Source organism: Rhodococcus sp. YH1, assembly GCF_009939605.1.
Classification (GTDB): Bacteria; Actinomycetota; Actinomycetes; order Mycobacteriales; family Mycobacteriaceae; genus Rhodococcus; species Rhodococcus aetherivorans.
Map to the genome: position 1 here is coordinate 1 of NZ_WVTE01000226.1, position 46,005 is coordinate 46,005.

The window sequence follows — 46,005 nt, forward strand, 5'->3', positions numbered from 1 at the left end:
CAGCGGGTGCCGCGCACCGCCGCGAACCGCCGCGCCAGGTCGATCAGCGTGTCGACGACCCGGTCGGCCGGGACCACCGGACCGCAGAGCCGGCCGATCGCGATCTCGAACAGCCCCGAGTCGGCGGCCACCGCGGCGAGGTCGCAGCGCAGGGCCGCGACGTCGCCGCGACCGTCGTCGAGGCCGAACAGGAACCGGCCCGGCAGCTGCGCGAGCACGGGTTCGGCGCACAGGGCGGCGTCGAGCGCGCCGATGAGCGGACGGAGGTCGGCGCGTCCTCCGACGATCCCGGACAGCGGCGAGGCGACGACGTTGCGGACCCGTTCGTGCGACGGTGCCGGCAGGAACCCGGCCGCCGACACCGCGTCGACGAGGCCGGCAGGCACACCGCCGCACTCGTCCACCGTGACGCCCCTGAGCTGCAGGTTTCCGCGCGAGGTGAGGTGGACGTCGCCGTCCGCGAAGGCGGTCGACGCCGCCGACAGCGCCCGCAGTCCGCCGTCCGGGAGCCTGCCGCCGGGCGCGCGCAGCCGCACCAGCGCGCCGTCGGCGGCGAGGTGGGGGCGCAGCAGACCGGGGCACCGGTCCGGGGGAAGGTCGGCCATGGGGGCACATGGTTGCACACGACGAGGAAGCGGTGCGTTACGCTCCACCTGCCGTGGTGCTCGGGAAGCCGGTGTGAGACCGGCGCGGCCCTCGCCACTGTGAGCGGGTAGGTGCTCGCCCTCGTCCGGACCGGTCCGCCGGTCCGGAGACCACTGGACGGAAGTCCGGGAAGGTCGGCGCGGCAGCGATGATCCGTCAGCCAGGAGACCGGCCACGGCGCGGGAAGTCCACGAGGGTTTGGAGACTGAACATGGCTGATTTCGTGCTGCGCAGGGGCGATCGGGAACTGCGCGGGGCCCGGTCGTGACGCGGCTCGCGCTGCTGTCCACGTCGGACACCGACCTGCTGTCGGCGCTGAGCTCGGACGCCGAGTACGCGCTGGGCAACCCGTCGCGCCTCGACGTCGAGACCGAGCTTCCCCGCCTCCTCGACGGCGCCGACCTGGTGATCGTCCGCATCCTGGGCTCCGTCCGGTCCTGGCAGAACGGTATCGACGCGGTCCTGGCGCACGGCGCACCCGTCGTCGTGCTCGGCGGCGAGCAGCTGCCCGACGCCGAGCTGATGAGCCACTCGACCGTCCCCGTCGGTATCGCCACCGAGGCGCACGCCTACCTCGCGCAGGGCGGGCCCGCGAACCTCGCCCAGCTGCATGCCTTCCTGTCCGACACCGTCCTGCTCACCGGCGAGGGCTTCGAGCCGCCGGCCGCGCTGCCCGCGTGGGGCAGCCACGCGCCCGCCGCGACCGATCCCGGCCTGCCGCGGGTGGGCATCCTCTACTACCGCGCCCACGAGACCAGCGGAAACACCCGTTTCGTCCGCGATCTCGCGCAGGCGGTCGACGCCACCGGCCGCGCGGTGGCCGTGCCGATCTTCTGCTCCACGCTGCGCGGTGCCCCCGCGGGCCTGCTGGCCGAGCTCGGCACCCTCGACGCCCTGATCGTCACGGTCCTCGCCGCCGGCGGCACCCGCCCCGCCACCGTCTCCGCCGGCGGCGACGACGATGCCTGGGACGTCGAAGCGCTCGCCGCCCTGGATGTCCCGATCCTGCAGGCGCTGTGCCTGACCTGGGGACGCGACGCGTGGGCCGACTCCGACGAGGGTGTCTCCCCGCTCGATTCCGCGACGCAGATCGCCGTCCCCGAGTTCGACGGCCGCATCATCACCGTGCCGTTCTCGTTCAAGGAATTCGGCGCCGACGGCCTGCCCCGCTACGTCACCGACCCCGAACGCTGCCGCCGCGTCGCCGGCATCGCCGTCGCGCACGCCCGCCTGCGGCGCATCCCGCCCGCACGGCGGCGCCTGGCGATCATGCTCTCGGCGTATCCGACGAAGCACTCCCGGGTCGGCAACGCCGTCGGCCTGGACACCCCGGTGTCCGCGATCCGGCTGCTGCGCGCGCTGCGGGAGCGCGGCTACGACCTCGGTGACGGCTTCCCGGGCCTCGACACCGCGGACGACGCCGAGGCGGGCAACGCGCTGATCCATGCCCTGATCGCCGCGGGCGGGCAGGACGAGGAATGGCTCAGCGCCGAGCAGATGGCGGGCAACCCGGTCCGGGTGAGCGCGGCGCAGTACCGCGAGTGGACGGCGGACCTGCCCGCGGAACTGACCGACGCGATGACCGAGGCGTGGGGCGCGGCCCCCGGCGAGCTGTTCGTGGACCGGCAGTCCGCTCCCGAGGGCGAGATCGTCCTGGCCACCCTGCAGGCCGGCAACGTGGTGCTGATGATCCAGCCGCCCCGGGGGTTCGGGGAGAACCCCGTGGCGATCTACCACGATCCGGACATGGCGCCGTCGCACCACTACCTCGCCGCGTACCGGTGGGTGGAGAACGGCTTCGGCGCCGACGCCGTCGTCCACCTCGGCAAGCACGGCTCGATGGAGTGGCTGCCCGGCAAGAACGCCGGCCTGTCCGCGGCCTGCGCGACCGACGCCGCCATCGGCAACCTCCCGCTGATCTACCCGTTCCTGGTCAACGACCCGGGCGAGGGGGCCCAGGCGAAGCGCCGCGCCCACGCCACCATCGTCGACCACCTCATCCCGCCGATGGCGCGCGCCGAGTCGTACGGCGACATCGCCCGTCTCGAGCAGTTGCTCGACGAGTACTCGAACATCGCGGCGATGGACCCGGCCAAGCTGCCGGCGATCCGCGCCCAGATCTGGACGCTGATCCAGGCCGCCAAGCTCGACCACGACCTCGGGCTCGAGGACCGCCCGCACGACGCCGAGTTCGACGACTTCCTGCTGCACGTCGACGGCTGGCTGTGCGAGGTGAAGGACGCGCAGATCCGCGACGGCCTGCACGTGCTCGGCACGGCACCCGTCGGCGAGGCCCGCGTGAACCTGGTGCTGTCGGTGCTGCGGGCCGCCCAGGTGTGGGGCGGGCGGGCCCACGCCGTGCCCGGTCTGCGCACCGCCCTCGGCCTGAAGCCGGACGCGCCGCTCACCGAGACCGACGCGGTCGAGGCGCTGGCCCGGGCACTGGTGCAGGGCATGGAGGACGCCGGCTGGCAGGCCGGCAGCGCCGCCACGGTCGTGCAGTCCGTGCTGGGCGGGGCGGACCCGGAGGTCGAGCGGGTGCTTGCCTTCGCCGCCGAGCAGGTCGTGCCGCGCCTGGCACGCACCACCGACGAGCTCGACGCGGTGCTGCACGCCCTCGACGGCGGCTACGTGCCCGCCGGCCCGTCCGGATCGCCGCTGCGCGGCCTGGTCAACGTGCTGCCCACCGGCCGCAACTTCTACACCGTCGATCCGAAGGCGGTGCCGAGCCGGCTCGCCTACGACACGGGCGTGGCGCTCGCGAACAACCTGCTCGACCGGTACCGCGCCGACACCGGCGGCTATCCGCCCTCGGTCGGCCTGTCGGTGTGGGGGACCTCCGCGATGCGCACCTCCGGTGACGACATCGCCGAGGTCCTCGCCCTGATCGGCATGCGCCCGGAATGGGACGCCGAGTCCCGGCGGGTGCGCGAGCTGACCGTGATCCCGCTCGACGAGCTCGGCCGGCCGCGGATCGACGTCACCGTCCGCATCTCCGGGTTCTTCCGCGACGCCTTCCCGCACGTCGTCGCGATGCTCGACGATGCGATCCGCACCGTCGCGGCCCTCGACGAACCTGACGAGCTGAACTACGTGCGCGCGCACGCCCGCCGCGACGAGGCCGAGCACGGCGACCCCGAGCGCGCGGTGCGCCGCATCTTCGGGTCCAGGCCCGGCTCCTACGGCGCCGGCATCCTGCCGCTCATCGACTCCGGAAACTGGCGCAGCGACGCCGATCTCGCCGAGGTGTACACCGCGTGGGGCGGGTTCGCGTACGGGCGGCACCTGCACGGCGTCCCGGCCGCGGACGACATGCGCGCCAACTACCGGCGGATCGCGGTGGCGGCGAAGAACACCGACACCCGCGAGCACGACATCGCCGACTCGGACGACTACTTCCAGTACCACGGCGGCATGGTCGCCACCGTCCGGGCGCTCACCGGTGCGGATCCGAAGGCCTACATCGGCGACTCGACCACCCCCGACCAGGTCCGCACCCGCTCGCTGGCGGAGGAGACCGCCCGTGTGTTCCGGGCCCGGGTCGTCAACCCGCGCTGGCTCGCGGCGATGCGCCGGCACGGCTACAAGGGCGCGTTCGAGCTCGCCGCCACCGTCGACTACCTGTTCGGCTACGACGCCACCGCCGGGGTCGTCGCCGACTGGATGTACGAAACCCTCGCCCGCACCTACGCCCTCGACTCCGAGAACCAGCGGTTTCTGCGCGAGGCCAACCCGTGGGCGCTGCGCGGCATCGTCGAACGGCTCACCGAGGCCGCCGACCGCGGCCTGTGGGCCGAACCGGATCCGGCGACGCTCGCGGAACTGCAGCAGGCCTACCTCGATGTGGAGGGCGACCTCGAGGACCGCGCGTGAGGAGGCGGCTGCGGCTGATCGGGATCGGGCCGGGCGGGCCCGACGACCTCACCGTGGCCGCGGTCCGGGCGCTGAACGACGTCGACGTCTTCCTCGTCGCCGACAAGCAGCGCGGCGTCGACGACCTCGTCGCCGTGCGGGAGGAGATCTGCCGTCGCCACATCGCCGGCGACTACCGGACGATCCCGGTGCCGGACCCGCCGCGGGACCGCGCGCCGTCCGCCTACGGCACCGAGGTGCGGGACTGGCACGCCGCCCGGGCCGCCGCGTACGAGACGGTGCTGCGCGAGCAGGTCGCCGAGCACGAGACCGCCGGATTCCTCGTGTGGGGCGATCCGAGCCTGTACGACAGCACGATTCGCGTCGTCGAGCGCATCCGTGACCGGGGCGTGCTCGACGTCGACTACGACGTGATCCCCGGGGTGAGCAGCGTGTCGCTGCTCGCGGCGCGGCACCGGCTGGTGCTCAACCGGATCGGCGGCCCGATCGTCGTCACCACGGGCCGCCGGCTCGCGCAGGAGGTGGCGGCCGGCGGTGACAACCTCGTCGTCATGCTCGACGGTGCGCTGGAATGCGCCCGGCTCGAAGGTGATTGGCGCATCTGGTGGGGCGCCGACCTCGGCACGTCCGACGAGGAACTCGTCGCCGGCCCGCTGCGGGAGGTGCTGCCGGACATCGAGCGGGCCCGCGCCCGCGCGAAGGCCGCGCGCGGCTGGGTGATGGACACCTACCTGCTACGTCGCGCGGACGGCGACGGCGTCGTCTCCTGACCGCACGCCGAGGAATGCGCCGACCCGGTGCGGCCGATTCGGCGGGGAAATGTACGCCGCGTCCCCCCCGGCGCGCAGGGGATCCGTGCACACGGGACATCCGCGCGCCGAGGAACGGCGCGCGGATGCCCCGTCAGAGCACGGGCGTGGTCACCGGATGCGGGTGCCGGTCCGTGGGGGAGCGGCTGAGCACGACGGGCAGCCACTGCGAGGTCAGCGCCACCATGCCGAGCCAGGACAGCACCATCCCGGCGCCGGGGGCGTGCGGGGTCTCGACCGGCATGCCGTTCTGCGACCAGTAGCCGAGCAGCCCGAACAGGGACGCCAGTCCGGAGCCGAGCATCGACGCCGACGCGAGCCGCCAGCGGTGCGTGCACAGCGCCGCGGTGGACGACACCACGCCGAACACCAGGGCGAGGCTCACGAAGATCCGCATCGGCACCGTCGTCGTGGCGTCGTGCCCGAACCACGTGCCGAGCACCGTCCACGACCATTCCGTATCTGACTGCGGCAGAAGCAGACCCAGCACCACCGCGACGATGCAGGCGACGAGGACACGGTGCCGCCGACCGGCGTCGAACTCGCCGGCGACCTTTCGTTCGATGCGGGCGAACTCCTTACGGTACGCGGACAGATCGTCGCTCACCGGCACTCCTCGTCGATCGGCACACGAGGGACCATTATGCGCGCCCCCGCATGCGCCACCCGACGGCGGTGTCGACGACGAGGAACGCCAGCAGGCTCAGCCCGAGCACCGGGGCGAACCAGCCCACGACCGCGGCCGCGACGCCGATCGCGACCGCCGGACCTGCGCCGATGCGGCGCAGCGCGCCGCGTGCCGGGGCCCGGCCGACGGCCCACGCCGACCCTCGCGTGGGCCGTCGCCGCCACCACATCACGTAGCCGCGCAGCACGACCGTGATCAACGCCACCGCCAGCAGCGCCAGGGCGACCTGCGTGACGAGCCCGAACATGATGCCCATGTGGAGAGTGATCGACCACCACGTCAGCTGCGCGGCGAGCGGCCAGTCCGCGAACCGCGACACGTCGACGACCTCGCCGGTCGCGCCGTCGACGGCGACCGAGTCGATGCCGTACACCCAGGGCTGGCGGGTTTCGGCGACGGTGAACGCGGTGCCGGGGCGCGCCGGGATCGAGGCCTCGACGACCCCGGTCAGTCCCGCGGCGGCGGCCGTGTCCAGCACCGAGTCGATCCGGGCGATGTTCGCGTCGAGCAGTCCCGGGTCGGCGGCGTGCCCGGCGTGGCCGCCGTGCCCCTCGTGGCCCGTCGCGGCCGCGGCGCCGCCCCCGGTCAGGGTCGCGTCGACGGTCGGCGTCTTCCAGTGCAGCGCGGCCCGCAGCTCGGCGATGTTGTCGCCGGCGAACCGGGACCAGGTCAGGCCGGTCGCGGACAGGAACACCAGGCCCACCGCGATCCACACGCCCACCACGCCGTGCCAGCCGAGGGTGCGGGACCGGCCGGTGGCGGTGCGGTCGACGGTGAGCAGGCGTGCCTGGGCGTGGCGGGCACGCACCGTGCGGTAGCGGCGCACCCACAGGTACACGCCGCCGAGCGCGATCACCCACATCCAGGACGCGGCCAGCTCGCTGTAGAGGCGGCCGGGCTCGCCGAGATGCAGGTGCCGGTGCAGCTGCGAGATCCAGGTCCGGACCGGCAGCGCGCTGCTGCTGCCGTAGACGGCCAGCTCACCGAGCGGCCGCGCGGTGACCGGGTCGACGAAGACGGCGAGCCGCTGCGACTCGCCGAGGCTCGGGTCGGCGAACAGGACCCGGGTGGTCTCGCCGGGGGCCGCGGCCGGCCGCACCGCGGTGACGGTGAGATCGGGGCGCTGTCCGGCGGCCACCCGGATCTGCTCCGCCACCGGCACGGCCGGACCGGTGGCGTCGGTGTGCAGCTGGTCGCGGTAGACGAGCTGCTCGATCGTCGGGGCCAGGGCGTAGAGGCCGCCGCTGACCGCGGCGATCAGGATGAACGGGGCGACGAGGATGCCGGCGTAGAAGTGCAGCCGCAGCATCAGCGGGTGCAGCGCGGGCGCCGCGGATCGGTCCGGGCGGGAACGGGGTGGGACGGGACGATCCGTCCCGAGGTCGGTCGTGGACATGCGAATGCTCGTTTCGATCGTCGGTGGCGACGGCAGCGCGCAGCGCCGTATCGAGGGGCGGCGCACCGCGCCGGGCGTCGGCACACGGGGAAGGCCGCCGCGGCGTACGGGCCACGGCGGAACGGGATCGGGTCAGGCGGTGCGGGGCGGACCCCGGGTGCCGGCCTGCGCGGAAACGAGCACCCGCAGCACGAGACGTGCCCGGTGCGACGGCGTGGCCACCCACAGCGGCGCATGCGCCGGGGGCGGGGTGAGCACCGCGGCGACGATGCGCCGCAACACGCCGAGCGCCGCGGCACAGCCCTGCTCGGCCGCCCGGATCAGGGCGGCGGAGACGACGAGGGCCGCGGCGTGGGCGCCGAGCATCGCGGGCGAGAGCCCGGGGCCGTGGGCGTGCTCGGCGGTGAGGGTGAGGACGGTGTGACCGACGATCTGTCCCGCCCCCAGGGTGAGCACCAGGGCGGGCAGCAGCCGGGACGGCCGGATGGCGGACACCGCGGCGCCGAACGCGGCGCAGGCGGCGATCAGCAGCACCACCGACGACTGGGACGGAATTTCGCCGCCCGCCAGGCCGTGGGCCGCGACGGACACCGCGGCGGAGGTCGAACCCACGAACGCGCCACGCATCGGCGCGGACGTCTGCGGGCGTGGATTCACGGTTGGGCACACTACCCGTCGTGACGACGGACCGGGCCGGCCCGGGGTGCGCAGCCGCAGCACCCCGGGCCGGGCGGGCCGGTGGGCGTCAGTGACCGCGCGGCTCGCGCAGGCTCGTTCCCTCGACGTCGCGGACCCGCTTGCGCTCCAGCATGACCAGCACGGCGCCCACCGCGAAGGACACGATGCACGCCGGGCCGGCGATCCACGCCCAGCCCTCGAATCCGTACCCGGCGGCCACCAGCGTCAGCCCGAGCAGGAGCAGCCCGAGGCCCAGGAAGAAGTAGCCGGGCCAGCCCTTGGAGTCGGTCAGGGCCTCGCCGGCGTGGCTGCGCATCGTGCGGGCGTCGTCGGCCGGGAAGTCGCTGTCGGTCGTCAGATCCCTGTTGTACGTCTGCCTGCCGTGCACCGGATCGGCACCCGCCCGGGTCTCGTCGCTTCTCCGAAACTCGTTCTCGTGTTCCGTCACAGCCGCATCCTTTCCAGAAGTCGGGCCGGGAGAGCGCTGCGGCGCTCGGATTCGCCGACCGTGTCCCCCGTGTACCCGCTCCCGGGTCCGGGTATGCACCGGCCGGACCCGGCGGTCCCCGTCCGGGGGCGCCGGCACTCGCCCGCAGACCTCGAGGGAGGAACCATGACCGACCAGCACCGGCCCCGCAATCCGGTCGAGCAGTACCCGGCACCGGATCGCGAGCGGCAACCCGAGCTCGAATATCCGGGCCTCACGTCCGACATGGTGTCGGCACCCGACCACGGCGAGCGGACCTATCGCGGCAGCGGCAGGCTCGAGGGCCGGCGGGCGCTCATCACCGGTGCCGACTCCGGGATCGGCCGGGCCGTCGCGATCGCCTTCGCCCGCGAGGGCGCCGACGTCGTCCTCAGCTATCTCGAGTCCGAGGAGGACGACGCCCGCGACACCGTGCGGTGGGTCGAGGACGCGGGCCGGCGCGCCGTCGCGGTGCCGGGTGACATCCGCGTCGAGGAACACTGCCGGCACCTGGTCGACACGGCGGTGCGCGAACTCGGCGGCCTGGACATCCTGGTGAACAACGCGGCGTTCCAGATGGTGCAGATGAACGGGATCGCCGACATCACGACCGAGCAGTTCGATCGCGTGCTGAAGACGAACCTGTACGCGTTGTTCTGGTTGTGCAAGTTCGGGGTCGGGGTGATGGAGCCGGGCTCGACGATCATCAACACGTCGTCGATCCAGGGGACGAGCCCCTCGCCGGAACTGCTCGACTACGCCACGACCAAGGCCGGCATCGTCGACTTCACCAAGGGGCTGGCGGCGGACGTCGCGAAGCGGGGAATCCGGGTCAATGCCGTTGCCCCGGGCCCGATCTGGACGCCGCTGATCCCGGCCACCATGCCGCGGGAGAAGTTCGAGTCCTTCGGTGACGACGTCCCGCTCGGTCGCCCCGGGCAACCGGCCGAACTGGCGCCGGCGTACGTCTTCCTCGCCTCGCAGGAGTCGAGCTACATCACCGGCGAGGTCATCGCCGTCACCGGCGGCAAGCCCTTCTCCTGACACACCCGTGGTGGCCGAATGTCACACGCGTTCAATCTAATCGAAGCGGTGTGACATTCGGCCACCATCCCAGGCGGGGGGGCGCGCGGGGGTCAGGCCTGGGCCCGCTCCCACACGCGGTGGGCGCCGAGCAGGTCGACGATCCCGGTGACCACCGCTTCCGGATCGTCGGCGGTGACCACACCCGGGGCCTCGGGGTGGACGGCCGCGTGCTCGAGCGCCTCGGTGCCGGCGCCCCACGTGCCGATCGCCTTGCAGTGCCGGAACGTCTCGTCGACCAGGACGCGCACGCGCGGATCGGCCGGGGCGCTCGCGAGCAGCAGCGCGTCGTACTCGACGGACCGGGCCGTGGCGAAGGTCCGCGAGATCGGCACCTCCTTGCGGCCGCCGTCGAGCTTGCCGCCGTGCGGGCCGATCACCAGCGGCACGGCCTTCGCGGCGGCCACCGCGGCGACGGCCTTGGCGACCTCGGCGACGTCGGCGCTGTCGTCCGCGACGATGCCGACCATCCGGCCCTCGATCGGCCAGGTCGCACCGACCTGGGACAGCGCCTCGCTGCGCAGCGACTCACCGGCGAGGGCCACCGTCGGCTCCGGTGCCGGCAGCCCCAGGCCGGCCGCGACGGTGGCGCACAGTCCGGCATCGATGTTCGCGAGCACGCGCAGGGCCCGCTCCTTGATCGCCTGCTCGAAGCACTTGCCGAGTTCGAAGCTGTAGGCGTCGGCCACGTGCTGCTTCTCGACCTCGGACAGGCTGGTGTAGAACAGTCGCGCCTGCGAGAAGTGGTCGTCGTACGAACTCGGCTGTGCGCGTTCCTTGACCCCGGCGGCGATGGGTGCCGGCACGTCGATGAACGCAGCCCCTTCGGCGCCGGCCAGGAACGGGCAGCCGGCCCCGAGCGAGTTGGGCCGGTACGGGGCCGCCCCGGGATGAATACCGGTCTGGTGCATGCCGTCGCGCAGCATGTCGTTGACGGGCGCATGCGGCCGGTTGATGGGCAGCTGACCGAAGTTGGGCCCGCCGAGCCGGCTGATCTGGGTGTCGAGGTAGGAGAACAGCCGGCCCTGCAGCAGCGGGTCGTCGGTGACGTCGATACCCGGCACGAGGTGCCCGGGGTGGAAGGCCACCTGTTCGGTCTCGGCGAAGAAGTTGGTCGGGTTGGCGTTGAGCTGCATCGTCCCGATCAGCTGGACCGGCGCGAGCTCCTCGGGGACGATCTTGGTGGGATCGAGCAGGTCGATGCCCTCGAACATCTGCTCCGGGGTGTCGGGGAAGACCTGCACGCCCAGATCCCACTCCGGGTAGGCCCCGGCCTCGATCGCGTCGGCGAGGTCGCGGCGGTGGAAGTCCGGGTCGATGCCGCCGAGCAGCTGCGCCTCCTCCCACACCAGCGAGTGCACCCCCAGGCGCGGCTTCCAGTGGAACTTCACCAGCGACGTCTCACCGTCGGCGTTGACCATGCGGAAGGTGTGGACGCCGAAGCCCTCCATCATCCGGTAGGAGCGGGGGATGCCGCGGTCGGACATGTTCCACAGGGTGTGGGCGGTGGCCTCGGTGTGGAGCGAGACGAAGTCCCAGAACGTGTCGTGTGCGCTCTGCGCCTGCGGGATCTCCCGGTCCGGGTGCGGCTTGGCCGCGTGGACGACGTCGGGGAACTTGATCGCGTCCTGGATGAAGAACACCGGGATGTTGTTCCCCACCAGGTCGAACGTGCCCTCCTCGCTGTAGAACTTCGTCGCGAAGCCGCGCGTGTCGCGGACGGTGTCGGCGGAGCCGCGCGAGCCGAGCACGGTCGAGAAGCGGACGAACACGGGCGTCTCGGCGCCCTTCTGCAGGAACCCGGCACGGGTGATCTTCGAGGCGGCGCCGTTGGCCCGGAAGACGCCGTGGGCCGCGGCGCCGCGGGCGTGCACCGCCCGCTCGGGGATGCGCTCGTGGTCGAAGTGGGTGATCTTCTCGCGGAAGTGGTGGTCCTGCAGCAGGGTGGGGCCGCGCCGACCGGCCTTGAGGGAGTGGTCGGTGTCCGTCAGCCGCGCGCCCTGCGCGGTGGTGAGGTACCGGCCCTGGGGCCCGCGCGCGCCGTCGGGCAGGTCTTCGGGGGTGCCGGTGGCAGTGACCGGGATGGGTTCACGCTGGTCGGGCTTGGCCGGTGGCGGGTCCGTCGGGGTGGTGGGTTCCTCGACCGGGACCTCGAAACCGGCGGGTGAGCCGGGAACCGGCGGATTCTTCTCGAACACTGCGATGCTCCGTTCGGTCGAGACGGGTGACGTTCACGTCTCGACCGAGTTGCCGCGCACGTCCGTTCCCAAACATCGGCCGGGACGCGTCAGGTCTCGGCGTGCGCGGGTGGCCACCCACCGGTCCGTGGCGGCGTCGTATCGGGCCAGGCCCGCCTCGGCGAACCGCGCAAGCCACCCGGTCATCGGCCAGCGCCCCCAGTTTCGGTGGAAAACGGCTGCGTTGTAAAGGATTTCGTGCAGATGCTCGACGGGCGGGTCGGAGACCGGATGGTGCTGATGGAAGGCGTGCGCGCCGCCGATCCAGCGCAGACCCACCCCGGCCCGCGCGGCGCGCTGGGCGAAGTCGGTGTCCTCACCGCCGTATCCGATGTAGTCCGTGCAGAAGCCACCGACGGCCGTCCATGTCTCGCGGGTCGTCGCGAACGACAGGGACCAGAACAGGTCGTATTCGTCACCGACGTGGATCGTGCCGGCGGGCGGGTCCGGCCGCGCGGGGTGCGGGTGCACGTTCCGGCCGAGGCGGGTGAGGTCGTATCCGCCGAGCCCCGGCGGCGGCAGGTAGGTCACCGGGCCGCACAGCAGCGCGTCGCGGTGCCGGGGATTGCTCGCGGCCCGCTCGTACAGTCCCAGCAGGCCGGCGGAGGGGATGCAATCGACATCGAGGAACACCAGCAGGTCGGCGCCGCGGGCCAGGGCGCGTTCGGCGCCGAGATTGCGGGCGGCGGACAGTGGCAACGGCCCGCGGGCGGGAGGGGGCAACGGCCCGCGGGCGGGAGGGGGCAACGGCCCGCTGGCGGGTGGGGGCAACGGCCCACCGGCGGTGGGCAGCCATTCCGTGTGAGCGGAATAGCCCTCCGATTCGATCAGGGGCGCGACGCCCGGGTCACCCATCGAGACCACCACGTGGTCGTCCGGGGCCCGCTCGCTGCGGGCCAGGCCGCGCAGCTGCAGCCGAAGGTGCGCGTGCCGGCCGGCGACGAGGGTGATCACGGTCGTCTTCATCGCGGCGCGACCTTCGCGGCGACCTCCTCGAGCGCCGCGGCGGCGCGCGCCGCGGACCCCTCGGTGCGCCACCGGGACCACTGCGCAGGGTCGAGCCGCCGCGCCCGGCGCAGCAACTTCGGCCAGTCGTCGGGGTGCGGCCAGGCCGGCAGGGTTACCGCCAGCCCGGCCCGGCCGAGCGCGTCGGCGGTGGCGCACTGCTCGTCGTACGGCCGGGGCTCGGCGACGATGATCGCCGGGCGGCGCGCGGCGGCGATGTCGGCGACGGTGTTCTGCCCGGCGTGGCCGACGACGACGTCGGCGCGGCTCAGGGCAGGCCACGGATCGTCCGTCCACGGTCCGTCCGGCATGCCGAGGCCGTCCCACTCGTAGCCGGGATGACGGTCGGCGAGGTCGCGCAGGTGCCGGGCCGGAAGGGAGGAGCCGCCGCTTCCGCTCAGGACCAGGACCCGGGGCCGGTCGCCGGGCCCGGAGTCCGCGACGGGACGGCCGTCGAAGCGGCTGATGCCGCCGACGTACGTGGCCTTGTCCGCGTACGGACGCAGGTACGCCGGGTCGTACACCTCCCGCGGCCACGCGGCGACGATGTGCTCGGCCGCGCGGTATCCCAGCCGGTGCGGCGTGTCGGTGCGCTCGCCCGGCATCGCCACGACCACGACGGGAACGCCCAACAGCCGGGCGAACACCGCGACTTCGACCGACACGTCGACCACCAGCAGCCGGGGCCGGGCCGTGGCAACCCAGTGCGCCAGTGCCGCCATCCGCTCGCGCAGGCCGCGGTCGTGCCGGGGGACCCAGTGCAGCAGCCCGCCGGCGGTGGGATCCTCGGCGGTGTCGCTGGCCTCGTCGTCGCGGGGCAGTTCCACGATGTCGGCGAAGACGTCCGCGAAGCGGCCCAGTGGGGCCGAGCACAGGGCGGTCACGGGTTCGCGCGTGCGGGCACAGATCGAGGCCGCGCGGGTGCGGTGCCCGTGCCCGTGGTGGTGGATGTAGTAGCCGATCACGCCGGGCACCGCCGGACGATCGGGCCGGTGCGGGCGGGCGCCGTGCACAGGCGGCGGTACAGACCGAGATAGGAGTCCACCATGGTGCGTTCCGAACAGAACGTCTCGGCGCGCCGACGGGCGTCGCGCCGGGACAGCCGGACCGCCTGAGGTACGACCGCCGCCAGCGCGGCCACGTCGTCGGGAGCGACGAGGCGGCCGCTGCGCCGGTCGAGCACCTCGGGGATGCCGCCGCGCGCGAAGGCGACGACGGGTGTGCCGCACGCGAGGGACTCGGCCACGACGAGTCCGTACGGCTCGTCCCACTGCGGAGTGACCAGGGTGGCGGCCGACCGGCCCACCGCGGCCGCGAGTTCCTGCTGCGGCAGGTGGCCGAGATAGGTGACGCCGTCGTCGAGGTGCGGGGCGATGTGCCGGGTGAAGTAGTCCTCGTCGCTGACCGGACCGGCGAGCCGCAGGTGCATTCCCGCGCGCCGGGCCGCCTTGATCGCCAGGTGGGCGCCCTTCTCGGGGACCAAGCGGCCGAACCAGATCAGCGACGGCCCACCCGGGCCCGGTGGCCACGTCCCGAGGTCGACACCGTTCGGCACGACGGTGATCGGCGCGGTGACCGCGTGCGCCCAGGCCGCCGCGGTGTGCCTGCTGACGGCCGCGAAGTGGGCCGGGCCGCCGCCGGGGACGGCGAGCGCCGACTCGAGCCACGGCGTCGGCGGGGTGTGCAGAGTGGTCAGCATCGGGGTGCGCAGCGTCGCGGCCATCGCCGGCGGCAGGTAGTGAAGGCTGTGGTTGTGGATCACGTCGAACGAACCGGCGAGCGGGCCGGCCAGTTCCAGCAGCAGGGACAGGTAGGCGTGATGGGCGTCGAGGAACGTTTCCGGCGGCATCGACACGTCGCTGCGGGCCGCGGGGCTGGGGGTGAAGGTGCGCACCTCGAGGAACGAGGCGGGCAGCGTGACGTCGGAGCCGGCGGCAGCGAACAGCGTCACCCGGTGCCCCTCGGCGCCGAGCGCCCGGGTCAGGTGCGACACGTGGGCCTCGAGTCCCCCGGCGAAGGGCTGTGCGACGGGGAAACGGTGGGACGCGATGAGGGCGATGCGCAGCGGACGGTCGATCACGACAGTGCCCGTTCGTAGATCGTGCGGTGCGCCTGGGCCAGGAAACGGCGCTCGAACATTCGCTGCGTCCAGTCGCTGTGGGGCCGCCGGCCGCTGTGATACAGGGTGCGTACCGAATCGGCCAGGGAATCCGGGTCGAAGGACTGCTCGTCGTAGGTGAACACCTGACATGGCCGTTGCTGGTGGTAGAAGCCGCAACTCGGGGCGATCACCGCCGTGCCGAGATCGTGACAGGCCTCGAGCCAGCCGGAATGGGTGCCGAACCGGTACGGCAGGACGGACACCGACAGCGAGGACAGGTACTCCCACAGCTCGTCGTCGGAGAAGTACCTGTGCACGCGCACGTCGACCCCCGGCCGGTCGCCGAAGGCGAGGATCTTCGCCCCGGCGTCGGGGGCGTACCAGTGGTTGTCCGGATCGAAGACCTCGTCGTGGACGTTGATCCGCAGTTGCGCGCCGGGTAGTTCTCGGACGATGCGGGCCAGGGTGTCGAGGACGGGGAAGACGTCCATGTTGGCGCGCAGGCTCTTCGCGTGCACCCCGACGACGAACGGCTCGTCCGGCGACCGGGACGCGTGCGCGAACCAGGGTCGTTCGACCACGTGCGGATGGGGCAGGACGGTGGGGGCGCGGCCCCACGTCGCCTCGACGCGTTCGGCGGCGCCCTCGGTGAGCGTGATCAGTTCGGTGGCAGCGGGGATCAGGACGTCGAGCTGCTTGTGGTGGGTGCCCGGCGTGGGATGATGCGGGTTGCGCAGGTCGTGCACGGTGTAGACGAGCGGGATGTCGTGGTCGGCAAGTTCCGCGACCACATCCTGCAGGGCCTCCGGTTCGATCGCGTCGAAACCGAAGTGGACGTGGAACACGTCGAACTCGGTGTGGTTGGCGGCGATCCATCCCGGCTCGAGCATGAGCGGAGGCCACCATCCGCCCGGCACCTTACGTCCGTCTGCGGGCACCGGATCGGGAAGCCGGACCACCTCGTCGTCCCCGTTCGGTCCGGCGAGGTGCCGGACGTAGACGTGCGACGCGGGCACCGAGGCCACTCGAATCATGCTCCCAACCTCCCCGTGACGACCTTCACGGCCGGCCACGCGCGGGTGGCAGGCCACGACCGGCGGCTACCCGTTCGGCGGGCATCCCACACCTCGCCCGAGGAGGCGACGAGGGCGGAGGCCCGGCGTGCGGCGGACGGACGTATTCGGGGCCGGAGGTTTCGACCGCACGTCAGCGGGCACAACGGTTCAGGGCCGTCTCGTAGTCCGGATGCGGGCCGGCCAAGGTGCCCCGGGTTGAACTCGACAGCCCGGGGCGCCGAACTCCCTCGGCATGCCGGGCCGACCGGCGGGTCGAAACGGCAGCTCCGGCCGGTCAGCGGGTGAAGCGTTCGACCGCGGCACCGGGCCGCCACAGGTCCACGTACAGGTGCTCCCCGTCCACCGACGTGAGCACCGCCTCGGCCAGGCCGAGTTCGAACACGTGCATCGGTCCCGGCGGCACCTCCTCCGGGTAGGCGGCGAGCACGGCTGCCTTCTCCTCGTCGTGCAACTCCCGGGCCCGGCCGGCGACCTTCGCGTCGCCCCCTGTCATCGAGTGGTGCCCGGGATTCGAATGCAGGGCGTAGCGCGGATCGCGCTGCAGATCGCGCGCTTTCCGCGCGCCGGGCATCGAGCCGAGCACCAGCCGGCCGCCGACGATCTCGACCTCCGTCCCGCTGACACGGGGCGACCCGTCCCGTCGCACCGTCGCCAGGACGTGATGCTTGTGCGCCTGCAGTCGTGCGGCGATCGCCTTCGCCAGATCCGGTGCCTGCTCGGAGAACTCGTCCCATGTGGTCATGGACCCAGCATGCCCCCCTATCACTGACATCCGATGTCAGTGTTTTCCGCGTAGGCTGCGGACATGCGATCGGCACGTCTGCTCGCGATGATGCTCCGGCTCCAGGGCAGCGCGGGCCTGACCGCGCGGCAACTCGCGGACGACCTCGGCGTGTCGGTGCGCACCGTGTACCGCGACGTCGGTGCCCTGTCCGCCGCGGGGGTCCCGGTGTGGACCGAGAGCGGACCGGGTGGCGGCATCCGCCTGCTCGACGGGTGGCAGTCCCGGCTGAGCGGGCTCACCAGCGACGAGAGCGCCGCGCTGATGCTGCTGGGGGTGCCCACCCTCGCCGCCGACCTCGGGGTGGAGCTCGAGGCGGCACGCGGCAAGCTGCTCGGGTCCATGCCGGTCACCCTGCGCAGCGCCGCCCAGGCGTGGCGCGACCGGGTACACGTCGACGTCCCAGGCTGGTTCGCCGCACCGGGCGACAACACGCACCTGCCGGCGGTCGCGTCCGCCGTGTTCGACGAGCGTCGCCTGCACATCCGCTACCGGCGCGGCGCCCGGACCGTGGCCCGCACCCTCGACCCGCTCGGGCTCGTCGCCAAGGCCGGGATCTGGTACCTCGTCGCCGCCCACACCGGTCACGTCCGCACCTACCGCGTCGGGCGCATCGCGTCCGCCGACGTGCTCGACGCTCCCGCGCACCGCCCCGGCGGATTCGACCTGCCCGCCTACTGGGCGGCGTCCGCGGCGGAGTTCGACCGGGCCCTGCGTACGTTCGCCTGCACGGTCCGCCTCACCCCGGCCGCGTGGCGGCGCCTGCCCCGCGTGGTGGGAGCCGACGCCGCCGCCGTCGAGCCGGGCCCGCCGGACGCGGACGGGCGGGTTCGGGTGGACCTGCTGCTCGAGGCCGAGGAGGTGGCGCTCGACCAGCTCCTCGCCCTCGGCGGCGGGGTCGAGGTCGTGGCCCCGCGGTCGTTGCGGGCCGCCCTCCGCGGCGCCGGCGAGACGCTGGCCCGGTGCAACTCGTGACGTCGGATCGAAGGCGACAGGCGTTCTGCGCGAACGGCTCTCGTGGTGCAGCGGTGTGAGCGGACGGCTCAGCGCACCAGCTTCCACTTGTGCTCGTGCCGGTAGAACGTGGATCGCTTCACCGCCCGGGGATTGGCCACCCCGTCGCGGGTGAGCAGGGCGCCGGGCGAGCCGAGCTGGACGGCGCGTCCGGTCACCCAGCGGTAGCCGCCGAACCAGCGCGGCCGGTCGATCGCGGCCCGCAGTCCCGGCATGTCGGGGATCGGCTCGATCCGCACGCCCGGGGCGACCCCGCTGAACAGGCGGGTGTCGTCCACGTACGCCTCGCCGACGAGCTCGCCGACCTCACCCTCGACGAGGGCACGCCCGACGAGGGCGATGCCGGCGTCGTCGCGGATGAGCGGCACCGGCCGGGCGACGCCCTGCAGGGCGACGGTCGCGGCCTTGGACCCGAACCGCAGCCCGTAGGCCTCGGCGGCCGGGGTGCGCCGCTCGGGCACGTAGGCCAGTTCGATGCCGAGCCGCTCCGTGCGCATCATCCGGGTCAGCGCCGCGGCGAAGGCGGCATCCCCGCCCACCACCACGAGCCGGGGATCCTCGACCGACTCGAGATGCGCGAACACGTCCTCGAAGTCGTCCTTGCCGGGAAGCACGGGGGCGGTCAACGTGGTCAGGGACGTCAATGTCAACGGCAGCGGGGCGTCACCGCACTTGAGCACAACGGGGGTCAAGAGCACTCCTCTCGCGGCCGACGATGCTCCGTTCACTCTAGTCACGACGGGCCCCGCCGCCGGGCGCCCGAACGTGGCACGGTGAGTCGGGCGGATTCTCGGTCCCCGTCACAGGCGGGGCGGCGACCGGCGGACGCCGGAGGCAGCGCCGCGCGCGTGGTCCGCTAGACTGTCCCCCCGGCTTCTGTTCTGTGACGGCAGAACCCTGCAGGCGGAGGGCGCCCGCACGTCGACACCCTAGGAGACAGCGAAATGCCGGCAATCGTCCTGATCGGCGCCCAGTGGGGCGACGAGGGCAAGGGCAAGGCCACCGATCTGCTCGGTGGCCGGGTGCAGTGGGTGGTGCGCTACCAGGGGGGCAACAACGCCGGCCATACCGTCGTCCTCCCCAACGGGGAGAATTTCGCGCTGCACCTGATCCCTTCCGGCATCCTCACTCCCGGCGTCACCAACGTGATCGGCAACGGCGTGGTCGTGGACCCGGGCGTGCTGCTCGACGAGCTGGCCGGTCTCGAGAACCGCGGGGTCGACACCACGAACCTGCTGCTCAGCGCCGACGCGCACCTGATCATGCCGTACCACGTGGCCATCGACAAGGTCACCGAACGCTTCCTCGGCGCCAAGAAGATCGGCACCACCGGCCGCGGCATCGGCCCGTGCTACCAGGACAAGATCGCCCGCGTGGGCGTCCGCGTCGCCGACGTCCTCGACGAGAAGATCCTCACCCACAAGGTCGAGGCCGCCCTGGAGTTCAAGAACCAGGTGCTGTCGAAGATCTACAACCGCAAGGCCCTCGACCCGCAGCAGGTCGTCGACGAGGTGCTCGGCCAGGCGGAGGGCTTCAAGCATCGCATCGCCGACACCCGGCTGCGCCTGAACCTGGCCCTCGAGGCCGGCGAGACGGTCCTGCTCGAGGGCTCGCAGGGTACTCTGCTCGACGTCGACCACGGCACCTACCCGTACGTGACGTCGTCGAACCCCACGGCCGGCGGCGCGGCGGTCGGGTCGGGCATCGGTCCCAACCGGATCGGTACGGTGCTCGGCATTCTCAAGGCCTACACCACCCGCGTCGGTTCGGGCCCGTTCCCGACCGAACTGTTCGACGAGCACGGCGCCTACCTGGCCAAGACCGGCGGCGAGGTCGGCGTCACCACCGGCCGGGCCCGGCGCTGCGGCTGGTTCGACGCCGTGATCGCCCGCTACGCGACCCGCGTCAACGGCATCACCGACTTCTTCCTCACCAAGCTCGACGTGCTGTCGAGCCTCGAGACCGTGCCGATCTGCGTCGGCTACGAGGTGGACGGGGTCCGCGTCGACGAAATGCCGATGACGCAGACCGACATCCACCACGCCACGCCGATCTACGAGGAGATGCCCGGCTGGTGGGAGGACATCTCCGACGCCCGCACCTTCGAGGACCTGCCGAAGAACGCACAGAACTACGTGCTGCGGCTCGAGGAGCTTTCGGGCGCGCGCATGTCGTGCATCGGCGTCGGCCCGGGCCGCGACCAGACGATCGTGCGGCGCGACATCCTGGGCTGAAACCCGCTGCGGCTGCCCGTCAGAACAGGGTCGGATCGTCGAAGCCGGGGGCGTGCTCGAGCGCGAGCAGCTCCCGCTTCGTGACGGTGCTTCCGGGTGCGGAGAAGCCGCCGATGCCGCCGCCCGCGGCGAGGATCCGGTGGCACGGCACGACGAGCGGAACGGGGTTGCGTCCCAAGGCCTGTCCGACGGCCTGCGCTCCGCCCGGCCGGCCGATCCGGGTGGCGACCTCGCCGTAGGTCGCCACCGTCCCGGGGCCGATCGTGCGCGCGAACTCGTAGACCGCGGTGTCGAATTCGGACACGTTCTGGTAGTCGACCGGAACCCAGCGCAGGTCGTCCGGGGCGCCGGCGAGATGCGCGGTGACGGCTTCGATCACGGGCTGCACCGCGGCCGGGGCCGGGCGCTCGACCGCGTCCGGGAACCGCTCGAGCAGTTCGTCGCGCGTCGGCTCGGGTGCGGTCTCGGGCAGTTGCAGGCCGACGATGCCGGCTGCGGACCACACGAGCCCGCACGTGCCGACGGCGGTGTCGAAGAGGGTGTAGCCGAGGGTGGTCACGTCGTCAGTATGGACTGGCCCCGGGACAGGCGACCACTTCACCGACTGGACTGCGATACTGGACCGGTGATCACGCGTGCGATCGGCGCCGGCTCCCTGGCCCGCGACCTCGGCAACTGGCAGGACACCGCCGATCGGCGGCCCGCGTACCGGGCCCTCGCGGACGGAATCCGCCTGCTGGTGCACGACGGCCGCGTCCCCCTGGGCGTGGCGCTGCCCAGCGAACGCGAGCTCGCCGCCGCGCTGGCCCTGAGCCGCACCACCATCACCTCCGCGTACACGGCGCTGCGCGAGGCCGGCTACCTGCGCAGCCGGCAGGGCGCGCGCAGCACCGTCGCGCTGCCGTCGGGCCGGACCGCCGCCCCGGCGCGGGCGGGCGGTCCCGGTCCCGCCCGGGCGCCCGAGACCGTGGATCTGAGCTACGCGTCCATGCCCGCGCCCGCCGCCGAGATCGAGTCCGCCTACGCGGCCGCGTTGCGCTCGGTACCGGCCTACCTCGACTCGCACGGCATGGAGCCGATCGGCGTTGCCCCGCTGCGCGAGGTCATCGCCCGGCGCTACCGGGAGCGGGGGCTGCCCACGGACGCCGACCAGATCATGGTCACCTCCGGCGCGCAGCACGCGCTGCGCCTGCTGCTCGGCGTGCTCACCGACGCCGGCGACCGCGTGATCGTCGACCATCCGACGTATCCCAATGCGCTCGAGGCGATCCGGCGGCACGGGGCGCGGCCGGTCGTGGTGCCGGTGCGGCCCGAGGGCGGCGCCGACGCCGGCTGGGACCTCGAGGGCCTGCGCAGCGCCGCGCGGCAGACGGCGGCGCGAATGGCGTTCCTGATCCCGGACTTCCACAGCCCCACCGGGCTGTGCATGGGCGCACAGGGCCGGGCCGAACTCGTCCGGATCGCCCAGGAGACCCGCATGACGCTCGTCGTGGACGAGACGATGGTGGACCTGTGGCTGGACACCCCACCGCCCCCCGCGGTCGCCTCGTACGGCGCGGACCGGTCCGTCGTGACGGTGGGATCCACCGGGAAGTCCCTGTGGGGCGGGCTCCGGGTGGGCTGGATCCGTGCCGACCGGTCCCTGATCACGCGGCTCGTGGGGGCACGCTCCGCCGTCGACCTCGGCACGCCGGTGATGGAGCAGCTCGCCGCGGCGCACCTGCTCGGCGACGTCGAAGACCTGCTCGAGCGGCGGCGTGGACAGCTGCGCCGCCGCCGGGCGGCGATGCTCGGCGCGCTCGGCGAGCACCTGCCCGACTGGAAGTACACGGTGGGGCCGGGCGGGATGTCGCTGTGGGTGCGGATGCCCACGCCGGTGTCGACGGCCCTCGCGGCGACCGCCCCGAATCACGGTGTGGTCCTCGCCGCCGGACCGCGGTTCGGCGTGGAAGGCGCGTTCGAGCGCTTCCTCCGGCTGCCGTACGCGCGGGAGGTCGACGAGGTGCGCCGGGCGGTGGCGTCCGTGGCGTCGGCGTACGACGCGCTCGCCCGCGGCCGGGACCTCGCGGAACCACACCTCGTGGTCTGATTCGGAGGTGGCCGGACGGGGCCCGGGAACCGGTCCGCGGCGTTATGCTCGAGGGGTACGCACGGGCGGTCACGCCGTTGTGGCCGTCCGCGAGCCGCCACTTCGGACGGATGCGAGAACGACTGTGGCCGAAAAGGATCCGTACGCGACGCAGCGCGACATCGGGTTCGACCTCGCTGCCGAACTCGCCGCCGCCGGGTTCGACGACGCGCGGGAGATCGGGCGCGGCGGATTCGGTGTCGTCTACCGCTGCTACGAGACCGCACTCGATCGCCCGGTCGCGGTGAAGGTCCTCACCTCCCACATGGACACAGACAACCTCGAGCGTTTCCTGCGTGAGCAGCGCGCCATGGGACGGCTGTCCGGGCATCCCAACATCGTCAACGTCCTGCAGGTCGGCACCACCGAATCCGGGCGCCCGTACCTCGTGATGCAGTACCACCCGCGCGACTCGCTCGACGCGCAACTGCGCCGCTCCGGGCCCATCCCGTGGGCCGAGGTGGTGCGGATCGGCATCAAGCTGGCCGGCGCCCTCGAGACCGGCCACCGCGTCGGCATCCTGCACCGCGACGTCAAGCCGGCCAACATCCTGCTCACCGAGTTCGGCGAGCCGCAGCTCACGGACTTCGGGATCGCCCGCATCAGCGGGGGCTTCGAGACGGTGACGGGTGAGGTGACCGGGTCGCCGGCGTTCACGGCCCCGGAGGTGCTCAGCGGCCGCGTGCCCACCCCCGCATCGGACGTCTACAGCCTCGGCGCCACGCTGTTCTGCGCGCTGACCGGGCACGCGGCATTCGAACGGCGCAGCGGCGAGCGGGTCGTGGCGCAGTTCGTGCGGGTGACCACCCAGCCCGTTCCGGACCTGCGCGAGCAGGGCGTCCCGGACGGATTGTCCTCGGCGATCGAGCGTTCCATGTCGGTGGACCCGCAGGCCCGGCCCGCGACCGCCGCCGAGTTCGGGGAGCTGCTGCGCGAGGTGCAGGCCGACGAGGGTCTGCCGGTGGACGAGCTGCCGGTAGCCGGGGAACTCGAGCCGGGCTCGGAGCCCGGTCACCCTCCGTCGCCGTCCGTGTCGGAGCGGCGGAGCACCTACCGGTCCGGCGTGCGCGCCACCACCCCGCCGGTGCCGGCGACCCGGTTCCGTCCGCCGTCGACCACACGCCGGCTCGTGCCGCGACGGCGCCTGCTCGCCGTCCTCGACACGGAGCAGCGCCGGAAACTGACCGTCATCCACTCCCCGCCGGGATTCGGCAAGACCATGCTGGCCCTGCAGTGGCGCTACGCGCTCACCGAGAGGAACGTGCCCGTCGCCTGGCTCAACGTCGACCACGACGACAACAACGTGGTGTGGTTCCTGGCCCACCTCGTCGAGTCGATCCGGCAGGTGCGGCCCTCGCTGGCCCGCGAGCTCGGCCAGGTGCTCGACGAACACGGCGACGAGGCCGAACGTTACGTGCTCACCTCACTCATCGACGAGATCCACAGGGCCGGTGAACGACTCGTCGTCATCATCGACGACTGGCATCGGGTCGACGACCCCGCGACGATCGCCGCGATGGCCTTCCTGCTCGACAACGGCTGCCACCACATGCAGCTCGTGGTGGTCGGCCGGACCCGCGCGGGACTGCCGACGAGCCGGATGCGGGTGCGCGACGAGCTCGTCGAAATAGACTACGAGGCATTGCGATTCGACGAGTCCGAGGCGCGGACCTTCCTCGTCGACCTCGCCGGGCTGGACCTCGACGACGACGAGGTCGCCGACCTGACCGCCGCCACCGACGGGTGGGCGGCCGCGTTGCAGCTCGCGGCGGTGTCGCTGCGCGGACGCGAGGACCCCGGGGAACTGATCTCCCACCTGTCCGGCCGGCACCGGGCGATCGGCGACTTCCTCGCCGAGAACGTGCTCGAGTCGCTGCCCCCGGACGACGTCGAGTTCCTGCTCACCACCGCGGTGACCGAACGCATCTGCGGCAGCCTCGCCACCGCGCTCACCGGGCACGAACGTGGTCAGGCCCTGCTCGAGGACCTCGAGGACCGGGACCTGTTCCTGCACCGGATCGACGAGGACGGCCGCTGGTTCGGATATCAGCCGTTGTTCGCCGAGTTCCTCCGGCAGCGGCTCGAACGCGAGCACCCGGAGCGCGTCCCGGCCCTGCACCGGACCGCGTCCGAGTGGTACGAGGGCCATGCGATGGTCGGCGAGGCGGTCGACCACGCCCTCGCCGCGGGCGACGAGGACCGCGCCGTCGACCTCGTCGAGAAGAACGGGCGCCGGATGATCGAGCACGGGCACGCCACCACGCTGCTCGGGCTCGTCGCCAAGCTGCCGCGCCGCGCCGTGGCGGGCCGGATCCGCCTGCAGCTGTCGATCGCCTGGGGGAACATCCTGCTGCACCGCTCGGCGCCGGCGCTGCACGCGCTGGACGTGGTCGAGGCGGCGGTCGCGGCCGACGGTGTGAACGCCGAGGAGGCAGCCGACATCGCCGTCGAGGTGGAGGTCGTGCGCAGCATCGTCGCCCTGCGCTGCGACCGCCTGGAACGCGCCGACGATCTCGTCGAGCACTGCCTGGCCCGCGCCGCCACACTGCCGCCGCTGGTGATCTCGTCCGGGCTCAACGTCGCCACGTTCGCCGCGGTCTACCGGGCCGACTACGACGAGGTGGTTCGGCTGCAGCAGGTGGCGCAGCCGTACCACGAACTCAACGAGGGCCCCTACAACACCATGCACGCCCGCGCCCTGCTGGGGCTGGCCGCGGTCGAACAGCTCGACGTCGCCGGGGCCGAGGAGCATTTCCGCGCGGGACTGCGCGCGGCGCGGCGCGGCAGCGGCCGGCACTCGTCGGCCGCGGTGCTGGCCGGGTCGATCCTCGGTGAGCTGCTCTACGAGCGGGGCGAGCTCGACGAGGCCGAGCGGCTGCTCGACGACGGCTTCGCCCTCGGCTCGGAGGGCGGGGTCGTGGATTTCAAGATCTCGCGGTACGTCGTCGGTGCCCGGCTCAAGGCCGTGCGCGGCGACCGCGAGGCGGTGGTGTCGCGACTGGCGGACGGCGCCCGTGCGGCCGCCGCCATGAACCTGGAGCGGCTCGCGGCGGCCGTCGAGAACGAACGCGTCCGGCTCGGTCTCGGGCCGCTGCCGTCGGCGCCGCGGCAGCAGCCGGTCGCCTACGGGACGCGGCCGCGCCCCGACCACGGCACGGCGGCGTGGACCGCGCAGCTCGAGGAGGCCACGGCCATCCGGGGGCTGCTCGCCGATCCCACGCCGGAGAACACCGAGCTGGCGTGCCGGTGGGCCGGCGAGTGGGTGCAACTGCTGCGCGGCAGCCGCCGGGCGCGCAGGCTGCTGCGCGCGGAGCGGCTCGAGGTGGCCTGCCTGGCCGCGGCCGGGCACGACGAGGAAGCGGCGACCCTGCTGGCCTCCGTCGCCGCGCGGTGCGAACAGGCGGGTCTGCTCCGGTTCCTGCCCGACGGCGGCCCGCTCGTGCTCGACGTCGCGCGCCGGCTCGCGGACGAGCTCACCGCGGGCAGGGGCCGCGCCGGTCGCCCGGACGTGTCCCCGGCGTTCTTGCTGGACGCGGTCGATACGGGCGCCGTGCACCTCCTGTAGGCGCCTGCGGCGCCGGTGTGTCCTTCGGGTCGCCAGGGCAGCCCAAAGGACACACCGGCAGCTCCGCTGCCTAGCGCCAGACGGAGTCGACGTCGGTGGCCTCGCCGGCCGGCGGGGCCGGCGGGCCCGCCGGGGTACGGGAGAACCGGGGCGCGGGGGCGTGCTGGGTGACGCCGTCGAGCTCGATCAGCGAGCCGCGCGCCGCGATGTGCGGGTTGGCCGGGGCCTCGCCGAACGTGAGCACGGGGGAGACGCACGCGTCGGTGCCGTCGAAGATCGCGGCCCATTCGTCGCGGGTCTTGGACAGGAACTTCTCGGTGAACAGCTTCTTCATCTGCGGCCACGCCGAGGTGTCGAGCTGCTGCGGCAGCTCGGCCGGATCGAGCTCGAGGCCCTGCAGCAGCAGCGCGTAGAACTGCGGCTCGATGGAACCGACGGCCATGTACCTGCCGTCGGCGGTCTCGTACACGTCGTAGAACGGCGCGCCGGTGTCGAGGAGGTTCACACCGCGCTCGTCCGACCACACGCCGCGGCCGCGGAACGCCCACATCATGTGCGAGAGCGCCAGTGCGCCGTCGACCATCGCGGCGTCGACGACCTGCCCCTTGCCGGAACTCTGGCGCTCGACGAGGGCGGAGAGGATGCCGAAGATCAGGAACATCGAGCCGCCGCCGAAGTCGCCGACCATGTTCAGCGGCGGCACCGGCCGCTCACCCTTGCGCCCGATGGCGTGCAGCACGCCCGTCAGGGAGATGTAGTTGATGTCGTGGCCGGCGGCGTGGGCGAGCGGGCCCTCCTGGCCCCAGCCGGTCATCCGCCCGTAGACCAGGCGCGGGTTGCGGGCCAGCGCGACGTCCGGGCCGAGCCCCATGCGCTCGGTCACGCCCGGGCGGAAGCCCTCGATGAGGACGTCGGCGCGCTCGATCAGCCCGAGGACCTTCTCGACCTGCTCGGGATCCTTCAGGTTGGCCTCGACGACGCGGCGGCCGCGCTGGATCTGGTCGCGGTGACCGGCGGGCGGGATCAGGCCCGGCCGCTGCACGCACACGACGTCGGCGCCGAGATCGGCGAGCAGGGTGGCGGCGTGCGGGCCGGGGCCGAGTCCCGCGAACTCGACGACGCGGATACCCGCGAGCGGACCCTTCTTCTCAACAGCTTCAGCGGACACTCGTCGAACCTCACTCGGGGTGCGTTGGGACCATTCCACGAGGAGGCTACCTTAGCGATCGCTAGAATGTGCCGGGGGTCACGGCACGTCGCCTATCCCTCGTAGAGATCCCCCTCGTTCAGCCGGGTGGCCTCGAACGCCTCCTCGAGGGTGTCGTGCCGATACACCGAGACGACATGGTCGCCCACCACCCGGAATGCGATCGCCTCACTGCGCGGGTGCTCCGGATCGGCCGCCCAGGTGGCGGTCTCCTCGACCACGACGATCCCCTCGTGCACGAACATCCGGCCGGGCCGGAACGTCACGCCCGCCGTCGTCGCCCACTCCCGCAGTTCGTCGAGGCCCTGATCCTCGTCGTCGTCCCCGGTGGGGAGCACGATGTCGTCGCTCGACAACGCCAGCAGGGTCTCGATGTCGTTGGAATTGACAGCGTCGTGCCAGGCCAGGACGGTCGCGATCTCGGAGGTGCTCATACGAGCAGATGCTAGTACCCCGGACCCGCCACGCACGGGTTGCCGCAACCTTGCCTGGCCGCGGGGTGAGGCGCACAGTGGTTCCCATGACGATCCGCGGTCAGCTCGTGAGCTTCCTGCCCAGTACCGATCTCGACATCTCGGAGATGTTCTACGTCGACACCCTCGGCTTCGAGAAGCTGTCCCGGGACCACTTCACGCTGATTCTGGACGCGGGCGGCGGCTCGCCCGTGCGGGTGACGCTGGTGCAGTCCCGCGCCGATACCGGTTACACCGCCCTGGGGTGGCGGGTACCGAACCTGAACGAGACCGTCGAAGCGCTGCGCGCCAAGGGCGTCGAATTCATCCGGTACAACGGCATGGCCCAGGACGAACACGACGCGTGGACGTCGCCCGAGGGCATGCGGGTCGCGTGGTTCCGCGACCCCCACGGAAACGTGCTGTCGCTGATGGAGGCCACCGGCTAGGGTCGACGTGGCCGCGAGGGGGCGGTTCTCGTCGACGCCACTCGCGTGATGCCGCGACCACGTCCCCCTCGGCGCAACCGCGACCGCGTCAGCTGCACCCGCTGGTGCTGCCGCACGACGGACAGGCGTGGCAGGAACCCGAGCGCTGCATCTGCACCCCGCACTGCATGCAGTACGGCGCGTCGCTTCGGCGCGCACGACCCTGCCGGGTGTCGGCCACCGCGTCGTCGAAGACGGGCGCGCTGCGCTCGGCACCGGTGCGGATGCCGAGTTCGGCCCGCTCGTCCGCGTCGAGGTACTCCACCGCCAGGCGCCGGAAGATGTAGTCCAGGATCGACGTCGCGATCCGGAGGTCCGGATCGTCGGTGATGCCCGCCGGCTCGAACCGCGTGCTGGTGAACGCGTTGACGAACGTGCGCAACGGAACCCCGTACTGCAGGCCGTAACTGACCGCCATCGAGAACGCGTCCATGATTCCGGCCAGGGTCGAGCCCTGCTTGGCCACCCGCAGGAACATCTCGCCCGGACGGCCGTCGTCGTACTGGCCGACGGTGACGAAGCCCTTGCAGTCCGCGACGCGGAACTCGAAGGTGCGCGACCGGCGCAGCCGGGGCAGCCGTTCCCGCCGCGGCGCCGGGGCCGTCGCGGCCGGGGCCGCCGTGGCCGACAACGGTTGTCCCAGTTTGCAGTTGTCGCGGTACACCGCGATCGCCTTGAGCCCGAGCCGCCACGCGTCGAGAAACAGTTCCTCGATGTCGGCCGCCGTCGCCGACTCCGGCAGGTTGACCGTCTTCGAGATCGCGCCGGACAGGAACGGCTGCACCGCGGCCATCATCAGGACGTGGCCGCGCGGCTCGATCACGTTGTCTCCCATCGACGTCGCGAACACCGGCAGATGCTCGGGCCGCAACTGCGGCGCGCCGACGACGGTGCGGTGCGTGTCGATGTGGGTGATCAGCTCGGCCACCTTGTCCGGGGGATAACCGAGCCGCGACAATGCCCGGGGCACCGTGCGATTGACGATGGACAGCGTCCCGCCGCCCACCAGCTTCTTCGTCTTCACCAGCGCCAGATCGGGTTCGATGCCGGTGGTGTCGCAGTCCATGGCCAGGCCGATCGTGCCGGTCGGCGCGAGGACCGTCACCTGGCTGTTGCGTACCCCGTGTTCGGCGGCGAGGGCGCACGCGGTGTCCCAGTCCTCCCGCGCCGCGGCGAGAACGTCGGCGGGCGCGACCTGTTCGTCGATGTCGTCGACGGCACCGCGATGACGGGCCAGCACCGCGAGGGTGTGCTCCCGGTTCTCGGCGAATCCGTCGAACGGCCCGAGCCGGCGCGCGAGCCGTGCCGACACCGCGTACGCGTGCCCGGTCATCAGCGCGGTGAGCGCCGCCGCGTACGCCCGTCCGGCGTCGCTGTCGTACGGCAGCCCCAGGGCCATCAGCAACGCCCCGAGATTGGCGTAGCCGAGGCCGAGTTGCCGGAACCGGCGCGAGGTCCGCGCGATGCGGTCGGTGGGATAGTCGGCGCGGCCGACGAGGATCTCCTGGCCGGTGAGCACGACCGCGACGGCGTGCCGGAACCCGGCGACGTCGAACGTGCCGTCGTCGCGCAGGAACGTCAGCAGGTTCAGGCTCGCCAGGTTGCACGCCGAGTCGTCCAGATGCATGTACTCCGAGCACGGATTCGAGCCGTTGATCCGGCCCGTCGCGGCCGCGGTGTGCCAGCGGTTGATGGTGGTGTCGAACTGCAGGCCCGGATCGGCGCACTCCCACGCCGCGGCCGCGATGCGGTGCAGCAGTTCGCGGGCCGGCACCGTGCGCACCGTCGCCCCGGTGGTCACCGCGCGCAGCGGCCACTCGGCGCCGTCGGCGACGGCCTGCATGAACTCGTCGGTCACCCGCACCGAGTTGTTGGCGTTCTGGTACTGCACCGAATGGATGTCGCGACCGTCGAGTCCCATGTCGAAGCCGGCCGCGGCCAGCACCCGCGCCTTGCGTTCCTCGATCGCCTTGCAGTCGACGAACTCCTCGATATCGGGATGGTCGACGTCGAGGATCACCATCTTCGCGGCCCGGCGCGTCTTGCCGCCGGACTTGATGGTGCCCGCCGACGCGTCCGCGCCGCGCATGAAACTCACCGGACCCGACGCGGTACCCCCGCCCGCCAGCGGTTCGGCCGACGACCGGATGCGCGACAGGTTCACGCCCGCCCCGGACCCGCCCTTGAAGATCACCGCCTCCTGGCGGTACCACTCGAGGATCGAGTCGATGCTGTCCTCGACCGACAGGATGAAGCACGCGCTGGCCTGCTGCGGGGTGCCGGGCACCCCGATGTTGAACCACACGGGGCTGTTGAACGACGCCCGCTGCGTGAGGATCAGGTACGTCAGCTCGGCGGCGAACGCCTCCGGGTCGTCGAGATGACCGTCGGCCGCACCCCACGCGGTGACGGTGTCCACGATGCGGGCGACGACGTCGCGCAGCGAGCGTTCCCGCGCCTCGGTGCCGAGGGTGCCGCGGAAGTACTTCTGCGTGACGATGTCGGTGGCGATCTGCGACCAGGCGGCGGGAAACTCGACGTCGCGCTGCTCGAACACGACCGCGCCGGTGCCGTGGTGGACGATGCGGGCGTCGCGCCGCTGCCAGTCCACCTCGTCGGCCGGGTCGACGCCGGCCGTGGTGAAGAACCGTCCGGTGTCCGACTCGAGGTTCGGTTCTGCGACGTCCATCGCGTCCTCCAGGTGCGACCTGCGGGGCACATATAGTCCCCTCATGGTCTCACCCCGAATCGGCACCCCGCTCACTCCCGGCGCCCTGCGCGTCATGCTGCTCGGCGCAGGTGAGCTCGGCAAGGAGGTGGTCGTCGCGCTGCAACGGCTCGGTGTCGAGGTGATCGCGGTGGACCGGTACCCGAACGCGCCGGGGCACCAGGTGGCGCACCGCGCGCACACCGTCGACATGAGCGACCCGCAGGCCCTGCTCGCGCTCGTCGAGGCCGAACGACCCCACCTGGTCGTGCCCGAGATCGAGGCGATCGCCACCGACGCGCTCGCGATCGTCGAGGAACGCGGTCTCGCCGAGGTGATCCCGACCGCGCGCGCCACCCGGCTGACCATGAACCGGGAGGGCATCCGCCGCCTCGCCGCCGAGGAACTCGGGTTGCCCACCTTCCCGTACCGCTTCGCCGAATCCCTCGACGAGGTCCGCGCCGCCGCGGCCGAGGTCGGCTTTCCGTGCGTGATCAAGCCGGTGATGTCCTCGTCCGGCAAGGGCCAGTCCACGGTCCGCACCCCCGACGAGATCGCCGCCGCCTGGGACTATGCGCTCGCCGGCGGGCGCGTCGACCTCGGCCGGGTCATCGTCGAGGGCTTCGTCGACTTCGAGTACGAGATCACCCAGCTCACCGTCCGCGCCGTCGGGCCGTCCGGGGAGGTCGAGACGTTCTTCTGCGAACCGATCGGGCACCTGCAGCGCGCCGGCGACTACGTCGAGTCCTGGCAGCCCCAGCCGATGAGCGAGCGGGCCCTGGCCCGGTCCCGGGAGATCGCGGCGACGGTGACCGGCGCGCTCGGCGGCCGCGGCGTCTTCGGCGTCGAACTGTTCGTCGCGGGCGACGACGTGTTCTTCTCCGAGGTGAGCCCCCGCCCGCACGACACCGGCCTGGTGACCCTGCGCTCGCAGCGCTACTCCGAATTCGAGCTGCACGCCCGCGCGATCCTGGGCCTGCCGGTCGACACCGCGCTCCTCGCCCCCGGGGCGTCGGCGGTGATCTACGGCGGCATCGACGCCGCCGGCATCGCGTTCGAGGGCGTCGCCGACGCGCTGTCGGTGCCCGAAACCGACCTGCGGCTGTTCGGCAAGCCCGAGTCGTTCGTCCGTCGTCGCATGGGTGTGGCGGTGTCCACCGGCCCGGACGTCGAGACCGCGCGGGCCCGCGCGGTCGAGGCGGCGTCGCGCGTGCGGCCGGTGGCGCCGTGACCGCCGGCGCGGAGGTCCTCGTCGGGCTCGCGATCCTCGTCGGCCTCGTCGGCATCGTCGTGCCGATCCTGCCGGGCACCCTGCTGATCTTCGGGGCGATCGCGGTGTGGGCCGTCCTCACCGGCGGCACCGTCGGGTGGACGGTCTTCGCCGTCGCGACGACGGCCCTGCTGGTCACCGGCATCGTGAAGTACACGTGGCCGGGAGGACGGATGCGCCGCGCCGGGGTGCCGACCCGCTCGATCATCGCCGGCGGTCTGCTCGGCATCGTCGGCTTCTTCGTCGTCCCGGTGATCGGTCTGCTGCTCGGTTTCCTGCTCGGCACGTACCTGTCCGAGGTGCAGCGGCACCGCACCCACCGCGACGCCTGGCTCTCGACCGTGCATGCGACGAAGGCGGTGGCGCTGTCGATCCTCGTCGAGCTGCTCGGCGGTCTCGTCGCCGCCGGTGTGTGGCTCGGCGCGGTGCTGCTCACCTGAACGTCGCAGCCTCCGGATACGGCTGTGGCCGAATGTCACATCGTGTCGATCCAAACGACGCGATGTGACATTCGGCCACGGCGGGGGAGCGGGTGGCGTCAGGCCTTGTGCGGCTCCGAGGCGCGGAACATGTCCTCGCGCTCGACGACCTTGACGCGCTCGCGGCCCTCGGCCTCGCCGAGGCTGCGCTCGTGCGCGTCGAGGCGGTACCAGCCCTGCCAGGTGGTGTAGGGCAGCTGCTTGTCCTCGAGGAAGGCGACGATCGCGTCCTCGGACGGGTCCTCGGGGGTATTGAGCAGCCCCTGCGCCCGGTCGGCGAGCAGGTTCGCGACGGTCTCGTTCGCATCGCCCTTGGTGTGGCCGATCAGGCCCACGGGGCCGCGCTTGATCCAGCCGGTGACGTAGGTCGCCTGCAGGTAGCGGGCGGTGCCCTCGGCGGCGTCGTCCGCGACGACGCGTCCGGCCTCGTTGGGCACGGTGCCGGCCTGCTCGTCGAACGGCAGCTTGGCGATGTTCTGCGACAGGTAGCCCACGGCCCGGTACACGGCCTGGACCTCCCAGTCACGGAACTTGCCGGTGCCGCGGACGTTGCCGGTGCCGTCGAGCTCGGTGCGCTCGGTACGCAGGCCCACGACCTTGCCGTCCTCGCCGAGGATCTCGGCGGGGGACTCGAAGAAGTGCAGGAACAGCTTGTGCGGGCGGTCGCCGACGTCGCGGATGGCCCAGTCCTGCAGGGTGTTGGCCACCATGTCGACCTGCTTGGAATTGCGGCGCGCCGCCTCCGAGCCCTCGTCGTAGTCGATGTCCTCGGGATCGACGATGACCTCGATGGTGGGCGAGTGGTCGAGCTCACGCAGCTCGAGCGGGGTGAACTTGGCCTGGGCGGGACCGCGGCGGCCGAACACGTGCACCTCGACGGCCTTGTTGTTCTTCAGGCCCTCGTAGACGTTGGCGGGGATCTCCGTCGGCAGCAGCTCGTCGCCGGTCTTGGCCAGCACCCGGGCGATGTCGAGGGCGACGTTGCCGACGCCGAGCACGGCGACCTTCTCGGCCTCGAGCGGCCAGTGGCGGGGCACGTCCGGGTGGCCGTCGTACCAGGAGACGAAGTCGGCGGCGCCGTAGCTGCCGTCGAGTTCGATGCCGGGGATGTTCAGGGCGCGGTCGGCGTTGGCGCCGGTGGAGAAGATCACCGCGTCGTAGAAGCGGCGCAGGTCCTCGAGGGTGATGTCGGTGCCGTAGTCGAGGTTGCCGAGCAGCCGGACCTGGGGCTTGTCGAGCACCTTGTGCAACGCGGTGATGATGCCCTTGATGCGCGGATGGTCCGGGGCCACGCCGTAACGGATGAGACCGAACGGGGCGGGCATCCGCTCGAACAGGTCGATGCTGACCTCGGTGTCGGACTTCATGAGCGCATCGGCGGCGTAGATACCGGCGGGGCCGGCACCGACGATCGCGACGCGAAGGGGACGAGTCTGATCGGTCATCAGGGGTCAACTACCTCTTCGGTGTGCGGACGGACGTGGTTCAGCTTAATTGAGGAAGGGAGCCGGCAGGGGTGGCTGCCATGGGCACGCGGGAGCGGCAGGAACTGCGCGACGAACCGGGCGTGACGAGAAATCGCTTCAGCGACAACACATGTGGGCGCTCACTCGACACAGGTCGACGGCGAGACGTCGAACGAGGTGCGTAGAGGCCATGGGCAATTCCTACCTCGAGAGGGTTTATTGGGGCAAATGCGCCCGCGGGGGGCCGTGCCCGCGCGGCCTAGGATCGCCCCATGGCAGCCGAACGCGCACCCGAACCCGACCCGGACGAAACGGACCGCAGCAGCGCGACGCCGTTCCTCGCGGCGCTCGCGATCATCGTGGTGCTCGTCGTCGGGGTGTTCGTCGCCCAGCTGGTGTCGCCGTCGGACAGCAGCACCTCCGGGACCGAGCTCGTCGTGCGAACGGTCGACGACTACGTCCGCGCGCACAACGCCGGCGACGCCCCCGCGCAGGACCGCTTGCGCTGCGACGGGCTCCCTGCCGACCGGGCCCCGCTGGCCGGCGTGGACGGCGAGGTGCAGCTCGAGGGCGTCGAGAACGTCGAGGCGGACGGCGACCGGGGAACCGCCGACGTGCGCGCCCGGTTCGACGGGAACGAGCAGACCGCCACGTGGCAGTTCGTCCGGATCGACGACGTCTGGCGGGTCTGCACCTTCTGATCGGGGACCGGCGCCACCCGCCCGCCTGGTCGGCTCGCCGCGAACTGTGAAAAGCTGGTGCGGTGAGCTACGCAGGTGATATAACGCCGCAGCAAGCGTGGGAGCTGCTGCGCGAGAACCCGGACGCCGTGCTCGTCGATGTGCGTACCGACGCCGAATGGAAATACGTGGGGGTCCCCGAGACCTCCCCCATCGGGCGCCGCACCGTCTTCGTCGAGTGGGTGCGCTACCCGGACGGTGCCCGCAACGCGGGGTTCGTCGAGCAGCTGAAGGACGCCGGCGTGACCGGCGGGCCGGTCGTGTTCCTGTGTCGCTCGGGACAGCGTTCCATCGCGGCCGCGGAAGCGGCCACCGCGGCGGGCCTGGCCCCGTCGTACAACATCGTCGAAGGATTCGAAGGCGGCCTCGATGCCGAGAGGCATCGCGGAGCCGAGGGCTGGCGGGCCGCGGGCCTGCCGTGGAGGCAGTCGTGAGCGCAATTCCCAGGGGCGGCGCCTTCGAGCGGCCGCTGCCGGCATCGGTGCGTCCCGCCACGCTCGGCGTGCGCGGCGGCACCATGCGGTCCGGATTCGAGGAGACCTCCGAGGCGATCTACCTCAATTCCGGTTTCGTCTACGAATCGGCCGAGGCCGCGGAGCAGGCGTTCACGGGCGACGTGGACCACTTCGTCTACTCCCGGTACGGCAACCCGACCGTGAAGATGTTCGAGGAGCGGCTGCGGCTGCTCGAGGGCGCCGAGGGCTGCTACGCCACCGCCTCCGGCATGTCGGCGGTGTTCACCTCCCTCGCCGCGCTGCTCGGCAAGGGCGATCGCCTGGTCGCGGCCCGGAGCCTGTTCGGCTCCTGCTTCGTGGTGTGCAACGAGATCCTGCCCCGCTGGGGCGTGGAGACGGTGTTCGTCGACGGCGAGGACCTCGACCAGTGGGAACAGGCGCTGTCCGTGCCCACGACCGCGGTCTTCTTCGAGACGCCGTCGAACCCGATGCAGACCCTCGTCGACGTGCGCCGGGTCTCCGAGATGGCCCACGCCGCCGGTGCCAAGGTGGTGCTCGACAACGTCTTCGCCACGCCGCTGCTGCAGCGCAGCCTGGATCTCGGCGCCGACATCGTCGTGTACTCGGGCACCAAGCACATCGACGGCCAGGGCCGCGTGCTCGGCGGGGCGATCCTCGGCCCGCAGGACTACATCGACGGCCCGGTGCAGCAGCTCATCCGGCACACCGGCCCGGCGCTGAGCCCGTTCAACGCCCACACCCTGCTCAAGGGCCTCGAGACACTGCCGCTGCGGATCCGGCACTCGGTGGAGTCGGCCGGGCGGATCGCCCGCTTCCTCCAGGACCACGCCGCGATCAAGTGGGTCAAGTACCCGTTCCTCGAGTCGCACCCGCAGTACGACCTGGCGCGGTCCCAGATGAGCGGCGGCGGCACGGTCGTGACCTTCGAGCTGGACGCCCCGGAGGGCGAGGGCAAGAAGCGCGCGTTCGAACTGCTCGACGGGCTGCGCATCGTCGACATCTCCAACAACCTCGGCGACGCCAAGTCGCTGATCACCCACCCCGCGACGACGACGCACCGGGCGATGGGTCCGGAGGGCCGGGCGGCGATCGGCCTGTCCGACGGTGTGGTCCGGTTGTCGGTGGGGCTCGAGGATCCGGAGGACCTGCTCGAGGACTTCGAGCAGGCGCTGAAGTAGCCCGCTGCCACGTCGGAGGCGACAGCCACGTCGAGGCCGTACCGGCATCGCGGACTCCGACCCCCTGGGCCCGCCGAGTCGATGACACCGGCCGTACCGGACACCGAAGGAGAGCCGGCTCGGCGGTCGGGTGTGCTTCGGTAACGTACAAGTCGACCCGCAACTGCGTGTCGTTCGATCGGCTCTGCACAGCCGAACTGTGGGAGGTTCCCGTGGCTGGTGGTCTCGTCGCCCTGTTGGACGACGTCGCGGCACTGACGAAGGCGGCCGCGGCGTCCATCGACGATATCGGCGCCGCGGCCGGCAAGGCCGGCGTCAAGGCGGCCGGTGTCGTCGTCGACGACACCGCCGTCACCCCGCGCTATGTGCACGGGTTCACCCCCGATCGTGAACTGCCGATCATCCGCAAGATCGCGACCGGGTCGATCCGCAACAAGCTCCTGATCATCCTGCCGGTGGCGATGCTCCTGAGCCAGTTCCTGCCCCAGGCGCTGCCCTACCTGTTGATCGCCGGTGGTCTGTTCCTGTGCTACGAGGGGGCCGAGAAGGTCTACGAAGCACTCACCGGTGGTCACCACGACGAGGACGCGACTGCGGGGCAGAGCGGGCCGGAGTTCGAGAAGTCGATGGTCAGCGGCGCGATCCGCACCGACCTCATCCTGTCGGCCGAGATCATGGTGATCTCCCTGGCGTCGGTCGAGGACGAACCGTTCCTCACCCGGCTGTTGGTGCTCGTCGTCGTCGCGATCCTCATCACCGCCCTGGTGTACGGCGCGGTCGCGCTGATCGTGAAGATGGACGACGTGGGCCTGTCGCTCGCCCGACGCCGATCGTCGTTCAGCCGACGATTCGGGCGGGGGCTCGTGGCCGCGATGCCGAAGGTGATGACGGTGCTCACCGTGGTCGGGATCGCCGCGATGCTGTGGGTCGGTGGCCACATCCTGCTCGTCAACGTCGGCGAGGCAGGATTCCATTGGCCGGCCGATCGCCTCCACGATCTCGAACACTGGTTCGGCGATCTCGTGCACGGCGGCTTCGGCGGTGTGCTGTCCTGGACTGCCGGGACCGTGGCGTCCGCACTCGTCGGGCTCGTCGTGGGTGCGATCATCGTCCTGATCGCGCACCTGATTCCGAAACGGAAGAAGCGCGGCGCGGCGCACTGACGGTGTCGACGTCCTCCGATGGGTCACCGGGGTGGGGAACCGGTCGAAGACGGCGTCGGGCCGCCGTCCCCGGACCCGGCGTCCTGCGATACGCTGCGGTGACCCCGCTTGCCGGCGGGGTGCCGCAGCGTATCGGTGAAGTCCGGTGTAATCCGGCACTGTCCCGCAACTGTGAGGCCGGCAGCGCGCTGCCGGACGAGTCAGGTCGGCCGGCGCGGCGGTCACGTACTGGTCCTCGGACGAAGGACGGTGTCGTGCCGCAACGGTGATCCGTTGCAGCCGTGCTGTTTTCGTCCTCCGCCTCACGGAGGATGGCTGTGCCTGCCCCCACTGCGCCCGCCCGCCGGCTGTTCGCTACTGGACTCGCCGCGCTCGCCCTGCTCGCCGCCTCGTGCGGCTCGAGCGGCGGATCCGACCCGGCCTCCGCGTCGTCCGGCGACGGCACCTTCCCGGTCACCGTGGGCTCCGGCGACGGCGCGATCACCCTCGACGCGGTCCCCGGATCGATCGTCTCCCTCAGCCCCACCGCCACCGAGATGCTCTACGCCGTCGGCGCCGGCGACCAGGTCGTCGCGGTCGACGACCAGTCCGATTTCCCCGCGGAGGCGCCCGTCACCGCCCTGTCCGGATACTCGCCGAACGTCGAGGCCGTGCTCGGCTACGAACCGGACCTCGTGGTCGCCATGGACGACGTCGGCGACCTCGTCTCCGGCCTCGAGGCGGCCGGCGTCCCCACGCTGCTGCTGCCCGCCGCCACCACCCTCGACGAGGCGTACACGCAGATGGAGCAGCTCGGCGCCGCCACCGGGCACGTCGGCGACGCGGCCGAACTCGTCGCCTCGATGCGCAGCGACATCGACGAGGTCGTCGCCGGGCTGCCCCCGCGCCCGGCCCCGCTGACCTACTACCACGAGCTCGACGACACCTACTACAGCGTCACCGGCGGCACCTTCATCGGCGGCATCTACTCGATGCTCGGCCTGCGTTCGATCGGCGACGCCGCCGGAGCCGACGCCTACCCGCAGCTGTCCGCCGAGTACGTCCTCGACGCCGACCCCGACCTGATCTTCCTCGCCGACGGGCAGTGCTGCGGTGTCACCCCGGACACCGTGGCCGCCCGCGCCGGCTGGGGCGAGCTGACGGCCGTCCGGTCCGGCCAGGTCCACGTGCTCGACGAGGACGTCGCCAGCCGCTGGGGACCCCGGGTCGTGGACCTCGTGCGGCACCTCGGGACGATCGTGGCCGCCGCGCCCGCGTCCGAACCCGCCGCGCAGCCCACCCGGTGACCCGCGCCGCGCGCCACCCGGCCCTGGTGCTCGGCGCGGCAGCCCTCGTCCTGGTGGTCGCGCTGCACGTCGGGGTGCTCGTCGGCCCCGCCGGGCTCACCGTGCGCGGCGTGTTCCTCGAGCTGATCGACGCCCTGCCGTTCGTCGACGTCGACTCCGGACTGACGACGCGGCAGCAGGCCATCCTGTGGAACATCCGGATGCCGCGGGTGGCGCTCGGCGCGCTGGTCGGTGCGATGCTCGCCATCGCGGGTGCCACCTACCAGGGGGTGTTCCGCAACCCGCTGGCCGATCCCTACCTGCTCGGTGTGTCGAGCGGGGCGGGCCTGGGCGCCACCCTCGCGATCGCGCTCGGCGGGGCGCTCGGTGCCGCCGGGGTGCCGGTCGCCGCGTTCGCCGGCGGCCTGGTGGCCGTCGCCGCCACGTACGCGCTCGGGCGCAGCGTCGGCGGGATGCGTTCGGAGGTCGTCATCATCCTGGCCGGCGTCGCGGTCGCGGCGTTCGCAAATGCGGCGCAGACGTTCGTCCAGCAGCTCTACGACGACACCCTGCGGCAGGTGTACACGTGGCTGCTCGGCCGCCTCAGCACCGACGGCTGGTCCGACGTGGTCGTCGTGCTGCCGTACGTCGTGGTGTCCGCCGCGGTCATCCTGCTGCACCGCCGGATGCTCGACGTGATGGCGGTCGGCGACGTGGAGGCCGCGAGCCTCGGCGTGAGCCCGGCCCGGGTCCGGCTGGTCCTGGTGTGCGTGGCCACCCTCGGCACCGCCGCCGTGGTCGGCGCCAGCGGGCTCATCGGCTTCGTCGGAATCGTGGTGCCGCACGCGATCCGGCTGATCGTCGGCCCGGGGCACCGGTTGCTGCTGCCGCTGTCGCTGATGATCGGGGCCGCCTTCCTCGTCCTGGCGGACGTGCTGGCCCGGACCGTGATGTCCCCGGCCGAACTGCCCATCGGCGTGGTGACCGCGGCCGTCGGCGCCCCGTTCTTCCTCGTCGTGCTGCGCCGGCATCGGGGGGTGTCGTGAACGCCGTCGACTGCCACGGCCTGAGCGTCGCCCGCGGCGGCAAGACCGTCCTGCACGGGGTGGACCTGCTTGTCGGACAGGGGGAGTGGGTCGCGCTCGTCGGGCCCAACGGCGGTGGGAAGACTACGCTGCTGCACGCGCTCGCGGGCCTGGTGCCCGCGACCGGCCGGATCCGCGTCGGCGGCCTGGACCCCGCCCACGCCGGACGCCGGGCGATGGCCCGGACGGTGGCGCTCATGCCGCAGCGGCCGGTGGTGCCCGAGGGCATGACCGTCGCCGACCTGATCCGGCTCGGCCGCACCCCGCACATGCCGCGGTTCGCGACCGAGTCGGCGCACGACCGCGAGGTGGTCGAGTCGGTGCTCGACCGCCTCGACCTGCGCGGGCTGGCCGCGCGGCCGGCGACCGAGCTGTCCGGCGGTGAGCTGCAACGGGTGGTGCTCGGGCGCGCACTCGCGCAGGAGCCGAAGGTGCTGCTGCTGGACGAGCCCACCAGCGCCCTCGACATCGGCCACCAGCAGCACGTGCTGGACCTGGTGGAGTCGATGCGCGCGGAGAACGCGCTCACCGTCCTCGCGGCCATGCACGACCTGACGTCGGCGGCGCTGTACGGCGGACGGCTGGTGCTGCTCGCCGACGGCCGCGTCGTCGCCGACGGCACGCCCCGGCAGGTGCTGACAGCCCGGCGGATCGCCGACGTGTACGGCGCGCGCGTCGAGGTGCTGGACCGACCCGGTTCCGGACCGGCCATCGTGCCGGTTCGCGGGAGCTGTTCCGGCCGAACCGAATCGGAGGGTTCGTGATGGAGGTCCTGCTGCTGGGCACGGGTGCGGCCGACGGCTGGCCGAATCCGTTCTGCGCGTGCGCATCGTGCTCGGACGCGGCCGCCCGCGGCGAGATACGCGGGCAGACGGCGGCGCTGGTGGACGACGTCCTCATGCTCGACTGCGGGCCCGAGGCGCCGCGCGCGGCCCTGCGCCACGGCCGCACCCTCGCCGGGGTGCGGCACATCCTGCTCACCCATTCGCATCCCGACCATCTCGGCCCGCAGGCGCTGCTGTTCCGTGCTTGGGCGACAGTGGATTTCGAGATCGAGGTGATCGGACCCCCCGACACGCTGGACCAGTGCCGGGACTGGGTGGGTCCCACCGACGCGGTGCGGTTCGTGCCCGTCGCGGCCGGGGACGTGCTGACGGTGGGCGAGTATCGGGTGCGGGTCCTGCCCGCCGCCCACCGGGTCCTGAGAGAGGGAGACTCGGTGCTCTACGACGTGCAGGGCCCGGGCGGCGACCGGTTGCTGTGGGCTTGCGACACCGGCCCGCTGCCCGCGGACTGGTTCGAGCGGGTCGCCGGCGCGGGGTACGACGCGGTCTTCCTGGAGGAGACGTTCGGTGACCGCATCGATCTGGGGGACGCGCACCACACGCTGCCCGCGTTCGGCGAGACGGTGGGGGCGCTGCGCGCGTGCGGGGCGGTGACCGAGCGGACAGACGTGGTGGCCGTGCATCTGGGGCACCACAACCCGCCGGTCGCGCAGTTGCGGATCCGCCTGGCGGCCTGCGGGGCGCGACCGGGCGACGACGGTGAGGTGACGACGGTGGGACAAACGACCGGCAAAGCCGCTGCGACGCAGCGCACCCTGGTACTCGGCGGTGTCCGCTCCGGCAAGTCGCGGCACGCCGAGGAGTTGCTCGAATCGTTCCCGGCGGTGACGTACGTGGCGACCGGCGGCACGCGCGACGGCGACGCGGAGTGGGCCGAGCGGGTGGCGCTGCACCGCGCCCGTCGGCCGCGGTCGTGGACGACGGTGGAGACCGACGACGTGGCATCCGTACTGCGCGGGTCGCGCGAGCCGTTGCTGATCGACTGCCTCGGGACCTGGCTCACCGCCCGCCTGGACCGTCACGACGTGTGGTCGGGCGGCGACGTCACCGCGGTCGAGGCGGACGTCGAGGAGTTGCTCGAGGCGTGGCGTTCGTGTGCCGTGCCGGTGGTGGCGGTCAGCAACGAGGTCGGCAGCGGCGTGGTGCCGCCGACGGCGTCGGGCCGGCTGTTCCGCGACCTGCTCGGGCGGCTCAACGCGCGGGTGGCCGCCGAGTCGGAGGCGGTGACGTTGGTCGTGGCGGGCATTCCGATGCGGTTGCGCTAGAGCATCGAACTTCGTTCTGTGCAAGTCGGATTCCCGGTCACACATAAACCTCCGATCGCACACGATTGTGTGCAGATGTGATCTGGAACACAGCCGTAACTGTTTAGTGACCCTTCGCATCGGGCGTGTTATCGTTCCGAAACGAACTGGGGTCCGAGCGGGGGTGTCGGTCCACAGTGCCCTTCGGGGCAGCACGCCAACGACACCTGAATCCGCCTGTGCGAGAAACCGACCGGTATCTCGCCCGACCTGACCAGAAGGCACATCCGAATCGACCGCGGCGGCCGCCCGCGGCCGTGATCAGCCGTGCCCGGGGGCGCCCGGGTAACCGCACACCTGAGTAGGGGAATGAATTGAGCATCAAGCACACGTCCGGCCTCCGCCGCGGCGCACGCATCGGTGGTGTCGCAGCTGCTGCTGCGATCGCCCTGGGCTTCCTGTCCGCGGGTGCGGCTAACGCCGACACCTTCGTCCCGCTGCCCGAGGGCGAGATCGTCGCCCCCAGTGGGAACGTCATCAAGCGGTTCGACGAGCGCGCCCTGATCTCGCCGTCGCTCGCGGCCAACGGCGCAGGTCGCGTGGCGTGGGTGTCCGGTACGATCACCGCCGAAGTCAAGGGTGTTCCCGCCAATGCGGAGGCCGGTCCGTCCAACGGTGGTATCGCCGAGAACCCCGACGGTTCGGTCAACCAGAACGGCACGCAGGGCACCTCGACCAACGGCGTTCCGCGCCTGACCACCGGCTACATCGTCGGCTGCCAGGTGGACATCAGCCAGATGTCGGGCACGCTGGGTCTCAACGTAGGCATGTCGGGCGATCTTGCCAAGGAGACCGGCAACGCGTCGGTCGGCGGTTCGGCAGTTGTCGCGGCACCCATGACCGCTGGTCAGGTCCGCTTCGTGCCGGTCCAGGGCAGGGACATCAAGAAGGACGGCAAGTACACCATCCAGTACCAGGATGCCCAGATCGACGCTCAGGGCTGCGGCGGCTACGCGCAGGCTCGTTCGTACACGGTCCTCGAGGTCACGGGTAACAACTACGAAAAGACCACCCTGTACGGCCAGCCGTTCAGCATCGGCTGAGCATCTCCAGGCCACCCCTCCTTACCCTCGCTCGCACGAGCGTAGAACCTCGAGAGAGAGACCATGAAGACCAGCTTCAAGACCGGCCTGCGCCGCGCGCTCAAGTCCGCCGGTGTCGGCGCAACCGTCGCCGTCGCGATCGGATTCGCCTCCGTCGGAGCGGCCAATGCCGACACCTTCGTTCCGCTGGAGGACGGCTCGATCAGCCAGACGCTGCCCGACGGCACCGTCGTCACCGTCACCCGGACCGGTGAGACCGCCACCATCTCGCCCTCGATGGGCGCCACCCCGCTGCACCGCAACGTGTGGGTTTCCGGCACGGCCAAGGTCGACCTCAGCGGGCCGGGTGCCGCGATCGGTGGACGTATCCAGCCCGGCTACATCGTCGGCTGCCAGCTCGGCATGACGGCCAACCTCGGTGCGGGGGCCGGTCTGGGCGCCGGCATGGGCACCTCGGGAGAGTCTGCCAGTGGCTCGGTCACGGGCAACGCCGGTATCACCCTCAAGCCGAACCAGGCCTACGACTACAAGGTTCTCGACCTGACCCAGGTCGATCCCTTCGGCGCCGAGGTGCACCGCAACTTCAACACCTTCAAGGGTGCGAGCGGCACCGTCACCTGGGGTGACTCGACTCTCGGCGTCACCGGTTGCGCCGGCTTCGCGCAGGCCCGCAGCTACGTCAAGGTCACGGTCGACACCCCGACCGCGACCCAGCAGGTCACCCTCTGGGGCCAGCCCTTCAGCATTGGCTGAGCGAGGCGCCTTCAGAGGTGAGCAGCCCCGCCGACGAGAACCTCATCCTCTCGTCGGCGGGGCGTCGTCGCTGCCCGGTCCGGTGGGGGCCGGGCAGTGGCGTCATGGATGAACGGTGACGGGGAGGTTGTTGCGGCATCGCCCGAGTGGTATGCGCGACAACCTCCCCTTCGGCGTCGAAACCGCCCGCTCGATGCCGCTCAGAACGGATTCGCGGTGCGCCCCACCAGTTCCGCGATCGATTCGATGACGCGGGTGGGCCGGTAGGGGAACATCTCCACGGACTCGCGGGTGGAGATGCCGGTGAGGACCAGCAGTGTCTGCAGGCCCGCCTCGAGGCCGCAGACGATATCGGTGTCCATGCGGTCGCCGATCATGAGTGTGTGCTCCGAGTGCGCGCCGATCGCGCGCAGGGCGGACCGCATCATCAGGGCATTGGGCTTGCCCACGAAGTACGGTTCGCGGCCCGTCGCCCGGGTGATCAGGGCCGCGACGGCCCCGGTGGCGGGGAGCGAGCCCTCCCGCGACGGTCCGGTCGGATCCGGATTGGTCGCGATGAACCGGGCACCCCGCTCGACGAGCCGGATCGCCGTGGTGATCGCCTCGAACGAGTACGTGCGGGTTTCCCCCAAAACGACGTAGTCCGGATCGCTGTCGGTGAGGACGTAGCCGATGTCGTGCAGGGCCGTGGTCAGTCCCGACTCGCCCACCACGTATGCGCTGCCACCGGGGCGCTGATTCGCCAGGAACGTCGCCGTTGCCAGCGCCGACGTCCAGATGGACTTCTCCGGGACGTCGAGCCCGGTGCGCAGCAACCGGGCCCGCAGATCCCGCGGAGTGCGGATCGAATTGTTGGTGAGCACCATGAACGGCGTGCCGTTCTCGCGCAGCTCGGTCAGGAACGCGTCGGCGCCGGGAATCAGGTGTTCCTCATGGACCAGGACGCCGTCCATGTCCATCAGGTAGTTCCAGACCGGCGCGGGTGTGGGTTCGTCGCTCACCGTTCGAGTGTGTCACCGACCGCTCAGGCCAGCAGCCGGTACAACCCGATCAACCCGACCACGACGATGACGGCACGCAGCGCCGTGGGCGAGAGCCGGCGGCCGTACCGGGAGCCGAGGGCGCCGCCGATCAGCGAGCCCACGGCGATCAGCGCCGCCACCGTCCAGTCGATCCGGTCGAACGCGACCAGCGTGTAGGCGGTGGCGGCCACGACGTTCACCAGCAGCGAGAGCAGATTCTTCGCAGCGTTCTGCCGCTGGATGTGATCGTGCAGCAGCGCGCCGAACAGGCCCATCAACAGGATGCCCTGCGCGGCCGTGAAGTAGCCGCCGTACACGCCCACTGCGAAGGTGCCGACGATCAGCGCCGTCATCCGGGCGGGGCCGATCTGCTCCTCCGGGCCGCCGGAGCGGCGCAGCACCCACTGCTGCAGCTTCGGCTGGAACACGACGAGGAGCAGCGCCAGCACGAGCAGGACGGGCACGATCGTCTCGAAGGCCGACTCGGGCAGGTTCAGCAGCAGCCACGATCCGAGGACCGCGCCGGAGACCGACGCGGGGATCTGCCACCGTAGCCGGGGCCACTGTCCGCGCAGCTCCCGCCGGTACCCCCACGTGCTCGACACCCCACCAGCGACGAGTCCGACCGCGTTGGACATCGTGGCGGTCACCGGCGGCAGGCCGAAGGCGACGAGGGTCGGGAAGGTGATGAGGGTCCCGGAGCCGACCAGCGCGTTGATCGCGCCGGCGCCCAGCCCGGCCAGGGCGACGAGGAACAGTTCGAGCGGTGTCACCGAGCCGACCTTACGGTAGGCGCCGCCGTGGCCTGTCGTCGCCACCCCGGAGCGTCGGGTGCCACCGAATACGCTGTCTCGAAAAGGCTTTCGCGTGGATCGCCGGCGGACGGCACCGGCCGCCGCGGGTGCCGGTGTCCCGCCGTCGTGGCCCGCCGGTGCACCGTCCCAATTCCGGACACTCCCCGTCCGCGGGAGCCGCCCACCCCTCCCGCCGGTTCGGGGGCCGAACGGCCCCGTTCCGGCGACGCGCGCTCGAATCCGCAGGTCGAGGGGCGTCCGAGGGCGGGAGATGAGCCACGTCATAGCGGGTGTCCGAAAGTGGCACACTTCACATCTTCGGGTCCGGACGCATGCTCTTCCTCATTCGAACCGCATCACCAGCCGCCCCGGACCGGGTGCCGCCGTACCCAGCACACCTGTGTCAGTCGAGGTTGCCCTCGGAGGTGGATCGCAGTTACTCGGAGATGGGCAGGCACATCCGGACCTCGGTACCGTGCGGGTGGTTGG

General features: G+C 71.9%; 38 protein-coding genes, 1 pseudogene and 2 riboswitches. Of the genes and pseudogenes, 20 read left to right on the forward strand and 19 right to left on the reverse strand.

All coding sequences use genetic code 11. From position 1 onward, the window contains the following. Window positions 1-605, reverse strand: a pseudogene (locus tag AIIKEEIJ_RS19160) (cobalamin biosynthesis protein CobG); the annotation flags it as partial. Window positions 606-642: 37 nt separating this feature from the next. Then, window positions 643-836: riboswitch (cobalamin riboswitch) on the forward strand. A gap of 73 nt (window positions 837-909) precedes the next feature. On the opposite strand from AIIKEEIJ_RS19160, the gene cobN reads away from it, so the two are divergent. After that, window positions 910-4,518, forward strand: a complete 3,609-nt coding sequence (gene cobN, locus AIIKEEIJ_RS19165) for a cobaltochelatase subunit CobN (RefSeq protein ID WP_043802360.1) — start codon at window positions 910-912, stop codon at window positions 4,516-4,518. Continuing rightward, window positions 4,515-5,288: a precorrin-6A synthase (deacetylating) gene (gene cobF / locus AIIKEEIJ_RS19170; RefSeq protein WP_006945429.1), complete on the forward strand. Its 774-nt coding sequence runs from the start codon at window positions 4,515-4,517 to the stop codon at window positions 5,286-5,288. Before cobN ends, cobF begins: the two co-directional genes overlap by 4 nt. Window positions 5,289-5,421: 133 nt before the next feature. Here cobF and AIIKEEIJ_RS19175 read toward each other — a convergent pair whose 3' ends face one another. From AIIKEEIJ_RS19175 to AIIKEEIJ_RS19190, 4 genes are all read right to left on the reverse strand, one after another. After that, the gene (locus AIIKEEIJ_RS19175) at window positions 5,422-5,934 is read right to left on the reverse strand and encodes an Rv2732c family membrane protein (protein WP_006945430.1); all 513 of its coding nucleotides are present in this window, start codon (window positions 5,932-5,934) and stop codon (window positions 5,422-5,424) included. A gap of 34 nt (window positions 5,935-5,968) precedes the next feature. Further along, on the reverse strand, window positions 5,969-7,411 hold the full coding sequence (locus AIIKEEIJ_RS19180) for a PepSY domain-containing protein (RefSeq protein WP_161996357.1): 1,443 nt from the start codon (window positions 7,409-7,411) through the stop codon (window positions 5,969-5,971). Window positions 7,412-7,543: 132 nt separating this feature from the next. Beyond that, a complete protein-coding gene (locus tag AIIKEEIJ_RS19185) occupies window positions 7,544-8,068 on the reverse strand; it encodes a hypothetical protein (RefSeq protein ID WP_029545392.1) in 525 nt (174 codons plus the stop codon). Window positions 8,069-8,156: 88 nt separating this feature from the next. Continuing rightward, window positions 8,157-8,477: a hypothetical protein gene (locus AIIKEEIJ_RS19190; protein ID WP_029545390.1), complete on the reverse strand. Its 321-nt coding sequence runs from the start codon at window positions 8,475-8,477 to the stop codon at window positions 8,157-8,159. Between the two features lie 225 nt (window positions 8,478-8,702). Here AIIKEEIJ_RS19190 and AIIKEEIJ_RS19195 point away from each other — a divergent pair, with 225 nt between their 5' ends. Further along, the gene (locus AIIKEEIJ_RS19195) at window positions 8,703-9,599 is read left to right on the forward strand and encodes an SDR family oxidoreductase (protein WP_161996358.1); all 897 of its coding nucleotides are present in this window, start codon (window positions 8,703-8,705) and stop codon (window positions 9,597-9,599) included. 92 nt (window positions 9,600-9,691) lie between these two features. Here the strand turns inward: AIIKEEIJ_RS19195 and AIIKEEIJ_RS19200 are convergent, their stop codons facing one another. The 6 genes from AIIKEEIJ_RS19200 to AIIKEEIJ_RS19225 all read right to left on the reverse strand — a co-directional run bounded on the left by AIIKEEIJ_RS19200 (window position 9,692) and on the right by AIIKEEIJ_RS19225 (window position 16,799). Continuing rightward, complete coding sequence (locus tag AIIKEEIJ_RS19200) at window positions 9,692-11,836, reverse strand: catalase (protein ID WP_161996359.1); 2,145 nt, start codon at window positions 11,834-11,836, stop codon at window positions 9,692-9,694. Window positions 11,837-11,869: 33 nt separating this feature from the next. Next, window positions 11,870-12,841 carry a galactosyltransferase-related protein gene (locus AIIKEEIJ_RS19205; RefSeq protein WP_161996360.1) on the reverse strand — a complete coding sequence of 324 codons (972 nt, stop codon included), beginning with the start codon at window positions 12,839-12,841 and terminating at the stop codon, window positions 11,870-11,872. Then, entirely contained in the window at window positions 12,838-13,845 is a 1,008-nt protein-coding gene (locus AIIKEEIJ_RS19210; RefSeq protein WP_161996373.1) for a glycosyltransferase, read from the reverse strand. Before AIIKEEIJ_RS19210 ends, AIIKEEIJ_RS19205 begins: the two co-directional genes overlap by 4 nt. Next, complete coding sequence (locus AIIKEEIJ_RS19215; RefSeq protein WP_161996361.1) at window positions 13,842-14,960, reverse strand: glycosyltransferase; 1,119 nt, start codon at window positions 14,958-14,960, stop codon at window positions 13,842-13,844. Before AIIKEEIJ_RS19215 ends, AIIKEEIJ_RS19210 begins: the two co-directional genes overlap by 4 nt. After that, window positions 14,957-16,015 carry a glycosyltransferase gene (locus AIIKEEIJ_RS19220; RefSeq protein ID WP_161996362.1) on the reverse strand — a complete coding sequence of 353 codons (1,059 nt, stop codon included), beginning with the start codon at window positions 16,013-16,015 and terminating at the stop codon, window positions 14,957-14,959. The genes AIIKEEIJ_RS19215 and AIIKEEIJ_RS19220 overlap by 4 nt, the downstream gene beginning before the upstream one ends. A gap of 316 nt (window positions 16,016-16,331) precedes the next feature. Then, complete coding sequence (locus AIIKEEIJ_RS19225; RefSeq protein WP_006945450.1) at window positions 16,332-16,799, reverse strand: pyridoxamine 5'-phosphate oxidase family protein; 468 nt, start codon at window positions 16,797-16,799, stop codon at window positions 16,332-16,334. A 63-nt stretch (window positions 16,800-16,862) separates the two neighbouring features. Here AIIKEEIJ_RS19225 and AIIKEEIJ_RS19230 point away from each other — a divergent pair, with 63 nt between their 5' ends. Then, the gene (locus AIIKEEIJ_RS19230) at window positions 16,863-17,813 is read left to right on the forward strand and encodes a WYL domain-containing protein (protein ID WP_161996363.1); all 951 of its coding nucleotides are present in this window, start codon (window positions 16,863-16,865) and stop codon (window positions 17,811-17,813) included. Window positions 17,814-17,881: 68 nt separating this feature from the next. Here the strand turns inward: AIIKEEIJ_RS19230 and AIIKEEIJ_RS19235 are convergent, their stop codons facing one another. Continuing rightward, entirely contained in the window at window positions 17,882-18,532 is a 651-nt protein-coding gene (locus AIIKEEIJ_RS19235) for a hypothetical protein (RefSeq protein WP_029545383.1), read from the reverse strand. Window positions 18,533-18,796: 264 nt separating this feature from the next. Between AIIKEEIJ_RS19235 and AIIKEEIJ_RS19240 the strand changes: the two genes are divergently transcribed. Further along, a complete protein-coding gene (locus AIIKEEIJ_RS19240; protein WP_006945457.1) occupies window positions 18,797-20,086 on the forward strand; it encodes an adenylosuccinate synthase in 1,290 nt (429 codons plus the stop codon). Window positions 20,087-20,105: 19 nt separating this feature from the next. On the opposite strand, the gene AIIKEEIJ_RS19245 is transcribed toward AIIKEEIJ_RS19240, so the two are convergent. Beyond that, window positions 20,106-20,645, reverse strand: a complete 540-nt coding sequence (locus AIIKEEIJ_RS19245) for a methylated-DNA--[protein]-cysteine S-methyltransferase (protein ID WP_161996364.1) — start codon at window positions 20,643-20,645, stop codon at window positions 20,106-20,108. 66 nt (window positions 20,646-20,711) lie between these two features. Here AIIKEEIJ_RS19245 and yczR point away from each other — a divergent pair, with 66 nt between their 5' ends. After that, window positions 20,712-22,175, forward strand: coding sequence for a MocR-like transcription factor YczR (gene yczR, locus AIIKEEIJ_RS19250; protein ID WP_006945460.1), 1,464 nt, complete (start codon window positions 20,712-20,714; stop codon window positions 22,173-22,175). A gap of 124 nt (window positions 22,176-22,299) precedes the next feature. Continuing rightward, window positions 22,300-25,779, forward strand: coding sequence for a protein kinase domain-containing protein (locus tag AIIKEEIJ_RS19255; RefSeq protein ID WP_161996365.1), 3,480 nt, complete (start codon window positions 22,300-22,302; stop codon window positions 25,777-25,779). 70 nt (window positions 25,780-25,849) lie between these two features. Here AIIKEEIJ_RS19255 and AIIKEEIJ_RS19260 read toward each other — a convergent pair whose 3' ends face one another. Both AIIKEEIJ_RS19260 and AIIKEEIJ_RS19265 read right to left on the reverse strand, forming a co-directional pair. Beyond that, a complete protein-coding gene (locus tag AIIKEEIJ_RS19260; protein ID WP_029545380.1) occupies window positions 25,850-26,947 on the reverse strand; it encodes a CaiB/BaiF CoA transferase family protein in 1,098 nt (365 codons plus the stop codon). A 92-nt stretch (window positions 26,948-27,039) separates the two neighbouring features. Next, window positions 27,040-27,420, reverse strand: coding sequence for a nuclear transport factor 2 family protein (locus AIIKEEIJ_RS19265; RefSeq protein WP_006945477.1), 381 nt, complete (start codon window positions 27,418-27,420; stop codon window positions 27,040-27,042). A gap of 86 nt (window positions 27,421-27,506) precedes the next feature. On the opposite strand from AIIKEEIJ_RS19265, the gene AIIKEEIJ_RS19270 reads away from it, so the two are divergent. Continuing rightward, entirely contained in the window at window positions 27,507-27,887 is a 381-nt protein-coding gene (locus tag AIIKEEIJ_RS19270) for a VOC family protein (RefSeq protein WP_050035689.1), read from the forward strand. Between the two features lie 88 nt (window positions 27,888-27,975). Here AIIKEEIJ_RS19270 and AIIKEEIJ_RS19275 read toward each other — a convergent pair whose 3' ends face one another. Then, on the reverse strand, window positions 27,976-30,615 hold the full coding sequence (locus AIIKEEIJ_RS19275) for a vitamin B12-dependent ribonucleotide reductase (protein WP_050035688.1): 2,640 nt from the start codon (window positions 30,613-30,615) through the stop codon (window positions 27,976-27,978). Window positions 30,616-30,658: 43 nt separating this feature from the next. On the opposite strand from AIIKEEIJ_RS19275, the gene purT reads away from it, so the two are divergent. After that, window positions 30,659-31,864: a formate-dependent phosphoribosylglycinamide formyltransferase gene (gene purT, locus AIIKEEIJ_RS19280; RefSeq protein WP_161996366.1), complete on the forward strand. Its 1,206-nt coding sequence runs from the start codon at window positions 30,659-30,661 to the stop codon at window positions 31,862-31,864. Further along, window positions 31,861-32,343: a DUF456 family protein gene (locus tag AIIKEEIJ_RS19285; RefSeq protein ID WP_161996367.1), complete on the forward strand. Its 483-nt coding sequence runs from the start codon at window positions 31,861-31,863 to the stop codon at window positions 32,341-32,343. Before purT ends, AIIKEEIJ_RS19285 begins: the two co-directional genes overlap by 4 nt. A 98-nt stretch (window positions 32,344-32,441) precedes the next feature. Here the strand turns inward: AIIKEEIJ_RS19285 and AIIKEEIJ_RS19290 are convergent, their stop codons facing one another. Then, on the reverse strand, window positions 32,442-33,827 hold the full coding sequence (locus tag AIIKEEIJ_RS19290) for an FAD-dependent oxidoreductase (protein WP_161996368.1): 1,386 nt from the start codon (window positions 33,825-33,827) through the stop codon (window positions 32,442-32,444). Between the two features lie 293 nt (window positions 33,828-34,120). Between AIIKEEIJ_RS19290 and AIIKEEIJ_RS19295 the strand changes: the two genes are divergently transcribed. From AIIKEEIJ_RS19295 to AIIKEEIJ_RS19340, 10 genes are all read left to right on the forward strand, one after another. Then, entirely contained in the window at window positions 34,121-34,549 is a 429-nt protein-coding gene (locus AIIKEEIJ_RS19295; protein ID WP_029545375.1) for an Rv0361 family membrane protein, read from the forward strand. A 62-nt stretch (window positions 34,550-34,611) separates the two neighbouring features. After that, window positions 34,612-35,022 carry a rhodanese-like domain-containing protein gene (locus tag AIIKEEIJ_RS19300; RefSeq protein ID WP_006945501.1) on the forward strand — a complete coding sequence of 137 codons (411 nt, stop codon included), beginning with the start codon at window positions 34,612-34,614 and terminating at the stop codon, window positions 35,020-35,022. Further along, window positions 35,019-36,242, forward strand: coding sequence for an O-succinylhomoserine sulfhydrylase (locus AIIKEEIJ_RS19305; protein WP_006945502.1), 1,224 nt, complete (start codon window positions 35,019-35,021; stop codon window positions 36,240-36,242). Before AIIKEEIJ_RS19300 ends, AIIKEEIJ_RS19305 begins: the two co-directional genes overlap by 4 nt. 212 nt (window positions 36,243-36,454) lie before the next feature. Beyond that, window positions 36,455-37,405, forward strand: coding sequence for a DUF808 domain-containing protein (locus AIIKEEIJ_RS19310; protein WP_338020986.1), 951 nt, complete (start codon window positions 36,455-36,457; stop codon window positions 37,403-37,405). An 88-nt stretch (window positions 37,406-37,493) separates the two neighbouring features. After that, a riboswitch (cobalamin riboswitch) is annotated at window positions 37,494-37,636 on the forward strand. Between the two features lie 80 nt (window positions 37,637-37,716). Further along, the gene (locus AIIKEEIJ_RS19315; protein WP_044476458.1) at window positions 37,717-38,691 is read left to right on the forward strand and encodes an ABC transporter substrate-binding protein; all 975 of its coding nucleotides are present in this window, start codon (window positions 37,717-37,719) and stop codon (window positions 38,689-38,691) included. After that, complete coding sequence (locus tag AIIKEEIJ_RS19320) at window positions 38,688-39,716, forward strand: FecCD family ABC transporter permease (protein ID WP_006945506.1); 1,029 nt, start codon at window positions 38,688-38,690, stop codon at window positions 39,714-39,716. Before AIIKEEIJ_RS19315 ends, AIIKEEIJ_RS19320 begins: the two co-directional genes overlap by 4 nt. Beyond that, entirely contained in the window at window positions 39,713-40,519 is an 807-nt protein-coding gene (locus AIIKEEIJ_RS19325) for an ATP-binding cassette domain-containing protein (RefSeq protein WP_161996370.1), read from the forward strand. The genes AIIKEEIJ_RS19320 and AIIKEEIJ_RS19325 overlap by 4 nt, the downstream gene beginning before the upstream one ends. After that, window positions 40,519-41,865: a bifunctional adenosylcobinamide kinase/adenosylcobinamide-phosphate guanylyltransferase gene (locus tag AIIKEEIJ_RS19330; protein WP_161996374.1), complete on the forward strand. Its 1,347-nt coding sequence runs from the start codon at window positions 40,519-40,521 to the stop codon at window positions 41,863-41,865. The genes AIIKEEIJ_RS19325 and AIIKEEIJ_RS19330 overlap by 1 nt, the downstream gene beginning before the upstream one ends. Window positions 41,866-42,218: 353 nt before the next feature. Further along, window positions 42,219-42,947 carry an MspA family porin gene (locus AIIKEEIJ_RS19335; protein ID WP_161996371.1) on the forward strand — a complete coding sequence of 243 codons (729 nt, stop codon included), beginning with the start codon at window positions 42,219-42,221 and terminating at the stop codon, window positions 42,945-42,947. Between the two features lie 63 nt (window positions 42,948-43,010). Continuing rightward, on the forward strand, window positions 43,011-43,700 hold the full coding sequence (locus tag AIIKEEIJ_RS19340; RefSeq protein ID WP_161996372.1) for an MspA family porin: 690 nt from the start codon (window positions 43,011-43,013) through the stop codon (window positions 43,698-43,700). Between the two features lie 200 nt (window positions 43,701-43,900). On the opposite strand, the gene AIIKEEIJ_RS19345 is transcribed toward AIIKEEIJ_RS19340, so the two are convergent. Further along, entirely contained in the window at window positions 43,901-44,659 is a 759-nt protein-coding gene (locus tag AIIKEEIJ_RS19345; RefSeq protein ID WP_044476465.1) for an HAD-IIA family hydrolase, read from the reverse strand. Window positions 44,660-44,724: 65 nt separating this feature from the next. Continuing rightward, window positions 44,725-45,495, reverse strand: a complete 771-nt coding sequence (locus AIIKEEIJ_RS19350) for a sulfite exporter TauE/SafE family protein (protein ID WP_006945513.1) — start codon at window positions 45,493-45,495, stop codon at window positions 44,725-44,727. Between the last annotated feature and the right edge of the window lie 510 nt (window positions 45,496-46,005).

Bases quoted from the DNA above. Each gene is read 5' to 3' on its own strand.
- AIIKEEIJ_RS19180 (WP_161996357.1), bottom strand. From the start codon at position 7,411: ATGTCCACGACCGACCTCGGGACGGATCGTCCCGTCCCACCCCGTTCC.
- AIIKEEIJ_RS19195 (WP_161996358.1), top strand. From the start codon at position 8,703: ATGACCGACCAGCACCGGCCCCGCAATCCGGTCGAGCAGTACCCGGCA.
- AIIKEEIJ_RS19205 (WP_161996360.1), bottom strand. From the start codon at position 12,841: ATGAAGACGACCGTGATCACCCTCGTCGCCGGCCGGCACGCGCACCTT.
- AIIKEEIJ_RS19220 (WP_161996362.1), bottom strand. From the start codon at position 16,015: ATGATTCGAGTGGCCTCGGTGCCCGCGTCGCACGTCTACGTCCGGCAC.
- AIIKEEIJ_RS19225 (WP_006945450.1), bottom strand. From the start codon at position 16,799: ATGACCACATGGGACGAGTTCTCCGAGCAGGCACCGGATCTGGCGAAG.
- AIIKEEIJ_RS19230 (WP_161996363.1), top strand. From the start codon at position 16,863: ATGCGATCGGCACGTCTGCTCGCGATGATGCTCCGGCTCCAGGGCAGC.
- AIIKEEIJ_RS19240 (WP_006945457.1), top strand. From the start codon at position 18,797: ATGCCGGCAATCGTCCTGATCGGCGCCCAGTGGGGCGACGAGGGCAAG.
- AIIKEEIJ_RS19265 (WP_006945477.1), bottom strand. From the start codon at position 27,420: ATGAGCACCTCCGAGATCGCGACCGTCCTGGCCTGGCACGACGCTGTC.
- AIIKEEIJ_RS19270 (WP_050035689.1), top strand. From the start codon at position 27,507: ATGACGATCCGCGGTCAGCTCGTGAGCTTCCTGCCCAGTACCGATCTC.
- AIIKEEIJ_RS19275 (WP_050035688.1), bottom strand. From the start codon at position 30,615: ATGGACGTCGCAGAACCGAACCTCGAGTCGGACACCGGACGGTTCTTC.
- purT (WP_161996366.1), top strand. From the start codon at position 30,659: ATGGTCTCACCCCGAATCGGCACCCCGCTCACTCCCGGCGCCCTGCGC.
- AIIKEEIJ_RS19290 (WP_161996368.1), bottom strand. From the start codon at position 33,827: ATGACCGATCAGACTCGTCCCCTTCGCGTCGCGATCGTCGGTGCCGGC.
- AIIKEEIJ_RS19295 (WP_029545375.1), top strand. From the start codon at position 34,121: ATGGCAGCCGAACGCGCACCCGAACCCGACCCGGACGAAACGGACCGC.
- AIIKEEIJ_RS19315 (WP_044476458.1), top strand. From the start codon at position 37,717: ATGGCTGTGCCTGCCCCCACTGCGCCCGCCCGCCGGCTGTTCGCTACT.
- AIIKEEIJ_RS19330 (WP_161996374.1), top strand. From the start codon at position 40,519: ATGGAGGTCCTGCTGCTGGGCACGGGTGCGGCCGACGGCTGGCCGAAT.
- AIIKEEIJ_RS19340 (WP_161996372.1), top strand. From the start codon at position 43,011: ATGAAGACCAGCTTCAAGACCGGCCTGCGCCGCGCGCTCAAGTCCGCC.
- AIIKEEIJ_RS19345 (WP_044476465.1), bottom strand. From the start codon at position 44,659: ATGGACATGGACGGCGTCCTGGTCCATGAGGAACACCTGATTCCCGGC.